Below are 57,501 nucleotides of genomic sequence, written 5' to 3'. Positions count from 1 at the left end.
CGTGTCAAACGTCAAGGTGGCCGTGGTGGCGATCGCGGTGGATACCGTGGTCGTAACGACCGTCGTGGCGGTGGCGGTGGCCGTGGTGGCGATCGTCGTGGTGGACGCGGTGGCGAACGTCGTGATGGACGTAGCGGAGATCGTAAAGGATCATTCCGTGGTGACGATCGTCGTCGCTCGGATGACCGTGGCCCACGCCGTCCGCGTGACTAATCATTGTAAAATGCCGCATTTCCTTAAGTGGATTTGCGGCTTTTTTTATTGTGTCGTGCTACACTAGTTGAGTAGAGATAGAAGGATGAGGTGTCAACGGATGGTGGAATTAAGTTTCGGTCTCCTTGTGCTACTTGGTTGTGTGCTCGCACTCAAACCAATCGTGTCAAAGACAGACCGTCCTAACTTTCGTTATATCCCCGTGGCGACATTGTTATTTGGAGCGATGATTTTTTTAGTGTTAGCCATTGGAGTAGGCGGAAAGATGGGCATTGCATATGGCGTAATGAGTATCGCCTATTTTATTGCTTGTTTCGGTGCCTATATGTATGTACACACGCGAACGAGCTGATTGTAGCTCGTTTTCGCATTTAACGAAGAGGTGATGAGTTATGGATGCGGTAGAAGTGATGGTCCATCCTGAAGAAGTGATGGTGACGTATGAACCAATCCTTGGAGCGGCGACGTTTCAAGTGGAAGGCTATATGGTACATGGGCGATTCCGAGGAGAATCGTTGACGCCATTTTTTTATGATGATGACGTTCCGCTCGAGTATCAGTTAGACATCGCCCAACGGATGGAGCAACTGGCAGCAGCACAACTTCGAGACGCCAAGCCATTCGTCACATTCAGATGTCGGTCGGAATGGATTCTTGAAGAAGGGGGAGAAGCTTTTTTAGCGCCGCTTCGCGAATTGAATTTCCCGTTACATCGTATTTATGTGACGCTTCAAGGGACGGATCTGGTTGATGTTCCTCGCCTATCGCGTGTCATTCAATACTACCGTTCATATGGACTGAAAATTGCCCTAGACTTCGCAGAGTCGACGAGTATCGAGGACATTATGACACTCGCGCCAGAATTGTTGCTTGTCGACCTCGGCACGATGGTGGAGAAAAAGACGTTGTCGGTCACGTATCCGAACATGCTTCAAACGATGGAATATATCGCATCGAAGCTCGGTGCACCGCTTCTGTACAAATCCATCAACCATATCGGACAGCTTCGTTATGCTTGGCAACACGGCGGTCGCTATTATATGGGTGGTTTGCTTGGTCTAGAAGACGAGCTTCCACAACGAGAAATCAAAGGAATGGGTGTCTTGGCGCAAGAAGTGCCTTCTTTCTTTTTACATGATCAGAAACGATTGAATCGTTTATACGAACTTGAGTTTGAGTTACATCGTCGAATCGGAGAACTCGTTCAATCCGGGAAATGGTCGAGAGATAAGAAAGACGAGTGGATTCAATACATCGCACCGAAGCTCGAGGAAGTGTTTGTCCGTTACTATTTGACGGATAAGACAGGTTTTCAGACGAGTGCAAACGTCTACTGTGTGAACGGAGAATGGCGTGTCGATAATACGTATCGGGGTTACAACTGGAGTTTCCGTCCATATTTCATTCAAACGATGGCGGCCATGGACGTTCGAGGACGTGGTTATTTATCAGGAGACTATCGTGATTTCAGTTCAAACGAAGTGACGCGTACGTTCAGTTATCCGTTACCCGACGGCATGTTCTTGTTCGCCGACATATCCGAAGAATATTTGTACCAGAATCGATTATTAGACTGAAAGGAAGAGTTATGATGTTAGATTATGATTACGATGCGTTACGCGAAATCGGTCGAATCGTCGCACTTGCACGAGATGAGATGGCGAAAGTCGTCAAACCGGGCATGACGACAAAAGAATTGGATGCGATTGGGCAACGTGTTTTAGAAGAAGAGGGTGCGGCTTCTGCACCGATTACGATGTATGAGTTTCCAGGGTACACGTGTATCTCACTCAATGACGTCGCCGCCCACGGGATTCCTGGGGAAGAGGTCATTCAAGAAGGTGATATCGTCAACGTTGACGTCTCGGCTGTGAAGGATGGCTATTATGCGGATACAGGTCGTACGGTCATTGCAGGCGCAGCAAAATCACCTCAGCACGAACGTTTGGTCGAAGTGTCGTTGACGTCGCTTGAAGCGGGTCTTAGCAAAGTCAAAGCGGGCGTGAAAGTCAACCAGATTGGGAAAGCCATTTATTCGGACGCGAGAAAGAATGGATTCACGGTCATCCGTAACTTGGCCGGACACGGACTCGGTCGGACGTTACACGGGGAGCCGGAGACGATTTCGAACTACTACAGCCGCGAAGAGAATCAGCTCTTAAAAGCTGGGCAAGTGATTGCGGTCGAAACATTCATCTCGACGAAAGACGAAATCGTCTATCAGTCGGAAGAAGACGGATGGACACTCTTCACACCGAACAAGAGCCTCGTCTCACAGTTCGAGCATACGGTCATCGTCACCGAAGATGGATATGAAGTGTTAACGGGGTCATTCCGTTAAAAAAAGGTGTGGTTCTCGTGAACCGCACCTTCTTTATGTTTGCAAGAAAATCACTTCTTCGCGTAGCTGTTCAATCACATCCCAGTCGGGTTGTACCGAATCCGGAAGCGTCAACTTCCCATTCTCGACCTCGAGCGGTGTATCGAGCAAATCCTGTTCGAAGTAAGCGCTCGTCCCAGACATATCCGCCGGAAAGCTCGCGCCGCTGAGCGAAGCGAATAAAAGCGTGTGATACCTTCCGATTCCGGATTCATACATCCCACCGACCCAGTACGGTGTTCCGTGTTTCCGAATGTGTAACGCCTCACTGAACCCCCCGACACGTGCAGGCTTAATATTGACGATTTTACCCGCGCCGAGTTGCGTCATCGTCTCCACATCGTCGTAAGACGTAATCGACTCATCGAGGCAGATGGGTGTCTTGAGTTTTTGTTGAAGAGTCGCCGATTTGGCGAACTGGCGGCTCGGATACGGTTGTTCAATCATCAATAACCGATGGGCATCGATTTGTTCGAACCATCCTATCGGTTGATCGGACGCGCTTCCGTTTAAGTCAATCATGAGTGGCGCATCTGGAAAGACAGCTCGGATTTCGCGTAGTGCCGGGAGTAATTCATTAGGGGAGGCTTTTAATTTGATTCGCTCGAAACCATCGGCTAGCGCTGCTTCAATCGAGTTCATCGTCTGATGGAGTAGCCCAATCCCAATCGTTCTACCGCAGGAGACGGTATCTCCGGCCTTCATATACGACTTCAGTGACATGTTCGCGCGTGCTGCTTCAATCTCCCATAATGCACTTTCCCACATCGCTTTCGCCATTCGTTGACCGATAACCGATGAGACGAGGGTCGGAAACACGTCCGTCGTGACCGTCATGCCCTTTAATAGATGAAGAATCAATTTTGATGTATCAATCATGGACTGAGTCGTTTCTTCCGTGTACCAAGGTGTCTCAAAGGCGACACCTTCGCCATATCCGACGACACCATCTACAGTTTCAAGTCGAAGGATGAGTGTTCGTCTCACCGACAAAACGGCGTGCGCCGTTACGATGGGGTGTTTAAATGTCAAAGGGACGATTGAAAGGTCAGCACGTTTGATCATGGCAGTAGCTCCTTTAAGCGATGACGCATTAATTTTCCGTTCGCGTTTCGGGGTAGGTCCTCTACGTGATGAATCGCAAGCGGATGTTTATACTTGGCTAACTGGGAATTGAGGATTGCCTGCATCTCCGTCGGGTCATATGATCCGACGACGAAGGCGAGCGGGACTTCTCCCCAGGTCGGGTGTGCTTGTTTCGTAACCCCAACGTCTCGGACACCGGCACATCGTAACATCGCAGCCTCGATTTCAGCAGGATACACGTTTTCGCCACCAGAAATAATGAGGTCGCTTCGGCGATCGTGTACATATAAATATCCGTCTTTCATCGTTCCGAGATCACCTGTTTTCCAATAACCGTCTGGTGTCCAAGCATCTGATTCAGGTTGTTCGAAGTACCCACTCGTCACGGTTGGTCCTTTTACCTCAATCTCCCCGTCCTGACTGATTCGGATCAAGGTCGGTGCGATGGCTCGACCACTCGAACCGATATGCGAGAGCGCCTCGCTCGGAAGTAATGTGGCAACTTGAGAACACGTTTCGGTCATCCCATATGTTTGAGCGACCGGTAACTGTCGTCGCTCTGCTTCTTCTAGTAACGGGCGAGGGACCGGTCCACCTCCGACGAGCAACGTGCGAAGACAGTGTTTTTCTAGCCCGGCATCAAGCAGTCGCTGTAGCATGATGGAGACGAGTGACAACTGGGTAATGCCTTCAGTTTCAATTAAATGAAGGGTTCGGTCGACATCAAAACGGGGTTCGACATAAAGCGTCGAACCGATGATTGCACTCCGATACACTTGAGAGAGCCCGCTCATATGAAAAAGTGGCGTCACCGTAAGCATGCGGTCAGATGGACGATAGTCTAGATGCGCTTCGGCAGCACGTGCGCTTGCGAGATGATTGCCATACGTCTGTTGTACAGCCTTGGCCCGCCCCGTCGTACCGGACGTAAACATGAGAGACATGGTGTCATTTTCTTTCCACTCATGTGTCACCGTGAAACATGAACGCGCCCGATGTGTCACTAAAAGTTGTGTGACTTGCAAATCGATCTCGTCATCGACGAGAAGCAAATCGACTCTTGCTGTGTTTAACTGAGTGCGCACTTCCTCTTCGGTCAAGCGTGTGTTGATTGGAACGAGTATGTTGCCGAGCAGATGCACCGCATGGATGGCGATGATATAGTCTTTGCTGTTTTTAGCGAATATGCCAATCTTTTCGGCAGTGGGTGCCTGTTCATGGATGTATTGGGCAAGTTGCAGGCTCTCGGTACGTAACGCTTCCCACGTCAGTCTCTCTTCATGTGTCACGAGTGCAATCTGTGATGCCGGATGTTGATCAATCCATTCATACATGTCTGTAACCTCCAAAAAAAGAGTAGCGGAATCGCTACTCTCTCAACAAAATTAAGGGAAACGTGGGAATTGACCGAAGTCAGGGTCACGTTTTTCTTTGAACGCATCGCGTCCTTCTTTCGCTTCATCGGTTGTGTAGTAGAGAAGCGTTGCATCTCCAGCGAGTTGCTGAAGCCCGGCAAGACCGTCTGTGTCCGCGTTCATTGCTGCTTTCAAGAAGCGAAGTGCAGTTGGTGAGTGTTGTAAGATTTCTTGGCACCACTTGACTGTTTCTGCTTCGAGTTGATCGAGAGGGACGACTGTGTTGACGAGTCCCATTTCGAGTGCTTCTTGTGCATCATACTGGCGGCAAAGGTACCAGATTTCACGAGCTTTCTTATGACCGATGATGCGTGCTAAGTAACCAGAGCCGTATCCTGCATCGAACGAACCGACTTTAGGACCTGTTTGTCCGAAGCGAGCGTTGTCCGCTGCAATCGTTAAGTCACATACGACATGAAGGACATGTCCTCCGCCGATTGCGAAACCTGCGACCATGGCAATGACCGGTTTTGGAATGACTCGAATGAGGCGTTGAAGGTCGAGGACGTTCAAGCGTGGGATTTCATCTTCCCCGACGTATCCGCCATGCCCACGAACTTTTTGGTCTCCACCTGAACAGAATGCCTTTTCGCCTTCACCCGTCAAGATGATGACGCCGACTTCTTTATCGTCGCGTGCGCGTGCGAATGCATCGATCAATTCATTGACCGTCAACGGACGGAACGCGTTGCGTACCTCTGGACGGTTGATGGTGATTTTAGCAATCCCATTCCATGTTTCATATTTAATGTCTTCATACGTACGGACCGATGTCCAGTTCGCTACTGATTCCATATTAAATACCCCCTAAAATCAATTTCTTTATTATTGTACCAAACTCTGGTGCATTCTCGATATGAGGAGCATGCCCCGCATCTGAAATTTCGTAGATTTTAATATCAGACCGTTCTTTCTGCATGTCTCGTGCAATCGCTTTGAACTTAGAATCTTCTGCCCCGACAATCAAGTCGATGTGGGGAAGGTGGTGCAATGCGCCCCAAAGCGACGGCATGTGACCTGTACCGATGGCCCGCAAACTGTTCGCAAGAGCAGTCGGATGTTGTGCGAGTCGGTCCTTCCTGAGTGATTGTTTCATCTCTTCAGTTTGTCGCCAAAGCGGAAGGTTCTCCCATCGCTTGACGAATGCGGAGAGTCCTTCGGTTTCGATGAATCGGGCAAGTTCTTCGTCTTGTCGTCGACGAGCTGTCCGCTCTTTAGAAGAGCGCAGACCGGGTGTTGTGCTGATTCCGATGACATGTTCGACGCGTTGATCGCACGCGGCGAGCGTCAATCCGATTCGACCGCCGAGTGAATAACCGACGACTGTCCAAGGGCGATCGTCTAAATCGAGTAGGCGTGATAGGTCCTTCACTTGTTGACTCATTGTCGAACGATTGATGGGAGGGCGTTCCGTTGCGCCATGTTGCAATAATGAAGGTGACACGAGTCGAACCGGTAAGGCAGGGAACGAATCGACCCATTGAGCATTTCCCGTGAACCCGTGTAAGAATAATACCGGTTTTCCTTCCCCTCGAATGCTTACTTCATAGTCGACATCTCTCAAACAAATGGTCATGCCTCGTTCTCCGTGATGAGACGAGCGCAGACAGACTGCGTCCATCCTCGGTGAGTTGTTACATTCTGCTCGCGATCCGATGGGAACTCAATCAAATGAATGCCGTCTTCAATCGCTTCGTGAATCTCCTGTGGTTGCTCAATTAGACGATAGGACAACCCGTAAGTCTCGGCAAACCCACGAATGTTCAAATCAAGCGGTGTCCCAAACAAATCTTCGAAAAGTTGGGTATCGACGGAAGCTTGCGGTAAAAAGGAGAAAATCCCTCCACCATTATTATTCGAAATCACGACTGAAAACTTCCTAGGGTGATGTTTTAACAGTTGTAGGGCATTGCTATCATGATAGAATGCCAAATCACCAATCAGTAGAGCGGCATGAGCCGTGTCATAACAGCTACCGAGTGCACTCGAAAGAACACCGTCAATCCCGTTGGCGCCCCGGTTTGCAAGAACTTGCACGCTCTTTCCGGCGGATAATGTCGTATCGACATCACGAATCGGCATACTGTTACTGACGAAGAGACGTTCGATTGACGTATCGAGTAACCGTTTCGTCAATTCGGCTTCTCCTTGGAGTGAAGGCTTCGCCGTTTCCGTGACATCCTCGAAGAAACGAAGTCGTTCGACGTAACGTGGATCATTCGTTGCTTCAATGAGTGGTAAAAAGTCGAGTGCGTCTCCGAAACAGATGGTCGCACGGCTACTTGGGTCACGATAAGAGCCTGGCTCTTCAATCACAACTAGTTCCGTCGCAGTCATCCACTGATTGAGCCGTTTTGAAACGGGGGCGGCACCGAATCGAATGAACACATCCGGTAACCAGTCGGCTTTATGTTCACTTGCGAGCCACGTGTCGTAGTTCGTCAAGACACCGTCGAAACGACGCATGTCGCTGAGTGGATCGGCGAAAATCGGGATGTGATGCTCGGTCGCTGATTTGTAAATGGCTTTTTGCCATGACATTGGTGTGTAAGGGCCGACGACGAATGCGAGTTGCTTTTGACTCGTACGTTCCAAAAAGATTTCCCGGTCGGTATTTGTCGGGCGAACACTCTGTCTTTCCGGTATAGCAGGTTCACCTCTCAGCATCAGCTTCAATTGTTCAAGATCAGGGAGTAACGGTTCCCGGAATGGGACATTCAAGTGAACGGGGCCCATAGGTGCCTGCATGGCAAGGTTCGTGAATCGGGTGACTGTCTGCTGCATGAACGGCAGCGTTTCTTCTTCAGGTACAGGTAAGTCGAGACTCGTCTTTACTTGTTCACCGTATAATCGGACTTGATTGATCGCCTGTGGCGCTCCGACGTTCCGAAGTTCATGTGGTCGATCGGTCGTCAAGACGATGAGCGGCAATTGCGAAATGAACGCCTCCGTCACTGCGGAGTAGTAATTTGTCGCAGCCGTACCACTCGTGCAGATGAGTGCGACAGGACGTATGGTGTCCGTCGAGCGAGTCAGTCCGAGAGCATAAAATGCAGCGGAGCGCTCGTCGACGATGATGTGATGGCGGATTTGTGGATGCAAATAAGCCGCCATCGCAAGTGGGGTCGAACGAGAACCTGGACTGATGACCACGTCGGTCACACCGGATTCAACAAGTCGATTCACCATGGATGCTACCCAGTCGGTTAACATCTTATTCATGTAGGGTGCCTCCTTAATCGTGCGAATCAAACTGTAAAGCTTGTTTGATTGGACTCATTTTCATTTCGGTTTCTTCAAGTTCTTGCTCGAGAACCGAGTCTTTGACAATCCCGCCTCCTGCGTAAAGTGCGACGAACTGTTGCTGGACAAGTGCCGAGCGGATGGCGACGACGAACTCGCCATCCCCTTCGTTGTCGACCCAGCCAAATGGAGAACCGTACCATCCGCGGTCGAACCGCTCGATTTCACGAAGCAATCGGACCGATGTCCGCTTCGGCGAGCCTCCGAGGGCTGGGGTTGGATGGAGTGCTTCCGCTAACGACAACAAGGAAGCGTTTGTTTCGAGTGTCGCCTGGATCGGAGTGTGCAGGTGGAACACCGATCGATTCGCGAGAATTTGCGGTGTCTCACTTGTATGAATCGGTGCGGTATAAGGTGTCAAAGCTTGCTTAATATCTTTCACGACGATTTGATGTTCTTCACGATTTTTCGCATCATGTAACAATTGTTCCTTTGCGAGGTCGCTTTCAATTTCAGTCTGAGGGCGCTTGATTGTTCCGGCGATGGCAGCTGTATTCAGTCGCATCCCTTCTTTTTGAATCAATCGTTCAGGTGTCGCTCCGAAGAAGCCGATGTCACGTTTAGGTTGATATAAGTAGATATAGCTCGACTCTTGATGTTCCGCCAAATGCTTCAAACTCTTGGCGAATGGAAAGGCGTCGTCAGAACGTTGATAAATTTCTTCTCGCGCGATGACGATTTTTTCGACTCGCTCTTCCTCGATCAACTGCTTGGCTTGCTGAAAACTTGATTTGTAATGTTCCACACCGTCTTTTACTTTCGAATAGGACGGTGTTGACTCTTCGGCCGGGCGAAGTGAGCTGAATTGCGCCAATTGATCGGCTAATTGAATTAAATACTGTTCGACCGATTGTTTCGAAGAGACAAGGGTCGCGACTGTCAATGTGTGTCTGTCTTTATAACGACGGTATAAAAATTTTGGGACAACGAGCGATGCTTCCCCAAAGGCATCCCACATACTCTTTTGTGGACGCATGAACGTATCGAACGAAAAGCCAGCAAACGCATGAACGGTTGCATCGACATCTCGCCGATGAAGACTCCAATCGTACTGGAGTCGCTGAAATCGTTCGGGTCCAGAGGCACTCAAGACGAGCGCATCTCCGCAACCGAGCATTTCAAGCGTACGGTCCGGTGTCATGAAGTAATAGTGGGACGTATCCGTGTTCTGAATGATTTGAAACGCATCGAACGCCGGGATTTCCCATGTGTAGGATGCGAGGACAGGTCGTTGCCAAGCTCGCGCCCGTTTATGGGCTTGCTCGATTCGCTGTTTTATATGTGTTTGAGTATCTGGCATGAAAGAAAAGCCTCCTCAATCCGATAGAATTCTCACTCTTTAGTGTATCATGAGTTCGCAATCGACTTGCCTATGAAATGCTTGAGAAATTGTTAGCAACGTGAGAGAGATGGCTAGCGTTGACAGATTTTTTCATCGAGACGTAAACTAACGAAGGGAGGGAACGAAATGAAACAGAAATCAAAAGGGGCATATTGGCGAATGATTCGCCCACATACCCTGACAGCAAGCTTTATTCCGGTCTTGCTCGGGACGTTCATCGTCCTCGATCAAACCGAACTGAAGTGGGGACTCTTTCTTGCGATGCTGGTCGCGTCAGTCCTCATTCAAATCGCGACGAACTTATTTAACGAGTATTATGACTATAAGCGCGGGTTAGACCATGAAGGATCAATCGGGATTGGTGGATCCATCGTACGTGACGGGTTTACGCCAAATCAAATCCTGTCAATCGCCCTTGGTATGTATGCCGTCTCGGCGATACTCGGACTTTATATCGCAGCGTCAACGAGTTGGCATCTGCTTTGGGTCGGTGCGTTATCCATGCTCGTTGGATACTTGTATACAGGAGGCCCGTTACCGATTGCGTACACGCCGTTTGGTGAGATTGTTGCCGGTCTCTTCATGGGATATGTCATCATTGGAATCGCCGGATATATTCAAATCAATACGGTAACGACGGAGTTGTTGCTTGTGTCGTTCCCGATGGCCTTGTTGATTGGAGCGATCTTACTTGCGAACAATATTCGCGACTTAGATAACGATAAAGAGAACGGGCGAAAAACAATCGCGTGTCTAGTCGGTCATCGACGTGCTGTATATGTGCTCGCGGCATTCTTTATCGCCGCATTAGTCGGCATCATCGTTGCCGTCGTGTATTATGGAGTCACACCATGGGTCTTGCTATCATTATTCACCGTACCGGTCATGGTTAAGGCGATTCAACGCTTTTGGCAAAAAGCCGAACCGGCCGCATTAATGCCTGCGATGGCGATGACGGCGAAGGTGAATACGTTGTTCGGGGCATGGATGGTCGTCGGACTCATTGTTTCGAGATTTGTGATGTAAGAAAAGGGGAGGCGTTAACGTGTCAGTCGTAAAAGAAATGCTTGAATTTAACAAACGTTTCGTAGAGGAAAAACAGTACGAGCCGTTCGTATCTGATAAATTTCCGGATAAGAAAATTGTGATTTTGACGTGTATGGATACACGTCTGACGGAATTGTTACCTCAAGCGCTAGGACTTAAGAACGGAGACGCTAAAATCATCAAAAATGCGGGGGCTGTCTTGTCGCATCCATTTGGTTCAGCCATGCGTTCGATTTTAGTCGCGCTTTATGCGCTAGGCGCGGAGGAAGTTGTCGTAGTCGGTCATTACGATTGTGGAATGGCAGCAATCGAGCCGTCTGTCGTGATTGAAGAGATGGAACGACGAGGAATTGATCCTCAGACATTGAAGACGTTGAAATCGTCAGGAATGGATTTGGAGCAATGGTTACATGGATTTGATTCGGTCGAAGAGAACGTCGTTCATTCAATCAACTTAATCAACAACCATCCACTGTTGCCACCAGGCACGAACGTGCATGGATTCGTGATTGATCCGGCAACAGGACGCCTTGATCCAGTAGAGGCATAAGAAAGGAGCACGTTCAGCTTGAACGTGCTCCTTTTGTATTAGCCATACGTATTCGTTGGGATGTCTTCATAGTCATCCTCTTCTTGTTTTTGTTTCGCTTTCTTTTTGTTCTTCTTGAAATCACGTTCATACTCTTGTTCACTTGGCGTTTTAAAGAAACGCATCCACGTCGCGTTAATTTCAGACCCGATGAGGATAATCATTCCCGTCAGCTGTAACCAAAGCAACGTGACGATGATTCCACCGAGCGATCCATAGGTTGAGTCGTAACTTCCGAAGTTTGAGACGTACAAACTGAACCCAAAAGATACGAGCTGCCAACCGATGACACCGAAGATGGCCCCAGGAATCGTACTTTTCCAGAATACGTGTTGCTGCGGTGAGACTTTATAAAAAATCGAAAGCGTCAAAATCAAGACGACTGTCGTCAAGACGTAGCGGAACACATTGATCATCATCTCTTCTGCCCCGGTAATGTTGACGGGTAGATATTCGGTAACGAACGATATGATTTGCGCTCCGAACACGTTCGAGAGAATGAGAAGCAGCATCCCGATTCCGAGTAAAATTGTCAAACCAAGCGCCAATCCTTTTTTGACGAAGAAATTCCGTTCGTTGTCCTCGCCATACGCGTGTAGGGAAGTCGTGATGAGTCGATCGACCCCTTTTGCGGCAGACCAAATGGCTAAAATCGCACCGAGCGATAAGAGACCGCCTCGGGGCTCGCCGATTGCGTCAAAAATACCCGTCAAAAACCCGGAAGCAGCAGAACCCGGTGCCAAATCGTTCAATTGATTTTGGAATGAATCTTGTGAGACATCAAAAAATGATAAGAGTGCCAAAATGAAGATGATGCCGGGGAAAATCGATAAAAACCAAAAAAATGCGAGTGTGGCCCCGTAGTCTTGTACGTCATGCTCTTTAAAACGACGGAATAACTCTTTTCCAAACCCGAACCAATTCTTTTTTTCCTTTACTTCTGTCATTGCCATCATGAAACCCTCCTGACTCAATCGTTAGAAAAACATTTCCCGAATTCGGTCGAGGATACACATGATTAATCCTCGGCTAACGTCAAATCGTAAAAGCGAGTCTCATTTGAGGCAAGTTTTTCAGCAAGTGATGGCGGGCGGACCGGAAGATGAGGTAACGCCGATCGCTTGATCCACATCGGGGTATACGATCCGTTTGTCTGTTCTTCTTGAAACTCTTCGCCAGTTCCGGTACCGAATTCGCCACCTGTCATCTTTGCCCAATAGTAAGGATTTAGCTCGTTATTGAAGGCGACGTAGGCAGCAACCCCTTCTAACTCGACGTGAACGCCAAGTTCTTCAAACGCTTCACGAATAGCTGTTTCTTCTGTCGTATGTCCGTATTCAACTCCGCCTCCAGGGAATACATAATATAAGACATCCTCTTTTTCGCGACGAATCAAAGCGACTTCGTCTTTGTCATTCATTAGAATGATCGCACTTCTTAATTTCGTTCGAACCACTGAAATCGTTCCTTTCATTCCTATAATTTTGCACAAAACGCATCGACGATTCGCCGATGCGTTCAACTCATTTTTGCGTAGGTTGTTCTAATGAATCATACATGTCTTGCGTCAATCCGTTCTCGTGTGACGCGATGACTTTTCCTGCGACACGCATCCCGAGACGAAGCGCATCTTCGATTGGATGCTGTTTCATCAGTTCTGAGATGACAGCGGAGAAGAATGAGTCACCGGCCCCAGTAGAGTCGGCCACTTTTACTTTCGTTGTCGGGACGTGACCTTGTTCATTCGTACGAAGGTCGACATAAACAGCCCCGAGCTCGCTCATCGTAACGATGGTGAGGGGTGCACCTTTCATGGCGAGTACTTCGGCGACGCGTAGTGCGTCATCCACCGTGACGATTGACATATCGGACAAGATTTCCGCTTCTTCGCGGCTACAGATGAATCCAGTGAAGCCTTGAAGTAAATGGCGGTTCCGTTCAATGACGGAAAGGTGGCCACACACACCGTATAGTGGCAAGTCCATCTCACGGCAAAGTTCAATCGTTTCGTTTAAGACGTTAACAGACAAGTCTAAGTCGATTGCGACCGCATCGCTCTCTTTAAAGACTGTGTCGATTCGACGTAAAATCGCTTCTTCCATCCGTGCTTCGTCAGGTTGTTTCGAAATCGATGTTTGGAGGTCGCCATTGTTATCCATGACGGCGAGCCACATTCCCATTCCGTTATCGTCGAGCATATCGACACCATCGACATTGACCTGTAAACCACGTAACTCCTCGAGGACGCCGACCCCGATTTGGTCGTTCGTGACAGTGGAGACGAAGCGAACGTCATTACCGAGTACACCTAAGTTTTGAGCAACGTTCCGACCTGTTCCGCCATTAGAGAAAGTGATGTCGCCGACATTTTTCGCATCTTTATGAAGCGGTGCGAAAGATGTTCCTTTAATATCGACAAACACTTTGCCGATGACTGCAATCGTATTCATATCATGTACCACCTTTAGCCAATCTTTCGATCTGTTTCAGTCTATTTAGACACATTGTTTCAATTATAACGAAATCGACATATCGTTTCAATCATCGATTCGATTTTGTCGAATCGGTTACTCCCATGAAGAGGTGAGAAGACGAAGTCCATTCAAGATGACCAGAATAGTAGAACCCTCGTGTCCGACGACCGCGAATGGCATGATGAGCAGTTCGAAAATGTTTGTGGCAATAAGGACGAGAATGACACCGAGCGCAAAGACGACGTTTTGTAGGACGATTCGGTTCAGCTTGCGTGATTGGCGAATGGCGTCGCTCAAACGCATGAGGTCGTTTTTCATCAAGACGACATCGGCTGTTTCAAGAGCAGCATCGGTTCCTTCACCCATCGCGATTCCGACATCAGCGGTCGCAAGGGCAGGTGCGTCATTGATGCCGTCGCCTATCATTCCAATTGAACCGTACTCTTCACGTAACGCTTTGATTTGTGAAACTTTTTCTTCTGGTAAACATTCGGCAATATAACGTGTCAATCCAGCTTCATTTGCGATGGCACGTGCAGTCGCTTCATTATCTCCCGTAATCATGATCGTCGCGATTCCGAGGTCATTCAGACGCTTGATTGCTACTTTAGCCTCGGACCGCAATGTGTCTCGGAGGGCATAGGCGCCGATTGTACGAGAGTCATCACTAATAAACACGAGTGTGTGACCGGCTTCTTTCAGCCGTTCCACATCTTCTTTGAAGAAGTCACCACTTCGGTCAGCGAACTTCTGTTTACCGACGCGATATGTCGTCCCATCAATTGTTGCCTCGATCCCGGAACCGGTGATGTCTTTAAAGTGCGTCATCTCCCCGGTATGTTTTCCGGTATAAGAGACAAGTGCCTCTGCGAGCGGATGCATCGAATGCTCTTCAATCAAACTGACGATTCGGTTGACCTCGATTTCTTGTAAATCAGGTGAGATAAGCGCTTCTTGGACGACTGGCTTTCCGATTGTGAGGGTGCCTGTTTTATCAAAAGCGATGGCTTTCAAGCGCCCCATGTTCTCGATGTGCGCACCACCTTTGAACAGAATCCCGTGTTTTGCGGATGAGGCGATGGCTGCTAGGGCAGCAGGCGTGATGGCGGCAACAAGGGCACAAGGGGAAGCGACGACAAGTAGGATCATTCCGCGATAGATGCTCGTTTCAAGAGACCAGGATGTGAGAAACGGCCCAAGAAGAATGATGGCTGCAACAGATATAAGAACAATCTGAACGTATCTTCCTTCGTAACGATCGATAAACTGCGCGGAAGGTGACTTTTCTTCCTGTGCTTGCTGGACCATTTGAATGATTTTTTGGAACAGCGTCTCGGTCGCGAGTTTTGTGACTTCAATCGTTAAGACACCGTTTAAGTTGACGCTTGAGCCGAATACATCATCTCCGATTTGTCGGTCAACCGGGACAGACTCTCCTGTGATGGCGGCTTCTTCGACAGATGCGCTTCCTTTCATGATTCGCCCGTCAACAGGGATGCGTTCGCCTGGACGGACATAAATCTGGTCTCCAACTTTCAAATCATCAATATGGACAACTTCAAGTGCGTCAGAATCGGTTAAACGAGTTGCTTGTTCAGGTTGTAATTCCATCAACGATTCAAGTGCGCGTTCATTTTTATTCATCGTGTATGTTTCGAGGGCGCCGGATAAGGCGAAGATGAAAATCAAGATTGCGCCTTCCATCCAATAGCCGATTGATGCGGCGCCGATGGCAGCGATAATCATGAGTAGTTCCACGTTCAAAGACTTTGTTTCAATCGTGTCCGTGATTCCCTCTTTCGCTTTTGCATATCCTCCGATGAAAAAGGCAGATAAGTATAGCGTTACATGAATCCAAGGAGCTCCTTCTTGTGTTTCGGCGATATAAGCGAGTACAATCAATACACCGCTAATGAGCGCCATAATCAATTCGATATGTTCGTACCAGCTAGCCCGTTTGAAAACGTGGCTTTTTTCGTGTGTAACCGATTGGACGTTCATAGAATCCCTTCTTTCTAATTGAGAATAAATCTCGATTAAATGATAATGATTGATGATGATTATCATCTTCAATTGGCTTAAAATAAGGTTTTAATCTACGTTTGATTCAATATCTTTATTTATAATAATTATTATCTAGGTTTATTTTAACACGCTCATCAGTGACTCACAAATAAAAAGATTAAGGAGTTTTTGTGTCATGCAAAATATATTTCAACGCCCATGGACAGTGGCGTTTTTGGCGATTTTTAATACGTTGTTATGGGGGAGTGCGTTCCCGTTCATCAAACTGAGTTATGAGAAGCTAGACATTCAGTCGAACGAATATGGTCAGCAGTTACTGTTCGCAGGCGAACGCTTCTTACTCGCCGGGGTTCTTCTGCTCATCATCAGTCAGACGGTATTGAAACGTTCGATTCGATTGACGCCTAAGAAGTTTAAAGCGTATGCGCATCTCGGTTCTTTTTTAACGTTTCTTCAATATTTGTTCTTTTATATCGGACTCTCAATTTCGACTGGCGTACAAGGGTCGATCATTGCCGGGTCGACATCGTTCTTCCAAATGGCGCTCGCTCATATCCGCTATGACGATGACAAATTGAATCGTTTGAAAGGACTTGCTTTGACGTTTGGCTTTTCTGGAATCGTGATCGCGAACTGGCCAGCGACTGGTACGGAGGTCGGTTTTGGGTTGGGTGAGATCTTACTGATTTTAGCGATGGTAAGTGGTGCGTTTGGGAATTTGATTGCGAAGGACTATTCGAAAGAATATGATGTTGCCCCGATGACGGCTTGGGCGATGGTGACTGGTTCGGTTGGATTGCTCATCATCGGATACCTGTTGGACCCGAGCGGAATCTCAATGCCGTATACCGGCCAAACGATTGCGTTCCTCTTCTATTTAGCGATGTTGTCAGCGATTGGATTTACACTCTGGAATACGTTGATGAAACATAATCCAGTCAGTCGTATTTCACTCTATATCTTCTTGGTTCCCTTATTTGGTGTCATGTTGTCAGGTATTTTACTCGGGGAGACCATACCGTGGAACGCGATTGTCGGACTCATTTTCGTTATCGTAGGGATTTATTTGTCTACTTATTTTCAAGGGAAGCGTGTGAAAAAACGAAGCGTGAGTCATTGAAAAAAGAGACGGAGTTGACGGAATTAAAATCCCATGACAAAATAAATTAAAAATTCTGAATTTTAAGCTCGGAAATCGGTCTTCGTTTGTAAAGACTTGCGTACGCAATCATTCAAAGGAAGGAGGAAAAACAATGACTAGAAATCGAATCGTCCGTAATATCCTCATCTCGCGTCAACCGAAAGATGAGTACGTCAAGTACGTGATGAAGTGCGTGAGTCAGAGTTTAAAAGAACGTCACGGTCCGGTGGCGACCCGCGCGACGAGACAAGGGGATGACATTCAGACGAGATGGCAGTTCGAAGACCGTGTCGTAGAGGTGACGTTGAAATCGGAAGTCCTCGCCTCGCTGGACACGGAGCCGTTCGCATTAGATGAAGTGTTCATCCAGGCGTTGCAGTTAAACGATGAAGAGATGGATCGAGTTGTAGAATGAAAGAGGCAGATGGTTCATGGGAACCATCTGCCTCTTTATATATTGATCGGTTTTGACTTAGAGGTGAAGAGTCGCAATGCGAGAATGCCTAAAATCAGCGTATACATGAAGAAGTAAACCTCTTTCGGAAGCGATAACCAATAGGCGCCAATCATCGGTCCTGAAATCGAGCCGATACTGAATGAGATGCTATACAGCATATTACCAGTCGGGAGGAGGGAGCGAGGGAGCACCTCTGTCATGTGTGCTAGACCAAGTGAATACGTCGACCCTAACCCTGCGCCGGCAAGAGCGAACAGCACGAGTAGACCGACATAGTGATCGACAACAACATTCGCTAAAGCGAAGACGAGTGTACCGAACGCCAGAACGATTTGCAAAATTCGTTTCTTCCCATACAAGTCAGCGAGTCGACCGAGAGGGAGTTGGACGACGATCGACATGACGATGAACGTCGTAATCAGTGTACTCGTCTCTGTCAGGCTCATCCCGTTACGCGACGTAAAGATTGGGAAGTTGGCATTCAAGCTCGCTTCCAGGAATCCGTATGTAAACGCAGGGAGAAGCGTGTATCCCGCACCGACTAGAATCAACCGGATGCGTCCCTTCGAATCCGTCTTCACTTTCTCGATTTCAGGGAACTCATTCTCGACTTTAAAGACGAGCATCAATGAGGCAAGACAGCAAAAGACGATGATCAAAAACGGTAACCAAAACCATAGATCGACAAGTGGTGCAAGTAAAGGTCCGACGGCGAAACCAAGACTGAACGACATCCCATAATACGCCATCGCGCGACCGAGACTACGCTTATCCGTAGAAGATGTCACCCACACTTGTGAACCGTAGTGGAGGGCAGAGTCACCAAACCCGATAAAGAACCGCATCATCGCCCACACGAGTAAAGACGGCCAGATGGGCAAAGCGAAAGTCGCGAATGCGGTTAACGCAATTCCGAGGACGATGGTCGGACGGAATCCGTATTTTCGGACGAAGCGCTCAAGGAGCGGTGCAGAAACGATTACCCCGACATAGAGCATCGTTGCATTCAATCCGTTCACCCAAGCAGGTGCTCCGTCACGTTCAATCAACGTGGACAGAAGGGGAATGAGCGCACCTTGAATCAAGCCGGATATAAAGACAATCAATAGTAAAATCATAAAACGAAAGCGGAGCATGGATTCACCTCATGAAGTCAAAGTAAAAAGCCGAGAAGGTTCTCAGCTTTTCGTGTCGTCAATCGGTTGTGGAGAGTGATTCAAGTGAAGCAATTCATCATCCCAACTGCCTTGACTAAACATTTCATCATGCTCTACTTTGTCTGAAACGAATGCGGCTGTCAATAAGATGCTAAGCACACCACCGAAAATAATAATGGCCATTACAGTGATCATGAATACATAAATCGCTGTCATCTATACACACCTCGATTCAGTTAATATACAGAACATTTCCCGAATTGAAATAATTAAAACGAAGTAGCTTTACGGGATTGGAAATCGACTGTCGGATAATAGGCTTGTTTGACGAGTGCGTTCGGCCCGAGACATTTCACGGCAGGGCAGTGACAAGAGAGTGTAGCGTTCAATTGAGTGTTCGTCCATGTATCGTAAGCTTCTTGGAAAGACGTGTCGTATACTGTACCGAGTGTACCGAGCTCATCACCAAAATCGGTCACGATAATCTGACCATCGAAGATATTCGTGTTAAGGCGTGAACGGCCATCCGGGTCGTTTCGGACGGTCACGTTTTTTGTTTCATGAAGTCGCTTTAAGAGAGCACGATCTTCTGGTAAATCGGAACATGCATAGAAGGGTAATGTTCCGAACAACATCCATACGTTCTCGTCACGGACGTCGAGTAAATCGTGAATGGCTTGTCGCGTATCCGCGAGCGATGCCGATTCGAGTGCGCTAGCGAAATCTGCGGGGTACATAGGATGCACCTCATGACGTTGGCAACCGAGTGAGACGATTTCTTCATGAATTTCTTTTAAATGTGGAATCGTCCGTTTGTTAATCATTGTCTCCGCCGACACGATAATCCCTTCAGCGGTAAGGGCGCGGGCGTTATCTTTCATCGTTTGGAGCATTTTCAAGCGGGATTCTTCGCTCGGCTTTCGGTCCATCATCGCGAACCCACCTTCAAGGAAATCGGCATCGGTGCCCCAGTTATGCGAAATGTGCAAAACGTCCAAGTAAGGGGTAATAAGATGATAGCGAGATAACGGTAGTGTCAAGTTCGAGTTGATTTGCGTACGTGCCCCACGTTCTTTCGCATAACGTAACAGCGGGACGACATAGTTGCGGACTGATTTCATCGATAACATCGGTTCGCCACCTGTGATGGAGAAAGCGCGTAAATGTTCGATTTCATCTAACCGTTGAATCAACAGTTCGAGCGGCACTTCCGGTTCTTCCGTTTGGTCGAGCATATAACCGACTGCACAGTGCTCGCAGCGCATGTTACACAATTTTGTTGTGGTTACTTCGACGTTGGATAAGACGAGTCGACCATGTTCAACTTGGTCGAGATAGGCTTCCCAAGGGTCGAAGGTTGGGGAGATGTTTTGCATGTGGATTCCACCTTTTCATCAAGTTACACGAAATAGTATGCTATAATAGCAACTCTTTGTCACGAACCAAAGGAGCGATTACAAGATGGGTAAATCACGTACAGATACCGCCGGAAAGATGAACGTCCTAAAATCGAGAACGGAATTGCTATGTCTATCGGTCAATACGCTAGATGAGCATACGACACCTGAAGATTTACATCGCCTGTTAGCCGACATTGATTCGTTGCGCGCCAAAGTTGTGCGTTACGCCAAAGACTTAGAACAATCGTCTCGAAAGGATGAATCAGATTGAAATTAATTACAGGAGATTTTAAAGATGTCACGGTCGAACGACTTGGCATTAATGGGGAAGGCATTGCGACAATTAATCGCATGGTCATCTTCATTCCGAACTTATTGCCGGGAGAACGAGCAAAAGTCGAAATCACGCGTGTCGAAAAAAACTACGCGGAGGCACGTGTCGTCAAACGCGATAATGACTCAAAAGATCGCGTTAAAGCACCTTGTCCGATTTACGATGAGTGTGGTGGATGTCAAATCCAACATATGAGTTCACGTCTGCAGATGGAGTATAAGGAAGAAATCGTTCGAAACGCTTTCCGTCAAAAGACAAAACTCAACGTGGACAAATCGGATATCCGTCCGACAATCGGTATGGATGATCCATGGTATTACCGCAATAAATCACAATTCCCGCTTGGCACACGCCGTGGGGAAATCGTATCAGGTCTCTACAAACCGAATTCGAATCATCTCGTACCGATCGAGCACTGTATGGTCCAACAACGTGACACGACAAACATCAACAATGCGATTGTCCGTATTTTAAACGAACTCGACATTCCCGTCTATGATGCACGTCGTGACACAGGTTATGCTCGGACGGTCGTCGTTCGCTCAGGTTACAAAACGAATGATGTACAAGTCGTTTTGGTCGTCGGACATGAAGATGTTCCGGATTTAGATGAATTAAGTGACCGAATTATGGAATTGCCAAACGTCGTCTCATTCCATATCAACATCAACGCGAATCGTTCAGGTGTGATTTTTGGTTATCGGACAGTCCATATCGCAGGACAAGAGAAGATGGATGAACAACTTGATGATGTGCATTATCATCTGTCTCCACGTGCATTCTTCCAATTGAACCCGGCGCAAACTGAAAAAATGTATCGCGAAGTCGTTGAAGCGGCAGGGCTCACGGGTGAAGAACGTGTCATCGATGCTTATGCAGGTGTTGGTTCAATCGGTCTTTGGTTGGCACCTTATGCAAAAGAAATTCGCGGGATGGAAGTCGTACCGGAAGCGGTCGAAGATGCGAATGATCATATGCGTGAAAATGGCTATAACCATGTCACGTATGTCGAAGGACGTGCCGAGCACTGGATCCCACGTTGGGTGAAAGATGGCTGGATTCCAGATGTCGTGGTCGTCGATCCGCCACGAACAGGGATGGATCATCAATTAATCAACTCGATTATTTCATCGAAGACGAAACGAATCGTTTACGTATCATGTAACCCGCAAACGCTCGCGCGAGATGCCGATCAGTTGATGAAAGCGGGATACAAGGTCAATTACGTGCAACCGTATGATATGTTCCCGCAGACGTCTCACGTTGAATCGGTCGTCGTGTTCGAGAAAAAGAAAAAGAAAAAATATTGACGAGTCCGTGAAAAGACTTGTCTAGTAAGCGTTTTCACGTTATAGTTCAGATGTCAGACTTCTTCTCAAATTTAGAAGTGGAGGAACATCCAATGATTTCACAAGAACGTGTACAAGAACTCGTGCATAAAGCCATTGAAGCGCGCAAACGCGCCTATACACCGTATTCCAAATTTAACGTCGGAGCCGTCGTCATTGATGCATCTGGTAAAGAGATTACGGGATGTAACGTAGAGAACGCCTCGTACGGACTTTCGATGTGTGCCGAACGGACAGCCATCTTCAAAGCTGTCTCGGAAGGTAGTGACTCGATTGAAACGGTCGTTGTCGTCGGCGACACAGAAGGTCCGATTTCACCGTGTGGAGCGTGCCGTCAAGTCATCGCCGAATTCGCAGGAGAGGATTTTACCTTAATCCTTGCGAACTTGAACGGTGACACAAAAGTGATGACAAAAGAAGAAATGTTGCCTTACGGATTTTCACCGAAGGACTTAACGTAAAAGCTGCGGACGATTGTCCGCAGCTTGTTTATTCGTCTTTATATTTCTTTTCACTCACCGAATCATCTTTGGAGTGACGTTTGTTCTTCTCATCCTTCACCCGTTCATTCAATTCCTCGACGGGAATCGGGTCGACGGTTTGCATGCCGTCCTCGTCAAAAATACTCTCTTTGTCCGTATCGACAGCGTCTGGGTTATCAAACGGACGTTTTGACGTCGGTCGTTTCTTTTCCATCCAATCGCCTCCTTCTCACTACAGATTCCACTCCTTGAAAAGTTGTAAACGTTTTCGGTTTGGGTTTTAAGATGATGAAATGGTGGAATGAAGACTTCATAGTGAAGGAGGGGACAGGATGGATCGTAAAGTATTGATGGGGATTGTACTTGGTGTCGCAGGCGCAGCACTCGTTGCACCAAAAGTGGCGGCACTACTTTCGCAACGTGAGGAAGAAGACACGTGGCAAAAGATGGACGAGCGGGAGAGTGTGGATGCGGATCAGGATGAAGCGGAGCAAGGTCTCACGCAACTCGATTCGAGTCACCGTGCCGAATGGCAAGCGAACGGATACCCGCAGACACATGCAGAACGAGAGCGACTCGAGCAAGAGTCGGTCGAACAATATAAAGGAAAAGACATTTAAAAGGCAGCCTCGCGGCTGCCTTTTTACATATCAAACGCTTCTTCTGGTAAGAGAGGTAAGCCGACCGTAACAGTCGTTCCTTGCCCAACTTCTGAGCTGAAGTGAAGTGATCCTTCATGTCGTTCGATAATATGTTTCGCGATGGCGAGCCCAAGACCGGTGCCGCCATCTTTTCGTGTCCGTGATTTATTGACGCGATAGAAACGCTCCGTCAATTTATCCAGATCTTCTTTCGGGATGCCTCGACCTTCATCGCGTATTTCTGTGATCGCATAGTTTGTCTCGGCGAATGTCTTCACATAAATTGTTTTGCCCGCCTCGGTGTAGCGGAGGGCATTATCGAGAAGGTTACCGATGACTTGTTCAAGTCGGTCATGGTCGCCAAGAATGATCAAGTCGAAGTCTAAATCGGATTCGATTGTCACTCCTTTTGCCCGGGCAATCGGTTCGAGTCGATAAAGAACATCTTCAAGTACTTGTGAATATACAACGGGTTCTTTCGTCATCGGATACGAATCGCGCTCTAGCTGTGCGAGGTCGAGTAAGTCCGTGACGAGACGTTGAAGTCGATTCGTCTCGTTTTCGATGATGTCATAATACTGTGCACGAGTTTTTTCATCCAACGTGTCATCTTGAAGCATCTCCGTGTACCCGCGAATGTATGAAAGTGGGGTACGGAGTTCGTGACTGACGTTCGCGAGAAACTCTTTTCGCTGTTCTTCGACGAGTCCGAGTGACTCCGCCATCGAGTTGAGGGTATCCGCCAACTCACCGATCTCATCATCATACACGATTGGGATGCGGTGTGAGAAATCGCCTTGCGCATATACTTGTGAGGCACGCTTCATCTGGATGAGCGGCTGAATGATCGTATCGATGATCTGTTTACCGAATAGGAGCAAGTTCACAATCATGAGGACGAGTAAGAACGTGATCATGAGCCGAATCGGTTGGAACGGTTCGCTGATTTTACTGAGTTCCATATAGAGGATGAGCGCATTATCGAGTTCCCCGTCACGTATGAGCGGGAAAGCGGTCATTAATATATCGACGTCCTCGGTCGGATGCTTTCGCGTAACAGAAATGGCATACCCGTCTTGGAGACGTTCGAGGTCTTGTTGCCTGAGGAACGTCTTACCGGAGCCGAGTGTATCTTCTCGAACAGAGGAAAGGAATACTTTCGTTTCGGTCAGTTCGTTCGTATACGTCATACTGTCAGCGAACGCGTCAGAGAAACCGTCGGCCTTATAGATTGTGACGAGTTTCTCTCCGCGGTTGATGAGCAGTTCTTCTTGCGTTTGGATATAGAATTTGTCGTACAAATAGAACGTCATGATCAGAAACACGAACGCTGAGAAGAGGCTGGCTGTCCAGATGGTAATCCAAATCCGCTTCCGGATCGTGTATCGCTTCATCCGTTTGCCTCAAATTTATATCCGATGCCCCATACAGTTTGAATGTAACCGCCAGCCTCCCCGAGTTTCAGGCGTAACGTCTTAATGTGCGTGTCGACCGTGCGAAGGTTACCGTGATATTCGGTTCCCCAAATTTGATCGAGCAACTGTTCACGAGAGAACACTTTTTCGTCATTCGTGATGAACAGGTAGAGTAGGTCAAACTCTTTTCGTGTCAGGTTGACCGTTTTCCCTTTCACGCTGACGGCGCGACCTTCGATATCGATGGAGAGAATGCCGACATCAAACGTCGCTTCTTGTTCTTTTGAAAAACTGTGTGTGCGACGTAGTGTCGCTTCGATACGAGCAAGTAACTCGCGCGGGCTAAACGGCTTCGTGATGTAGTCGTCGGCCCCGATTTTTAGACCGTGTATGCGGTCGAGTTCTTCAGAGCGTGCCGTCAACAGAATGATTGGAACGTTCGAGAACTCACGGATACGCATGCAAGCCGTCAATCCATCGAGTTCCGGCATCATCACGTCGAGTAAGACGAGATGGAACGTTTCTTCCTTTAAGCGTTCAATCGCTTCAAGGCCGTTTGAGGCGGTGACCGTCTCATACCCTTCTTTTTCTAAATTTGATACAAGTAAATCTCGCATTTGTTCTTCGTCATCAGTTACGAGGATACGAAACATTGATTCTGACATATGCCATTCTCCTTTACGAAACGGTTAACGAGAGTTGTGATGAATCCCTCATACCTTTATCATACCTATCTCTTCGAATTAGAACAGATTTATTCGGCTCCGACAAGTTACCTCCATCAAATCCACACAAAAACGCCACAAAAAAGCCAATTCTTTGACAGAATTGGCTCATGCTTCGAGTTGTGCCTCGTAAGGGACTTCGTATTCCGGGATGTGAAGAGCGTGCAAGTAAAGTTGGAAGCTCGACTTGGATACTTCGTATAATACATATTCCACATCACCTTGGTTGATCTCAGCGAGCAGTTCAGAACGAAGCTCATTCGCGCAAAATGCGTACGGGAGTTTCTCTGCTGCAGCAATCGATCGTTCATTCGACTTACGAATCTTTAAGAACACACTTTCAATATCAAGCTCGAAGAACAGTTCTGAGAAGAACGCCTCTTTCGCAACTTGATTATAACCTTTGCCGTGATACGGCTTGCCAAGCCACGTGCCGAGGAATCCATAGCCGGATTCGACATCGAACAAGCTGATCGTCCCAATCGGGGTGCCATACTCGTTCGTGATGGTACGTGAGATGATATTTCCTTGCTCTTCTAGCTCGATGATTTGCTTCGTGCTAAATAAAAACTCGTCAAAGTGGACCGTCTTTTGACGGACATACGGAAAGACATCTGGGTGTTGCATCAGTTCGAACAACTCCGCGCAGTCGGTGAGCTCACGAAATTTGAGCACCTTTACATTCCTCCTCCTATTTCAGACCGCTGAAGAATAGTCGTAACGAAAGCATACTTCTGGCTTCGCTGTTCGAACCGCCTTGGCTGCTTTATGAAGTTACAAGATAATTTTATATAGTATTTTTAAAAAAGCAAGTAAATTATGCGTAAAACGCTTATGAAAAATAATGAAAATTATTCGACCTCATGATGCGTTTCCGCACGGTCTGTTTTATAGACAACTTCACCATTAACAATCGTCATAATCGGCTTCGCTAAATAGTCGAGCGGGAAGTGATTCCAGAGCACGAGATCGGCGTCTTTTCCGACTTCTAGTGAGCCGATGCGGTCGTCAACACCGAGTGATTCAGCAGGGTTGATGGTGATTCCTCGTAGCGCGATATCGACGGGTAACCCTTCACGTGCAGCAAGACCAGCACATAGATTTAAATACTGCACCGGCGTGTACGGATGATCGGTCGTGATGGAAACAATCATGTCGTGCTCATGGAGGATGCGATACGTCTCCCACGTCTTATTTTGAAGTTCGATTTTCGACTTTCGCGTAAATGTCGGTCCGACGGTGACATGTTTTACACCGAGCTCTTGTAACTTTTCTGCGACGAGGTGACCTTCCGTACAATGCTCGATGCGGTAGTCGAGGTCGAACTCTTTTGCAAAACGGACGACCGAAAGAATATCGTCTGCACGGTGCGCATGCACGCGAATCGGCATGTCGCGGTCTAGGGCGAGTTGGATCATCTGACTCCCGAACGTGCCGATCGTCTTCGTTGAACCAACCGTACGAAATGCTTCACGGAGCAAGCCCATGATTCCCATCCGCGTCAGGTCGCCCGTTTTCCCCATACTATGAATTCGTTTCGGGTTTTCGCCGAGTGCCATCTTCAGTCCCGCATGACGGCGGACAATCATATCATCAATATAGCGGCCGTGCGTTTTGATGACACTTGTCACACCGCCGATGACGTTCATACTCCCGGGCATGACCTGAACAGCGGTCACGCCAGCCATCAATGCTTCCTGGAACCCTTCATCGAGTGGGTAGACACCGTCGATGGCACGAGCATGTGGTGTCATCGCTTCGACCGTTTCGTTGGCGTCATTCCCGACAGAGCCTGTCCCCTCATCGTATAGACCAAGATGGGTATGAGCGTCGATGAAACCAGGGAATAAAAAGTTCCCTTCTGCTTCGATGACATTCTCACCATCCGTCGGCTCGAGCAATTCGGCCATTTCGACAATCTTTCCATCACGGACACGGAGGTCTCCGTAAAAATGGGGGGCGGTAATCGGATAAATATGGGCGTTTCGAATAAGTAAGTGACTCACAATTCATTCTCCTTAAGCATCTTGTAATAAGTTTTTTAATGCGGGTTCTAATATGTCATATCGGAAGTCAAAGCCATGTTGGAGCGCTTTGGTCGGTACGACTTTTGCTCCTTCTAAAACGATGACACTCTTTTCACCGAGTGCGAGTTTCATCATTGGGGCGGGTGCCGGGATCCAGTGAGGACGGTGCATCACTTTTGAGATCGTCTTGCCGAATTCATTCATCGTCACCGGTGTAGGGGCGGTTCCGTTTACAGGACCTTCGATTGTATCCGTTTCGATGGTATGCACGAACAACCGCACAAGATCATCTAAATGAATCCATGGAACCCACTGCTTCCCTGATCCAATTCTACCACCGACCCCGAACTGATAGGGGAGTTTCATTAATGGGAACGCACCGCCATCATTGGATAAGACGACGCCTGTACGCATTGTCACGAGACGAACGCCCAAATCGCGAATCGGTTCAGCTTCTTGTTCCCAGAGTACACAAACATTCCCGAGGAAATTGGTTCGTGTCGGTAATGGGGTTTCTTCTGAATACGTGATGGAACGGTCTTCCCCGTATATGCCGATTGCCGAGCCGCTGATGACGACTTGAGGTTTATGTTTTAACTGTTGAATGATCCGGACGACTTCCTTTGTCCCTTCGATTCGACTTTGGAGGATGGCTTGCTTCTGTTTATGGGTCCAGCGTCCGTCGTTGATGGACGCACCTGCCAAATGGATGAATGCGTCTGTTCCTTCGAGCTCTTCTTCTGGCTTGCTATTTGGTGTTAGCCATTCGATGAACGACACCCCGCGATGGCGGGGACGTGGATGTCTTGTCAAGACGACGACTTGGTGACCGGCGTCAGCCAGTGCGCGGACGAGCGGTTGACCGATCAACCCGGTTCCACCGGTGATTGCGATTTTCATGAAATTCCCTCCGATATCATGTGTTGTTTCTAAAATGGGTATAAGTCAGTATATCCAGATGAATACCCTTTCTTCTAACTTATCAAAAATCCTTTCCGATTCCTGAACGTGATATGTTAGAAACATGAAATGGAGGGGAGTCGTTGTGAAAATTGCGAAGTTCACGACCCAACAAAAGAATAAAGACCGATTGAACGTCTTCATCGAACGCGAAGGGAAAGAAGAGTTCGCATTCGCCATCGATGTTGACGTGTTCATCAAGTACGGGCTCACAAAAGGGATGGAGCTCGAAGACGACTTTGTGCAAGATGTGCTCGAGGCGGAAGAGGCACAGAAGGCCTATAAATTAGCCGTCAATTATTTATCGTACCGAATGCGTGCAATTTCAGAGGTGCAGGACTATCTCATGAAGAAGGAGTTAAGCGAAACTGCCATCAAACATGCCATCACGCGACTGAAAGAGCAACGTTACTTGAATGATGCGGAATTTGCGAAAGCTTATGTCCAAACCAAATTCAATACGAGTCCAAGCGGACCAATCAAAATCAAACGTGAGCTCGAACAGCTCCGCATTCCACCGGACGTTGTTGAATCCGTACTAGCATCAATCACACACGAAGAACTTGTCGAAAAGGCTGGAAAGTTCGTAAAACGGAAACAAATGGAAACAAATCGTCGTTCTGCCACAGAAGTGCAACAAAGAATTCAACAAACCCTGATGCAAAGGGGGTTTACCTTTGATATCATTTCAGAGGCGATTCAAACTTTTTGGGAAGAAGAGGACGAAGATGTCGAGATTGCGGCATGTCTGAAGCAGGCTGAAAAGTTGAATCGGAAGTTCAACGGGTATGATGCGTTCGAGCGCAAGCAGCGCATGAAGATGCAGCTTCGACGCAAAGGATTTCCGTATGATGTGATTGAACGTACGTTAGAGAGACTCGTTGAAGAAGAATCGTGATGGGACATCTGTTTACGGTAGGGGAAAACACGAAAAGGTGGGTCTACATTGACGATTTTAGAATGGATTACAGCACTGACGCCGATTGTGGCCGTGCTCATCTTATTGGTAATTATGCGTTTACCTGCATCAGTAGCCATGCCCTTGTCACTCGTGACGACGGCGATTTTAGCGTTCTTCGTTTGGCAATTGGATGCGACTCGAATCATGGCGGCGACACTGCAAGGACTCGTCATCGCCGTGACGACCGTATGGATTGTCTATGGTGCCATTGGGATGATGAATACGATGAAAGAAGGGGGCGGAATGAATGCAATCCGCTCTGGATTTGTCAACATCACACCCGATCCGCGTATTCAAGTTCTGATTGTCGGTTGGTTGTTCGTCTCATTCATTGAAGGCGCTTCAGGGTTTGGTACACCGGCGACGGTTGCGGCACCGCTTTTAATCGCACTCGGTTTTCCGCCGATTGCTGCTGTCGTGATCGCATTGTCTGCGGACGTATCAGCTGTCACGTTTGGAGCGGTCGGGACACCAGCGCTCATCGGGATTGGGAATGGTCTTTCGCTAGACGTGAACCAACCGGAGTCAATTGCCTTTTTGACGGAAGTTGTCCTACAAACCGTATTGATCGATATGGTTGTCGGTCTATTCATCCCGTTCATTTTGATTTTGATGCTGACGCGCTTCTTCAGTAAGGAGAAGTCAATCAAACCGGCGCTCGAAGTATTTCCGATTGCAATCGTGGCCGCGCTGTTATATAGCGTACCAGCCTATATTTGGACTCTTGTCCTTGGATTTGAGTTTGGTGGAATGCTCGGTGGACTAACGGGTCTTGTCATTCTCGTAACCATGGCGCGTAAAGGGATTCTCATGCCGAAACGTGTATGGACGTTCGATGGATATATGGATGAACTGGAGCCATCCACTGAAAAAGTAACGGTAACATCGAACAAGCGTGAACTCCCGCAGTGGAAAGCATGGGCACCTTATCTCATCTTGACGATTTTCTTAGTCCTCACCCGTACGGTTCCGTTTTTGAATGAACTGTCCCGGAGCGTTCGAATCAACCTGCCGAACATTTTGGGCGTAGAAGGAATCTCGACGTCTTGGGAGCCGTTCTATTCACCTGGCTTCATGTTCATCTTGACGATCATCGCAACATTCTTCCTGCACAACATGAGTTGGTCACAAGTGACGTCGGTCTTTAAAGCAACGACGTTTGGAATCGGCGGGACAGTCATCACGTTAGCGGCTTCTGTTCCGATGGTGCGTATTTTCATCCACTCTGAAGATGGGGGAGCTGGACTCGCATCGATGCCAGTCGAACTGGCGACGGCAGCTGCTGACACGTTCGGCGGGGTATGGCCGCTCGTCGCACCGTGGATTGGGGCCCTCGGCGCCTTTGTCTCGGGGTCGGCGACTTTCTCGAATATGATGTTTTCAAGTTTGACAACGAACGTAGCCGAATCGGTCGGACTCGATAATACGCTCGCCTTATCGATGCAGATGGCAGGGGCGAACGCGGGGAACATGATCTGTGTGTTGAACGTCGTAGCGGTTGCTTCCGTTGCGGGACTGCTCGGTAAAGAAGGGACCATCATTCGTTACACGCTCATGCCGATGATTTATTACGTCACGGCAACAGGGGTCATTGGTCTCATTTTGGGCATGTTTTTCTTAAACTGAATCAAGTTACAATTTTTTTACAAAATAATATTGACAATTTTCAGAACAGTCTGCTAAGGTTTGAGTAGATTTTAAAACTATGAAACGAGAGGAGCCAGAATGATGAACAACATTGCACTCACAAACACACTCAAAACATCATATGGCTACTCGTATTTAACTGCGTGACTTTGGCAGCTGGATAGGGGTAGTGTCCTTTCCCTGACCATGCAAAAGATTGAAGACTACTTCAAGCGCGCTTCATTTGATTGGTTGCACAATCAGGTGGAGTGCGCTTTTTTGCGTGCTTAGGTGGATTGGACGGAAGGGGGAAATCAGTCATGAAGCTGATTAAACAATTAGATTGGTTTATTAAAAGACAGAAACGGACGTATTTGATTGCCATCATCTTACTCATCATCACGGGAGTTGTAGATATGCTGCCACCGTGGATTATTGGACAGGCGATCGATGCGATTCGTGAAGGAAGTTTGACGACAGAACGATTGATCCTCATTGTGTCATCACTTTTAGGCATCATGGTGTTGTCTTATGTGATGTCGTACTTGTGGATTGCCCGACTATTTGGGACAGCCTTTTTACTCGAAAAGAAATTGAGAGGTCGTTTTTTCGGTCACCTCCTCAAACAGACGCCACGCTTTTATCAACAGCATCGTACGGGTGATTTGATGGCACTCGCGACAAATGACTTGAAAGCGGTTGAGCGGACAGCAGGATTTGGGGTTATGACATTGGTCGACTCGTTCAACATGACGCTCATCGCGTTGACGATCATGGGTGTATTCATCGATTGGAAGTTGACACTTGCTGCACTTTTGCCGATGCCGATTCTCGCTTGGTCGATGAATAAACTCGGAAGTCAAATTCATACACGCTTCACAGCGGCTCAAGACTCGTTCGGGGTGATGAACGACCAAGTCGTCGAGTCGATTTCAGGTCTCCGGGTCGTCCGATCATTCGTTCAAGAGGAGGCGGATACGAAAAAATTTGATGACATCACAGACGATGTCATGGCGAAAAACATGCACGTCGCTAAAATCGATGTGTTGTTTGAACCGGTCATCAAACTCCTTGTCGGACTCAGTTATTTGATTGGGCTATCGTTCGGGACGTATCTCGTCTTTACGAACGACATCACGCTCGGTCAACTCGTCTCGTTCAACATTTATTTAGGGATGCTCATTTGGCCGATGTATGCGTTCGGTGAACTCATCAACGTCGTACAACGGGGAACGGCAAGTTTGGAACGAATTGAATCGACAATGAACGAAGCTCCGGACGTTGCCTCTACGGGGACGGTCCAGATCGACGTTCCGGAGAAAATCACATTTAAATCGCTCTCATTCCGTTATCCGAATGCGAATCGTGATTCGTTAGAGGACATCGTCCTGCACGTTTCGCGTGGTGAGACGATTGGGGTCGTCGGACCGACCGGGGCCGGGAAGACGACGTTACTCCGTCAGTTACTTCGGGAGTATCCGATTGATGATTCACTTCTCGTGAACGGCGTGCCGATTTCGGACATCAAACTCGAAACCGTTCGTGGCTGGAGTGGTTATGTGTCACAAGAACATCTTCTCTTCTCGAAAACGGTTCGCGATAACATTCGTTTCGGAGTGGATGATGTCTCGGATGAGGCGCTAGAGACGGCGATTCGTCTCGCGGCGTTTGATACAGATATTGAACATTTAGAGAATGGTTTAGATACGGTAGTCGGAGAACAGGGTGTCATGCTGTCAGGCGGACAGAAACAACGTCTGTCGATTGCACGAGCGTTGTTGAAGAATCCTGAGATTCTACTCCTTGACGATTCGCTTTCAGCGGTCGATGCGAAGACAGAATCACGCATCATCGATTCAGTTCGTACGAGCCGCGAAGCGAAAACGACATTCATCGTCGCACACCGTCTTTCTGCGGTGGCGCACGCTGACCAGATCCTCGTCCTTCAAGACGGGCGTGTCACAGAACGTGGCACACATGACCAACTGATGGAGCGCCACGGTTGGTACTATGAACAATTTATTCGACAAGGAGAGTCGGAGTAATCCGAGAAAGGGGGAATCTCTCATGATCGATCAATATGAATTAGATCCAGTCCGTCGGAAGAAAACGATCCGTTCACTCGTTGGGTACGCCAAACAAGTGAAACGCTCGATCTTCCTCGGATTGACATTACTCTTTTTAGCGGTCGGTGCAGAACTTGCCGGACCGTATATCGCCAAAATCATTATCGATGAGCATATCGTCGCCATCGAACGTGATTGGGTTCAAGTCGAGTCTGGCGGTAGCGTTTCCTTTGATGGAAACTCGTACGAGAAAGAAACGAGGCTTGACGGGCAAGACGTGGTTCAGCCCGTCTCCATCGTGCAAACGACGGACGGATACTATCTCGTCCCTGATGCAGTGATGAGCGGTGGGATCCGAGACGTCGAAGGAGACGTGCTGACGATTACAAGAGGCGATGAGACGGCGACGTATGAAAATATCGTCTCGCTCTCTTCGACCGACGTGTTCCAGTTTTATCAGACAGATTTACGAGCGGTGCTCATGTTATCTGGTCTCTATGTCGTCCTATTGCTACTCGCAGCTGGATTGAACTGGGGACAACAGATGCTCTTGCAACGTTCGGCGCACAGTATCGTGAAAACGATGCGCCTTGACGTGATGAAGCATCTACAAACGATCCCGGTACGCTATTTTGACCAGACGCCGATCGGGAAGATTGTCAGTCGTGTCACAAACGACACGGAAACGATTCGGGACCTGTATTTAGGAGTACTTGCCCGCGTCTTCCAAAGCGTCGTCATGATGATTGGGGTACTGATTGCGATGTTCTTCCTAGACGTACGTCTAGGCTTCGTCTCACTCATCATCATCCCGGTCGTCATCGTCTGGATCAAATTGTTCCAGCGTTTCTCGACGAAAAATAACTTCCGCGTCCGTGCGCTCGTCGCGGATATGAATGCACAGTTGAATGAAAGCATTCAGACGATGCCGATCATTCAATCGTACGTCCGCGAAGACCTCGTCTATGACGAGTTCAACGAGAAGAACAGTGACAACTTCCAAACGAGACGGAAATTGTTGAAGTTGGATGCATTGATGAGTCATAACTTGGTCAACTTCTTCCGAAACATGGCGCTCGCCTTACTCATCTGGTTCGTCGGGGCGCAAACACTCGGTGGGGGAAGCATCCTGACACTCGGGATCTTGTATGCCTATATCGATTACGTCTCGCGTATTTTTGAGCCAGTGACACAAATCATGAACCAGTTATCACCGCTTCAACAAGCGCTCGTATCGGCCGACCGGATGTTCCAGTTGCTCGATGAAAAAGGAGAGCCGGTCTCATCGGAACGCATTCCACGATTTAAAGGGGAAGTTGTCTTGGATGACGTGACATTCAGTTATGAAGCTGGGAAACCAGTGTTACAACAGATTGAACTACACGCAGCTCCGGGTGAGACGATTGCCCTTGTCGGACATACAGGCAGTGGGAAGAGTTCGATTATGAATTTGCTCATGCGTTTTTATGACCCGTCGAAAGGCGTTCTTCGCATCGATGGGATGGATGTGACGAAGCTCCCGACTCAGGCGGTACGAGACCATCTCGGAATTGTCTTGCAAGACCCGTTTCTCTTCACTGGGACGATTCGTACGAACGTCACGCTAGGAGACGAGACAATCACGGACGAACAAGTGTGGAACGCACTCACGGCTGTCGGGGCGGATCGTTTTGTGAAGCAGTTGCCAAAAGGAATCGATGAACCGGTGATTGAACGTGGTGCTTCCCTTTCAAGTGGGGAACGACAGTTGATTAGTTTCGCTCGCGCCCTCGTCTTTGACCCGGCCATCCTCGTCCTCGATGAGGCGACAGCGAGTGTCGACTCGGAGACCGAGGCACTGATTCAAGAGGCACTCAAAACACTCACGTTCGGTCGAACGACGTTTGTCATCGCCCACCGACTCTCTACGATTCGTGAAGCGGACCAAATCCTCGTTCTCGACCATGGTCGGATCATCGAGCGCGGGAATCATCAGTCGCTCATCGAATTCGGTGGCGTCTATGCCCGAATGCACGAATTACAAAGTAAGCAACAAGCGATCAGTTAAGGAGGTCACATGGAAATCACGGGGAAATATAACCGCGCCAAAGTATTCAATGAACGTATCGATGACATGACGCGGAATCAGATTCAAACCCTTCTCGACCAACCGTTCACAGAAGGGGCATCGATTCGTATCATGCCGGATATGCACGCTGGGAAAGGGTCAGTCGTTGGCACGACGATGACGATTCACGATAAAGTCGTACCGAACTTGGTCGGTGTCGATTTAGGATGTGGGATGCTTTGTACTGAAATCAAAGCCAAACGAATCGACTTTCAGCGACTCGATGACGTGATCCGTGAACTTGTACCGAGCGGGATGAACATTCGCGAGACGGTTCATCCGTACGCGTCTGAACTTCCGCTTGAAGCGGTTCGAGCGCCGTATAAACTCGACCGCGCCTTGCGTTCGGTCGGGTCGCTCGGCTCGGGGAACCATTTCATTGAAGTGAACCGGGATGACCAGGGACGTACGTTTCTCGTCATTCATTCGGGTTCGCGCCATCTCGGGGTACAGATTGCCGACCATTATCAAGAGCGCGCGATTCAACACATGATGGAAACGAACGATGTAAAAGAAGCAATCGAGCGTTTGAAGACCGCTGGACGGCAGCAAGACATCTCGACGTATCTGGAAGCGGAACGTGAAGCGCGGAAACCATTCCGTGACCTGGCTTATGTCGAAGGGGAGGATATGGACGATTACATGCATGACGTGCGAATCGCCCAACAATACGCAGCAGCGAACCGTCGAGCGATGACGGATGTGATTGTGGAAGCGATGAAGTGGAACGTCGTCGATCAATTCGACACCGTTCACAACTATATCGACCATGACGCAATGATTCTGCGTAAAGGAGCCATCTCCGCGCAAGAAGGAGAGCGTGTCATCATTCCGATGAACATGCGAGACGGTTCGCTCATCTGTACGGGGAAAGGGAACCCTGACTGGAACTTCTCTGGTCCTCACGGGGCAGGTCGGATCATGTCCCGTTCAGCCGCGCGCAAACGCGTCGACTTCAAAGAATTCAAACGTACGATGGAAGGCGTATGGTCGACATCGGTTCGACCGTCTACCGTGGATGAGTCACCATTCGTCTACAAATCGATGAAAGAGATTGTCCGTTACATCGAACCGGCGGTCAGCATCGACCAAGTCATCAAACCGTTGTACAACTTCAAGGCGAACTGAGTGGGTTTTCACTCAGTCTCGCCTTTTTCTTTTTTTCGCAAAATCTGATACGCTTACATCGAGGTGAACGAAATGGAAAAGCGGTTAAGTGACTTATCGAAATATGAGTTAGAGCAGGAGATTCAAGCATTACATGAGAGAAAGCGGAAGGCTGAACAGATGGGTATGGTCAGCGAAATCGAAGTTGTCCTTCGACGGATTGCGATTGCCGAAAGTTATTTGGTCGACCCGACATCGTTTCGTCCCGGTGAAACATATGTCGTCAACTACAACGACCAACCGTTCCGTTTGAAATTCGTCAATGGCGTCATGGGTTGGGGTACGTTTGAAGGGGACATGACTGAACGGGCCATCCCACTCTCTGAACTGTCGGAGGTGAAACGATGAACCGAAACGAACAATATGAGCGACTTGCGGCCATTCTAAAAGAGAAGAATGACGTGCTAAACGATTCGGAAGCGATCACATGGGTCGAAGTGCTATGGGAAGACTTTGAGACGTCACTCGCCAAGGCAGGCGAACCGTTTCCAGGAGAAGCGAAAGCGTTTCAATATGTCATTCAACAGATTGATGCATACGGCGCACAGCTCCATTTGTTCCAAACGAAGAACGAGAAGTTTAAGCACTTGATGTCAAAACGAAATTTACATTGAATCACGTCCGTTGCGGCGTGATTTTTTATTTGCAATTCTCATTCAGTTCGTTATAATGAAGGTCGCTAATAGTTTGCTTGTAAGTATAGTATAGATAAACTTTCTTTAGTTGAACTCATGTTTCACTAAACTAGAAGGAGGCGTTCAGTCGTTGGAAGTAGGTCAAAACATTAAGCGACTCCGGATAAAAAAAGGATTGACCCAAGAGGAGTTAGCGGAGCGTACGGATTTGAGTAAAGGATACATCTCTCAAATCGAACGTGATTTAAGCTCTCCTTCATTAGAGACGTTATTTGATTTGTTGAGCGTCCTTGGAAGTTCACCAAAAGAGTTCTTCGATGAAGATTTGAATCAAAAGGTCGTATACACCGTCGATGACCGCACCACGTATACGGATGAGGAACGAAAATATCGGACGGAGTGGCTCATTCCAGAATCAAATGAAAAAGAGATGGAGCCGATTCTCGTCACATTTTTCAAAAACGGAGAATTTAAGCAATATGAACCTTCCCGTTCAGAGACATTGGTATACGTCTTGTCCGGCAAAGTGGCGCTGAAGTTAGGTCATCACACTTATTTCGCTAAAGCAGGGGAAACAATGTATTATGTCGCCTCGGATTCACACCAACTCGTCAACGATCACGATGGCGAAAGTGAATGTCTCATCGTAGCGACCCATTCTTATTTATAAGTCAATAGAGGAGGAAACAGCATGAATGCAGAGACAATTATTCGTTTTGACCACGTGTCAAAGCGTTACGACGACACTGTCGTCCTAGAAGATATCAGTTTTGAAATTGAGCGTGGGAAGTTTTATACGCTTCTCGGTCCATCGGGATGTGGGAAGACGACAATCCTGCGTCTCATTGCCGGATTTACCGACGCGACTGAAGGTGATATTCACTTCAGTGGGAAGCGAATCAACGATGTACCCGCCAACAAACGACAAGTGAACACCGTGTTTCAAGATTATGCGCTGTTTCCGCATTTGAACGTATTTGAAAACGTCGCGTTTGGTCTCCGTATTAAAAAGTTGAAAGAAGCAGACATTAAAGCAAAAGTGGAGCAGGCGCTCAAGTTTGTTAACTTAGAAGGATACGGTTCGCGCGAAATCGATGAGATGTCAGGAGGACAACGTCAACGTGTCGCGATCGCCCGCGCAATCGTGAACGAGCCAGAGGTCATCCTCCTCGATGAACCGTTGTCTGCCTTAGATTTGAAACTTCGTACAGAAATGCAATATGAATTACGTGAGTTGCAACAACGTCTCGGCATCACCTTCATCTTTGTCACACACGACCAAGAAGAAGCGCTCGCGATGTCCGATGAGATTTTCGTCATGAACAACGGGAAAATTGTTCAGAGCGGGACACCGACTGATATTTACGACGAACCGATTAACCGATTCGTCGCGGACTTCATCGGAGAATCGAATATCGTACCGGGTGTCATGCCAGAAGACAATGTCGTCACGTTCGCTGGCAAAACGTTCGATTGCGTCGACCAAGGGTTTGACCGTAACGAAAAAGTCGAGGTTATCATTCGTCCGGAAGACTTGGAGATGACATCCATCGATTCTGCGAAACTGATTGTCGATGTTGATTCACAACTGTTCCGCGGCGTTCACTATGAGATTTGCTGTTACGACCAAGAAGGGAACGAGTGGCTCGTTCACTCGACGAAGAAGTCGACCGTCGGATCAAAAATCGGATTGACGTTTGACGAGGAAGCGATTCACGTCATGCGATTAGGAGAGACAGAAGAAGAGTTCGACCGTCGTCTCGAATCCTATGAGGAGGTTCCTCATGAATCAAACTAACCAGACCGCAAAGACGGTATATTTGACGACATATTGGATTTGGATTGCCTTATTCGTCGTCGCGCCACTCGTCCTCGTCGTCTATTACTCGTTTTTTGATATCGACGGGAACTTGAGTTTAGAGAACTATCAGACGTTCTTCTCTTCGACATACTTGTCGATGACGTTATCATCATTTTGGTACGCGTTCCTGATTACGTTTTTCTCACTACTCGTCGGGTACCCGACGGCGTATTTGTTGACGAAGACGAAGCATAAACAGCTTTGGCTCTTGCTCATCTTGCTTCCGTCATGGATTAACTTGTTATTAAAAGCGTACGCGTTCCTCGGGATTTTTGGAACGTACGGCATTACGAATCAGTTTTTAGAGGCGATTGGAATTGGAACGAAGCAGATTCTCTTCACGGACTTCAGTTTCGTCTTCGTCTCGGTATACATTTTCATTCCGTTCATGATCTTGCCAATCTACAACGCAATTGAAAAATTACCACCATCTCTCGTCTATGCATCACGCGACTTAGGTGCATCGAACTGGACGACGTTCCGACGTGTCATCTTCCCGTTGACGCTTGACGGCGTCAAGTCAGGGATTCAAATTGTCTTTATTCCGGCGTTGTCACTCTTCATGATTACACGCCTGATCGCAGGAAACCGTGTCATCACGCTCGGTACGGCGATTGAACAACAATTCCTCGTTACGCAAAACTGGGGGATGGGATCTACGATTGCCGTCTTCTTGATCTTGGCGATGGTTCTCGTCATGGTCATCACGCGTGACTGGGGTGCGAAAGGAGCGGTCCGTCGATGAAACGTAAACGATTCAAACTATCAAACCTATACTTGGCGGCCGTGTTCTTCATTTTATACGCGCCAATCTTATATCTCGTCTTCTACTCGTTCAACAGTGGCGGAACGATGAGTAACTTTGAAGGATTCACGCTTGAGTGGTATAAGTCACTCTTCACGGACACGCGACTTCTCGTCATCGTCTTGAACACGATTGTCATCGCCCTATTATCGGCGACAATTTCGACCGTGCTCGGTGTCATCGGGGCGCTCGCCATCTATACGGCGAAACAAAAGTATACGAAGACATCCCTGTTGTCTTTGAACAACGTCTTGATCGTCAGTCCGGACGTTATCATCGGGGCATCGTTCTTGATTCTCTTCACGATGCTCGGCATTCAGTTAGGCTTCTATTCGGTTCTCTTGTCGCACATCGCGTTCTCGGTTCCGATTGTCGTCATCTTGGTGTTGCCGAAACTTCAAGAGATGAGCCCGACGTTGATCGATGCGTCGCGTGACCTAGGGGCAAGTACATGGGATGTGTTGACGAAAGTCATTCTCCCGTATATCACACCAGGTGTGTTCGCTGGATTCTTCACAGCACTCACGTATTCGTTAGATGACTTTGCAGTCACGTTCTTCGTGACAGGGAATGGGTTCACGACACTTGCAGTAGAAGTCTACTCGCGGGCTCGTCAAGGAATCTCGCTTGAAATCAACGCGTTATCTGCGATTTTGTTCGTCTTCACTCTCATCCTTGTCATTGGATATTATGTGTTGGCGCAACGAGGAGCAAAGGAGGTTAGACGATGAAAAAATTAATCATCATGCTGGCTGTTCCGTTGATTGTCAGCTTCGGTCTCCTTCTTTGGATTCAGCAGTTGAATGCTGCGCAAGGATTTGGTGGCGACAATACGCTTGTCGTCTATAACTGGGGAGACTATATCGATGAGGACTTGATCGGTGAGTTCGAAGAACAGAGTGGACTAAAAGTTGTCTATCAGACGTTCGATTCGAACGAGGCGATGCTCACGAAAATTGAGCAAGGGGGTACGGCGTTCGATGTAGCCGTACCGTCAGACTATGCGATTAGTAAGATGATTGAAGAGGATTTGTTGCTTCCAATCGACTACGAGAAGCTTGAGAATTTCGATAACATCGATCCACGCTTTCTCGATAAATCGTTTGACCCAGGTAACAAGTACTCGGTCCCTTACTTCTGGGGAACGGTCGGGATTGTCTATAATCCCGAAATGGTCGATGGTGAAATCACATCGTGGAATGACTTGTGGGAGATGCCGCTTGAAAATGACATCCTTCTTGCAGATGGAACACGAGAAGTGATGGGCTTTGGCTTGAACTCGCTTGGCTATTCGCTCAATACGACGAATAAAGATGAGTTGATTGAAGCAGAACAAAAGTTAGAAACGCTTTGGCCAAACATCAAAGCGATTGTCGGGGATGAAATCAAAATGTTGATGGCAAACCGTGAAGCGGCAGCGGCTGTCGTGTGGTCTGGAGATGCGTCGGAAATCATGTACGAAAATGAAGAACTAACGTATGTCATTCCAGAAGAAGGGACGAATCTTTGGTTCGATAACCTCGTCATTCCGAGCACGGCACAAAATGTGGACGGTGCGCATCAATTCATCGACTTCATGCTAGATGCCGAGATTGCAGCCCGTAATACGGACTATGTCGGCTATTCGACTCCGAACGAAGCGGCACTCGAGTTTTTAGATGAAGAAGTCACATCAGATGAGCGGTTCTACCCATCTCGCGAAGTGACGCAAGAACTTGAAGTATATGAAAACTTAGGAAAGCGGATGAACGCTTACTATAACGAATTGTATTTGCGCTTTAAAATGCAGAGTAAATGACAAGACATCCCTCACTCATTACGAGTGGGGGATGTTTTTTTACCGCTTATAAGCTGATTCGATGTCCTCGACATGTTTCATCATGATAGCTGCGTCGACTTGTGTGAAAGATAATAAGGTCTCATATAATTGTATTTGTTCATCTTGGTCGAAGACGAAATCTTGGTAGGTGGTCAACTGTTTAGCCCATTGTTGACGATTCAAAACGGGAACGTCTGATGACTCAATTTGTTTCAGTGTAGATCGATTGCTGAATACAATCCATGAATGGAGATGTGTTCGGTCGAGTCCGAGAACTTGCTCAATGGCTTTCAGGTGTAATTCATTTTGTTTGATTGGGTTGAAAAAGCGATGTTTTCTACGACGGGGAAGTGTCTGCGTCCAGTATTGGTCACGTGCACGCCCAAAAATCCATCCGCTATAATTTTTGGATTCAATGACATGGATTCCAGCCTGATTGATGAAGACGACATCAATTTCTGTTGTTCGATCTTTCTTTGAGGGATGTGGCAAATAGAGGTTCGTCAAAATCAGTGGTTGAAAGAATGTTGACTCGATGTCTGCCACACACAAATATTCACCATAAAGTCCTGTATCTTGAATGACTTTGACATATGAATGTCGTGTCTGTTCATAGTATTGACTTCGTTTGTAGCGTCTAACCTTATAGACGATGATGGATGCGAGTACGAGAAAAATCGGGGTGAAGATCACAAGCAAGGTCACCAATATATTCTCTAATAATTCGGTGAGTAATGTAGTCATCGATCGAATGCCTCCCTTTTTCTCCACTATACATAAGAAATCAATCATATATGTATATTTTTTACAATTGAGGAGAATCGTTTTTTTGAAATGAGAAAGGACCCATCGAAATGGGTCCTCGTGATTATATTTCATGCTTTAGCGCTTCACGCTCTTCTTCTGTAAAGACTCGAGAACGTCCTAAAAATCGTTTTCCTTCGACACCCTCGAGGGAGAACATACCGCCTCGACCATCGACCACATCGATAATGAGTTGTGTATGCTTCCAATAATCATATTGTTTCTCGTGGATATAGAATGGGGTATCTCCAATTTCACCAAGGAGCACATCGTGATCGCCCACCATGAACTCGTCGCGTGGAAAGCACATGGGTGAACTTCCATCACAGCAGCCTCCCGATTGATGAAATAGAAGTGGACCGTGTTTCGATTTTAGACGTTCGATCAGTTCGAGCGCGGCGGGGGTGGCCTCGACTCGTTTCACCATCTTAGAAGAACCCGAGCTTCTGTTCGCTGTAGCTGACGAGCATGTTTTTCGTCCGTTGATAATGGCCAAGCATCATCTTATGATTCTCGCGTCCAATCCCAGACATTTTGTAGCCACCGAACGCAGCGTGTGCCGGATATGAATGGTAGCAGTTGATCCAGACACGGCCTGCTTGGATTTCACGACCGAACCGATAGGCACGGTTCATGTCACGTGTCCAAACGCCTGCTCCAAGTCCGTAGAGCGTATCGTTCGCGATGGCGAGTGCTTCCGCATCATCTTTGAACGTCGTCACCGATAAGACCGGTCCGAAAATCTCTTCTTGGAAGATGCGCATCTTGTTATGACCTTTAAAGATAGTTGGTTGAATGTAATATCCATCTGCGAGGTCTCCATCCATCATGTTACGTTCTCCACCGATGAGACATTCTGCGCCTTCTTCTTTCCCAATCTCAAGATATGAGAGGATTTTCTCCATTTGTTCGTTCGATGCTTGTGCACCCATCATGACGTCCGAATCGAGTGGGTTGCCGAGTTTGATCGCTTTGACGCGCTCGAGCACGCGCTCCATGAACTTGTCATAGATGGATTCTTGGATTAATGCACGAGACGGACACGTACACACTTCACCTTGGTTCAAGGCGAACATGACGAGACCTTCAATCGCTTTATCGAAGAAATCATCATCCGCTTCCATGATATCCGCGAAGAAGATGTTCGGAGATTTTCCACCGAGCTCGAGTGTGACCGGGATGATGTTTTGTGAAGCGTACTGCATAATTAAGCGCCCTGTCGTCGTCTCTCCCGTGAAGGCGACTTTATCGACACGATCACTCGATGCGAGGGGTTTACCTGCCTCAAGACCGAAACCGTTTACGATGTTGATGACACCTGGTGGCAATAAATCTTCAATCAGTTCCATAAGGACCATGATGGAAGAAGGTGTTTGTTCGGCTGGTTTTAAGACGACACAGTTTCCAGCTGCGAGTGCCGGAGCAAGTTTCCATACCGCCATCAAGATTGGGAAGTTCCACGGAATGATTTGAGCGACGACGCCGAGCGGTTCATGGAAGTGATAGGCGACTGTATCGTTGTCGAGTTCACTGATTCCGCCTTCCTGTGAACGAATCACACCGGCGAAGTAACGGAAGTGATCGATTGCGAGCGGAAGGTCGGCGTTGAGCGTTTCTCTTACGGCTTTACCGTTCTCCCACGTTTCAGCGTATGCGAGCATCTCTAAGTTTTCTTCCATGCGATCCGCAATTTTATTCAAGATGACAGAACGTTCCGCGACGGACGTTTTTCCCCAACTGTCTTTCGCTGCATGCGCAGCATCCAATGCGAGTTCAATATCCTCTTTCGTTGAACGGGCGACTTCACATAATACTTTCCCATTTACAGGAGATGTGTTTTCAAAGTATTCCCCACCAGCCGGTGCGGTCCACTTTCCGTTAATGAAATTTTCGTAACGGTCCTTAAACTGTACTTTCGTTCCTGCTGAGTTCGGTACTTCATAAATCATGTTCGTTCCTCCCTTTTCATACGAGATAGAGGAGTTATGTATGCGCTTACATTTAGAAGTAAGCGAACGACTCCCTTATTAATCGTAACGGTTCGTTGTGATAAAAGTCAAAATTTTTTGACAATAATTTGTCAATCTTTTGTAAAAATGTTTTGAAGTCAAGATTTGTGGTTATCAGTACATTGTGTACATCATTTAATTACCTATAAGGAGTGAACCGACATGGCGAAGACATATCAAGTTGACCCGGCGCACAGTTCCATCACCTTTACTGTTAAACATATGATGATTTCAAAGGTGAAAGGCGAATTTAAAGAATTTGATATCGAAGCGAATGGGGACCCGAACGACTTGGCAAATGCAAGTGTGAAAGTGACGATTCAGGCGGCGTCCGTGGATACGAATAATTCGGATCGAGACAACCACCTCCGTTCAGGAGACTTCTTCAATGCAGAAGAATATCCACATATCGTGTTTCAATCGACATCATTCCGCTCAAAAGGTGGCGGTGAGTTTGAATTGACAGGGGATTTGACGATTCGAGGAACGACACGGGAAGAAACGTTCGAAGTGGAGTATGAGGGAAGCGCAAAAGATCCATGGGGGAACATGAAACACGCGTTCTCAGGAGAGGGTTCTCTTAACCGAGAGGACTATGGATTGACGTGGAACCAGGCACTTGAGGCTGGAGGCGTCCTTGTCGATAAGAAAGTCAAATTTGAGTTCGAACTTCAATTTACAGAATCTGTTTCCTAACAATCATTCGCCTCTTCTCTTCATTATGAGTAGAGGCGTTTTCAATCCATTCCTTTCTTTCATACAAGTTATAAAAAATAGGTATTTTACTTCATAACACTACTCGCTTACAGTGGACAAATCAGTCAACAAAGTAAAATACGTTATCTATTTGACGCGTAGGAAAAGAAGGGGTACTGAATGTCTACAACAAAAAAAGGATATTTCATGATGGTGGTTCTCTGGTTCGCGTATGCGACATTTGCGATGAACTGGGTTGCAGGATCCTCACTGACTCCACAAGTCACTCAACACTTTTTTGGAAATCAGTCGGTTGATCCGCTCATCTCTCAACTCGTAAATTATTCCATTACGACCGCAAGAGTTTTTGCGAATATACTGGCCGCACTCGTTCTCATTAAATTAGGTCCTAAAAAAGCACCGCTCTTGGCATTGTTCTTTTTGATGATGTCGATCGTTGCCATCTACTTACCGAACTATTGGGCGTATACGGCTGCTCGAATGGTTATGGGTCTTGGTGGATCGATGATTATCGTTTATATGAATCCCGTAGTAACGCGATATGTGACGAACCCAACAGAAAAGTTACGAATCAACGCCTTAAACACGGTCTCATATAATGTTGGTGCATTTATCGTTTCGGTACTGTTCACACTTTTTGCCGATCAATTTATTGCAAACTGGGAACTGACGTTAACGATTTTTGCAAGTTTGACAGCCGTATTGTTTATTCTTTGGATGGTCGTAAGTGAAGAATTTGAATTAAACGAAGCGACTGCCGACGACACACCTTATGGTTATGTAGATGCCATCCGTGATCCATTTTTATGGACGTATGCCATTGCATTCGGTGGGTTTTTGACGTTATATATTTTATCGCTCGTTGGTTTGAAACCAGTGTTCGATACGTATACGCAACTGAATGGATCGCTCGTGAACTTGTTCGTCTCTGGGGCTGGGATTATTGGGACATTTGTCGGGCTATGGATTGGCAATTTAGGCAAGCCTCGAAAACCAATTCTTTTGATCAGTGGAGTGATGATGATTGGGAGTTTTATGGCTACGGTCGCTCTTGCAAATGTTTTTCCGATATTAGCATACCTATTTGCTTTTCTTTCAGGATTTGCGATGTATGTTCAATATCCAATATTCATGAACTTGGCCCATGAACGAAAAGGAATGACACCTCAGAAAATCACTGTACTGTTTGGTCTGTTTTGGGCGATTGCATATGCGACACAAACACTGTTCACAATTGCTTGGAGTTATACACTCGGTCAATTCGGCTATACGCTATCGATGATTGTCTTTTTCTTGTTTTGTTCAGTGTATATAATCTTTGGTCTCTTTTTACCGGAAACAAAACCGCGAGAAAAAAATGTTCAGAAAATGTCAGCATAAAAAGAAGTGGATTCGATCGAATCCACTTCTTTTTATTGTTCATATACTAACTTTTTCTGAAGGCTATCTTCACTGAATACCCAACCAGTAAATGAAGACAAGACTTCATTCGACTGCTCGTCTACGATGACGACAGCGACGAACGGATACATATTTTTCGAGAAATACCGTAAGTTCGTGAAACGGTATTCAATCATTCCGTTATGGCGTGTCACAGTATACGTGTGAATTTTGGAAAACTCGAGGAACGCCTGTAAATCTGCATTTTTCCGAGCTTCGACGAAATGAAGGTCTTCTTCCCCTGGCATCGGTTTATCGCGGAAGCGACCACACTCGATGACTTTCCCTTTCTTCACTTTCACCGCTCCGAGCCCATCGCGGAAACGAACAGCAACGTGCCAGTCATCCCAACCGATTCCTGGTGAGATGAATAATTCGTGTGCACCAGCAAAGTGTCGTGCCACAGTGGCGAGCGCACGGTTACGCAATTTAAACTGAATTGCATAGTAACTAATGACAAGCGCAATAAGCAATGCAAAAATAGGGACAGTCGCACCGGTAATCATCCATAATGCATATGCACCGTAATAAGCGGAGAACAAGTACGGATCAAACGTTCCGATGACACCCCAGCCGATCCATTTCTTCGAAAACGGCTGTAGCGCTTGCGTCCCGTAAGCATTGAACAAGTCGACCGTGACATGTAACAAGACGGCGATTTGAGCCATTACCCATAGGGAGGCGGGATTGACGCCAAGCACCGTACCGATGACGGCGCTGACGATAATCGGCCAAGCAAGAAGTGCGGTGATTCCGTGTGAACGACCGCGATGCTGGCGTAAATACGTACTATTTCCTTTTAACTTAAAGACGGTGTCGAAGTCTGGGGCATGCGAGCCGACGAGAGCCGTGGCTGTCATGGCCAGAAACATCTGTGCATCACCTGACACTTCCGGGCTGAGCGTCGCGATGGCACTTAAACCAAGTCCCATACCAATGTGTGTCGCAGTATCCAATGTGCTTCAGCACCTCCATCAATAAATACAAAATCACGTCATCTATTCCTATTTATCATACAATATTTTTAAAACGAGGGGAAACACAATGCTTAATCTTGATAAATTGTTCACAAATTATAATATTCATCAATTCAATGAGGAGTTGGTCACGTGGTTCAATCGTGAAAAGCGCGATTTACCTTGGCGTCATGCGAAAAATCCATATCGCGTCTGGGTGAGCGAAGTGATGTTACAACAGACGAGAGTCGATACGGTCATTCCTTATTACAACCGTTTTATGGAACGCTTCCCGACACTTGAGGCGCTCGCTTCCGCCGAGACAGAGGAGGTCGTCAAATATTGGGAAGGTCTCGGTTATTACTCCCGCATCCGAAACTTACACGAGGCGGTCAAAGAAGTCGCTTCTGTTTATGATGGCATCGTCCCCGAAGAGAAGGAACGTTTCGAAAAGTTGAAGGGAGTCGGCCCTTATACGACGGGAGCGGTGTTGTCGATTGCTTACAACCAACCGGAACCAGCAGTCGATGGGAACGTCATGCGTGTCATGTCCCGACAATTCGGGATCTATGACGATATCGCCGTACCGAAGACGCGTAAACTGTTTGAACAAGTCGTTCGTCGTTTGATGAACCCGACACATGCGTCCGATTTTAATGAGGGCGTCATGGAGTTAGGGGCGACGGTCTGTACACCGAAAAATCCGATGTGCTCGCTTTGTCCGGTCCAAGACACCTGTTATGCGTATGCCCACCACGTTCAAGATGAGCTGCCGGTGAAAACGAAAAAAGGAGCGGCACGTGTCGAAATGTATGACGCGCTATGTATCGAAAAAGATGGGAAAGTCGCCTATGAACAACGACCAGAAAAAGGACTGCTCGCTGGGATGTGGCAATATCCGCTTACCGAACGAGGAACGGGGGAACAGGTAAACGGAACTTATCTCGGGCAAGTGAAACACGTCTTCTCCCATATCGTCTGGTATATCGATTTATATCGAGTCGATACGCTCCCGACCGATGATGTCGTCTGGTTAGACGCCTCAGAGCGCGAGGTGAAGACGGTTTCTGTGGCTCAACAAAAACTAGAACGATTGGCAGGTGGTGAAAGTGAGACGGTTTGATGTAGAGTCGACATACGATACGACGATTGATACGCTATGGGATCTATTACAGGATGCATCGCTTTTGACGAAGCTGACAAAGTTTCCTAAAGTACGTCTAGTGGGGGATGGTGCCTCGGTCGAAGGCAATGAAGTGAAGTTGTTAATAGGGGTCGGTCCAATAGAATTGCCTTGGAATAGTGCCATCACGATTTCAGGAAACCAGGCGTTCTGTGATCAAGGGAAGACACTGCCGTTTCCGTTCAAGCGGTTCACACACGTGCACCGAGTCGAGTCGCGTGACGGAAAGGCGGTCATGATTGACGAAGTGACGTTCGATAGCTATGTTCCGAACATACTCGTCGAATATTTCGTGCTTCGTCCGATGTTTCAGGAACGGGCACGGGCCTTCCAAAAAACACTAAATTCATGAAAATAAGAGATTTCCTTTTTCATTGGTTCTGAAAGTCGCTATAATTAAATATGAGAATTGTATAGCATCACAGCGGAAAGGAGGAGCTTATGAGCTTATTTCCCAAAGCAGGTAGCAAAATCGAGATACAGAGCTACAAGCACAACGGAACTTTGCATCGCGTTTGGGAAGAAACGCTCGTCCTTCAGTCGTCAAAAACGGATATGATCGGATTCAACGACCGCATCATGGTCAGTGAGTCAGACGGTCGGCAATGGAGAACGCGTGAGCCGGCAATTTGCTACTTTTCATCTGAGTATTGGTTCAATGTCATCTGTATGATTCGCGAAGACGGGATTTACTACTACTGTAATCTAGGTTCGCCGACTACATTTGATGGGGATGAACGTGCCATCAAATACATCGATTACGATTTGGACATCAAGGTGTTCCCGGATATGTCGTATACGATTTTAGATGAAGATGAATATGAGCGGCATCGTCGCGAGATGAATTATCCGAAAGCGATTGATCGAATCTTGAAGCAGAACGTGCAAGAACTGATCAACTGGATTCGAGGACGGAAAGGGCCGTTCAACCCAACATTCGTCGATGAATGGTATCGCGAATACGAAGCACGTTACCGGAGATGATTCCTCATCTCCGCTTTTTTTCTTAATGAAGGAGGAACTATGGGTAGTATTAAACGTTATCTGCAATTTGTTAAGCCTTATAAAAAACAAATTGCCCTAACGATTTCCGTCGGGATTTTAAAGTTTTCGATTCCGCTCGGATTACCGTTACTTTATAAATATGTCATTGATAATTATTTAGGTGATGATGCGCCGAGACAGGACTATACGACGCTTGTCTGGTTATTCAGTATCGTCTTCTTCGTCTTTCTCGTTCTCAAGCCGCCGATTGAATACTTGCGTCAATATTTGGCGCAGTGGGCCGCGACCCGTGTCTTGTTCGATGTACGGAACAGACTGTTCGATCACGTCCAGAAGTTGTCGCTTCGCTTTTATTCAAACAATAAGACGGGGCAAATCATTTCGCGGATCATCAACGACGTCGAACAGACGAAAGACTTCGTCATCACCGGCTTGATGAATATTTGGCTCGATATGATTACGATTTTCATCGCTATTGGAATCATGTACACGATTGATCCACAACTCACACTGATCGCCATCTTACCACTTCCGTTCTATGCATTTGCGGTCCGTTATTTCTATGGACGGTTGCGTCGTTTGACGCGTGAACGCTCGGCAGCGCTCGCTGATCTTCAGGGACATTTGACAGAACGTGTGAATGGGATGGCGGTTATTCGGAGTTTTGCGCTAGAGCCATATGAAAACAAGGCGTTCGAACAACAGAACGGCGGGTTCTTGAATGCGGCGCTTAAACATACGAGTTGGAACGCCAAAACGTATGTCGTCGTGTCCACCATCACTGATATCGCGCCAATCCTCATCTTCACAACGGCGTCGTGGCTCGTTATTCAAGAACAGGTGACGCTCGGTACGCTCGTCGCGTTCATTGCTTATATTGACCGTCTGTATGCGCCGCTCGGGCGTCTCGTCAACTCGGCGACGACACTCACGCAGTCGGTCGCTTCGATGGACCGTGTCTTTGAATTCTTGGATGAGACATATGATATCGAGGAGAAGCCGAACGGATTCGTCCCACTGTCGACAGCGGGTAAAATCGATCTTGAGCATGTGAGCTTTTCATATGAGCAAGACGGAACACGAGCATTGAACGATGTGAACCTTCAAATTCGTTCTGGGGAACGCGTAGCATTCGTCGGGATGTCCGGTGGCGGAAAGTCCACACTGGTCAGTCTGATTCCACGCTTCTATGACGTGACGGATGGAAGTATCAAAATCGACGGGGTCGATGTACGTGATTTCAAATTACGTGCGCTCCGTGACCAGATTGGAATGGTTATGCAGGATTCGGTCCTCTTCAGTGAATCGGTCGCGATGAACATCCGCATGGGGAATCCGGATGCGACGGATGAAGAAGTCATCGCAGCGGCGAAGGCGGCTAACGCCCATGAGTTTATCTCGAAACTGCAAGACGGATATGCGACACCGGTCGGGGAGAAAGGTGTCAAACTTTCCGGGGGACAAAAGCAACGACTTGCAATCGCGCGTGTGTTCTTGAAGAACCCTCCGATATTGATTTTAGATGAGGCGACGAGTGCGCTCGACTTAGAGAGTGAAGCGATGATTCAAGACTCGCTTGCTCGTCTGACGAAAGGGCGGACGACGTTAATCGTTGCCCATCGCTTGTCGACGATCACCGACGCCGATCAAATCGTCGTTGTCGAGAACGGACAAATCATGGAGACGGGGACGCACGAAGAACTGATGCGTCGTCGTGGTGCCTATTATGATTTGTATATGATTCAAGATTTAGCCGTAGTGGAGTAACGAAAAAGTCGAGTCCTTATAGGGCTCGACTTTTTTAGTGGTCTAAAAATCGTTTACGCACATCGGGGGAAGGGAGCGTGCACACTTCCTTCTTCCCGAATAGACGTGTCCGATGTTTGGCGAAGAGATCATATCCGCGATCACGAATCCATTTAGGTACGAATCGGATGAACCGGAGCAGGCGCCAACGGCCATCAAGGTGCTCGGCAATCCGAATCGCTGCGTCTGATTTCAAGTAAGGGACACCTTCTTCAATGTAGACGATACTGTCGACTGATTCTGGGATTCGGTGTCGTGCTCGATACGAATGACCGACTTCGCTTTGGAGCGATGCAAAGTGAATCGAGGCATGTCGGTCGTGACGAATAATGAACTGGACACTGGCATCGCAGAAGTTGCAGTCTCCATCGAATAACACAATCGCAGGCAAGTGCTTCGCCTCCTTCATCGTACTGTTTTACCGTTTTGTCTTCATGTTAAACGTCAAGCCGCGAGTTGGCGAGCAGGTTGCATCTTATATAGCGATACATAATACAAGTAAGCACCGAGGGCACCAAAGATAAAGATATACCCGCTCATGAAGATAGGACCGATGAACGCACCGACGACGATACCTGCTGCCGCGACGAGTTTGGCACCATGGAACGTCAGGCCACCGAATGCAAGATAAGAAGCGCGTCGCTTGGGGTCGAGCAAATCGACTTGTTTCACTTGTCGAATCGGAGAGTAGAGAAGTTCACCAATCGTAAAGATGATCGCAAGTGCAGCGAGAACGATGAAGGAATTCATCGATGTGATGGCAGCATAGGCCGTCACGTACAACGATAATCCGACGAAGAAGACGGCTTTCTCTTTAAACCGCTTGACGAATGCGGTGACGGCGAACGTGATGGCGACGACGAGCAACGTGTTTTCAAGTTGCATAAAAGCCATCATGCGAACACCATCAAATGGTATTCCGAAAATTTGTCGACTTTCAAATGACTCGGCTAAATGGACACCGATGTAATTCGCCATATGAAACTCGGTCGAAAAGACGAGCATACTTCCGAGGACGAAGGTGATCCAACGACGATCGCGCAACGCGATTTTATAGTTTTCGATGACCCCGTGAATCGGATTTGATGGAGTCGAACGGTTTCCTTTATACGTATCGACCAAATAACGTTGAAGCACAATCGTCGTGATGGTAAGAACGATTGTCATGCCGATGAAGAGAGCGAAACGATGGTCTCGATAAAAGGCACCTCCAAGCATGACCCCTCCTGCGATAGCCAAATTGACGAGCCAATAGTCATATACATAGATGGCTTTTCGATTCGACTCTTCCATTGAATCGATGACGATCGTCTCGAGTGCCGGATAGTTCAACCCGTTCGACACGGCATGCCCGAAGTAAAGGATGGCGACGACAAGTGCCCAGTTATTCGATGGGTGAATGGCGACGGTCATACCAAGAAAACAGATGATTTGAATCACCTGACCAATTTGTAAGATAACCTTCCGATTGAAACGATCGGAGAAGTACCCACCGAATAGGCCGGTCAAGTAGCCGACGATTACGAATGACGTCATGATAATTCCAGCGGGCACTTTGCCAAGTTCTTCTGAAAAGTAGAGCGCCATGAATGGGAAAATGGCAGAGCCAACGATTCGAATGCAAAATCCGCAAACGAGTCGCAAGCGGACGTTTAATGGAAAATCCTTAAAATTCATATTCTGAGCACCTCCTTGGTTCTACTGTAATGGGGGACGGTGCTCAATAAAAAGAGACACTTTTGGTGAAGATGTCCCCTTTTAAACAAAGAAAAAAGAGATGCTCACGCATCTCTTTCTCACAACTGTGCAAACGAGCGGTTGACCGCTTCGATTGTCTCGTCGATATCTTGCTCCGTATGTTCTGTTGTGAGGAACCACGCTTCGTATTTTGATGGAGCCAAGTTCACGCCGTTTTCAAGCATCAACTTGAAGAAGCGTCCGAACTTTTCACCGTCCGATTTTTCAGCACCCTCATAATCAGTGACGATTTCATCTGTGAAGTATACCGTGAGCGCTCCCTTTAAACGGTTGAGCGTGATGGTCACGCCATGTTTCTCTGCTGCTTCACGGATCCCTGCCTCAAGTCGTGCACCGAGTGTGTCTAACTTTTCATAAACGCCAGGTTGTTCAAGTACTTCGAGACACGCGATTCCTGTCGCCATCGAGGCCGGGTTTCCTGCCATTGTGCCGGCTTGATACGCAGGTCCGAGCGGTGCGACCGTCTCCATGATTTCGGCTTTTCCGCCATAAGCGCCGATTGGTAGACCACCACCAATAATCTTCCCAAGTGCCGTCATATCCGGTTCGATTCCGTATACTTGTTGGGCACTTCCGTATGTGAAGCGGAATGCCGTGATGACTTCATCATAGATGACGAGAGCACCATGTTCGTGCGTGATGTCATTGACAGCCTGAAGGAAACCAGGCTTCGGTTCTACGATTCCGAAGTTCCCAACAATCGGTTCGACGAGCACGCATGCGACCTGGTCTCCCCATTCCTTCATCATCTCGCGATATGCTTCGACGTCGTTAAACGGGACGGTGATGACTTCTTTAGCTGTGGCTTTTGTCACACCTGCTGAGTCAGGTGAACCGAGTGTTGCCGGACCACTACCTGCTGCAATCAGCATGAGATCCGAATGTCCGTGGTAACAACCGCTGAATTTTACGACGAGTTCACGACCGGTATAAGCACGGGCGACTCGAACTGTCGTCATCACGGCTTCTGTTCCGGAGTTGGTGAATCGTACTTTATCCATAGAAGGGATGGCTTGTTTTAGTTTCTTCGCAAACTCAACCTCAAGACGGTGAGGTGTGCCGTATAATAAACCTTTTGAAGAAGCGTTCATTAGCGCTTCGTGAATGTGTGGGTGGGCATGGCCGGTAATGATCGGACCGTATGCCGCCAAATAATCGATGTAACGATTGCCGTCTACATCATAAAAATAGGCACCTTCCCCGCGTTCCATATAAACAGGGGCGCCGCCACCGACCGCTTTAAATGAGCGGGATGGACTGTTGACACCTCCGACGATGTGAGTGAGTGCATCTTGGTATAATGCATCGGATGACTGACGATTTGATGAAGTAGTCATATGTATTGCCTCCTTATTCAAATTCGCACTTATTGTATCATAGCCGTCAACCGCATAAGCTCAGTGTTTGACGAGTAGTTGAGAAATCAGTACACTATTTATAAAGATTACTATGTAAGAAATAAGTTAATGTTCAAAACTATTTCGCATGAATTTTATAGAAGAAATGAGGGATTGACGTGGGAAGCGAAATGCTTGACCATGCTGTTCAGTCGCTTCGGGAACATGGAGTCAGAATGACGCCTCAGCGCCAGGCCATTTTGGAGTACCTCGTCACGGAGCACAGTCACCCGACAGCGGATGACATTTATAAGGCACTTGCCGCACGGTTTCCAAACATGAGTGTGGCCACTGTATATAACAACTTGCGCGTCTTTAAAGAAGTAGGTCTCGTTCAAGAGATGAACTACGGAGACGCCTCTAGTCGCTTTGATTTTGTGACGTCGAAACACTATCACATCATTTGTGACACATGTGGAAAGGTCGTCGACTTCAACTATCCGGTATTAGATGAAATCGAATCGGTCGCATCTCAATTGACGGGGTTCAAAGTCGATCGTCACCGTCTTGAAGTGTACGGAACGTGCCCGTCTTGCCAATCTGAGCAATCACAAACACATTAAAAACCACATCCGAATATTCGGATGTGGTTTTTTGTTGTCAGTCAGTTTGTTCTGACTGACGCTTGTTATATTTTTCATCAAACTCCTTGCCTTCAAGTGAACGGTCGATTGTGAGTGGTTCGTCACAATGCATACATAAGTCGACGCGCCCAAGCATTTTCGTCTCTTTTTCGCAGTTCGGACACGTGACGATGATTGCTTTTGTCGAGGCCATCCCGACGATGAAGTAAAGGGCAGAGCTTGCGAGCACCATGATAAATCCAAGAAGCATAAAAATAATCATGAGCCAAGTAATGGATTTGGCGAGAAGTCCGAGATACATGACACCGATTCCGCCAAAAATCAGGAGTAATGCTATATTACGTGCACGGTTGATTTTGTTCCCCCGTTTTTTCATAAGTGAATCCCTCCAATAGTCTGTCTCTATCATAGCTCATCTTCAAACGGGTGAGAAGTTCCTGCACTTTTTCGGCAGGAGTTTTTTGAAAAGAGGGCGAATCTTGTTCGTATCGAAAATGACAATCGTCATATATAGTCAACTTACGATTGGGAGAGAAGGGGTCCAGATGACGATGGAATATGCGACTCGCACTATTTATTCAGAATATGCTGCATTAAAAACAACACTCGGAATTATTGAAGTGAAGAAAAAACGAGCACGTGATCCGTTGACGGATCAATCGGACCGTCTGCTCATTGTCATTGAAGCGAGACCGGATGCATTTTGGACGGTGAAACATTATCAGGTCGGTCAAGAAAGAATCGTCTTGCACGTCGTGAGTGACTCGATGATGGACAGATGGATCGTCTTAAATGAAAACCGACGCGCGATTCATTGGATTGAAGACGGAATTGTTCTATTTGAACGGAATGAATACATCTTAGAATTGCGACAACGAAATCGTAATTTGACGAATAGAGAACAACGTCTTCAACTGTCGCTTTCGTTTGCGAAACTATTGCGTCGTTTTGAAGATGGTCGCTACTTATTTTTAGAAGGCGAATTCCAAGACGCCTTTACCCAGATTCACCATGCGCTCACACACTTGGCGCGACTTTCGATTCTAGAGGCTGGAATTCATCCTGAAATTGTTTTGTGGGAACAAGTCCGAGCAATCGATCTGGAAATTTATAAGCTGCACGAAGAACTTGTCGGGGGACAAGAGACACTTGAGCAACGAATCCATCTTGTCGTGATTGGAATGGAGCATTTGATTCAATCAAAAGTGTTGCCCGGCACACTATTATTACTTCAGACGATGCAAGAAAAAGAGGGGGCTTGGACGTTCTCCGAATTGATGGATCATCCAAACTTAAATGAGCTTCGTGTCGACCTCGGAAGTATCATCGGATTTTTAGTGAGAAAAGGATATGTTCGTACGGTCACGAGACCGACAAAGGGAGTTGGAGTAGAAGCAGTACTTTATGAGATTGCCTAATTCCACGTATGTAAGCATGATGAGGAGACGATACGTCGCATGAAATTTTTGAAGTTTAGCATCGGAACGATTTTCATTCTATTTGTCACGTTTGTGATTTCCGTCGTTGTCGCTCTCTTTACGATGGGAGACCCAATCACACAAGGACGCCCCATTCTTTGGACGATTTGGTATATGGCGGCTCTGTTGATTGTATGTATGGGGCTTTACGATTTTTCTCCTTTAACGAACCATAAAGTGAAACGGGTCCTCGGTTGGGGAGTTTTATCAGGTGTTCTTGTATTCGCTTCTGTCAAAGGGTACTACATGTATCAAGATCATTTAAAAATCGAAGAGCGTGGTGTAGAGTTGATTGACTATCAGCCGTTTACGAATTCGGAGCGATTGGCGAAATTGAATCATCCAACATCCGTTTCATTCGTGAACGGCGTGCCACGGTTGGATGGTGCGACAGCCCTTTACCCGATGTATGCTTCATTCGTCGAAGCTGTGTATCCAAACTCCGGAACATATGACCCGTATAATGATCAAGTGAGTAAAGTCGTCTCGACAACAACGCCAGAAGCGTACAGTCGATTGATGAACAATCAAACGGACTTGATTTTTGTAGCGGGTCCGTCCGATCGTCAGTTGCAAGTCGCCAAGCAAAAGGACGTATCTCTACATATGACACCTGTTGGTAGAGAAGCATTTGTTTTCTTCGTTCATGAAGATAATCCGGTCGAATCTTTGACGATGGAACAAGTCCGTGGAATTTATGCGGGTGATATTCGCAATTGGAAAGAGGTCGGTGGCAGCTCCGAAACCATTCGTGCTTTCCAACGACCAGAGGATAGCGGTAGTCAAACAGCGTTGCAAAAGATGATGGGTGAACGGAAGTTGATGGCGGCACCGGTTGAAGATGTCCCTGAAGGAATGGGTGGAATCATTCAACAAGCCTCATCGTATCGAAATCATAAAAATGCGATTGGATTCTCATTCCGATACTATGCGACAGAAATGGTGAATGATCATAAAATCAAGTTACTTCGTATAGAAGGAATCGAACCAACTGTTAAAACGATTCAAGACGGATCTTATCCGCTGACCTCTGAATTCTACGCAGTCACTACGGAAGAAAAAGCAGAACAATATGATGCTTTTCTAGCATGGTTAGGTAGCGATGATGGTCAGGCGTTGGTTGAAAAGACAGGTTACGTTCGTCTTAAATGAAACAGGTGATCAAGGTTTACTTTTCGTCTTATAAACGAAGAGTAAATCTTTTTTTAAATTTTATTGTTTTTTGTATTGACGAAGTGGTAAATAGAGATTATAGTTATAAACGTTGTCACGGCAAAAGATTATTTCAGAAAAACAATTTGTGAAAAAAGTTGTTGACGAAAACAATTGAAACGTGATAGATTAATGAAGTTGCC

At 47.4% G+C, this 57,501-nt stretch carries 60 protein-coding genes (1 of these 60 only partly in view); 33 read left to right on the top strand and 27 right to left on the bottom strand.

Going from position 1 to position 57,501, the window contains the following annotated elements; genetic code table 11:
- The 4 genes from PJK55_RS12555 to map all read left to right on the top strand — a co-directional run.
- Positions 1–213 carry the 3' end of a DEAD/DEAH box helicase gene (locus PJK55_RS12555; RefSeq protein ID WP_251126649.1) on the top strand. Its footprint begins 1,317 nt before the window's first position, so only the last 213 of its 1,530 coding nucleotides appear in the window; its start codon lies off the left edge, out of view; its stop codon occupies positions 211–213.
- A 100-nt stretch (positions 214–313) separates the two neighbouring features.
- A complete protein-coding gene (locus PJK55_RS12550) occupies positions 314–565 on the top strand; it encodes a hypothetical protein (RefSeq protein WP_214747211.1) in 252 nt (83 codons plus the stop codon).
- Positions 566–605: 40 nt separating this feature from the next.
- Positions 606–1,790, top strand: coding sequence for an EAL-associated domain-containing protein (locus PJK55_RS12545; RefSeq protein WP_214747210.1), 1,185 nt, complete (start codon positions 606–608; stop codon positions 1,788–1,790).
- Between the two features lie 14 nt (positions 1,791–1,804).
- Positions 1,805–2,554, top strand: coding sequence for a type I methionyl aminopeptidase (gene map, locus PJK55_RS12540; protein ID WP_271306016.1), 750 nt, complete (start codon positions 1,805–1,807; stop codon positions 2,552–2,554).
- Positions 2,555–2,587: 33 nt separating this feature from the next.
- Here the strand turns inward: map and menC are convergent, their stop codons facing one another.
- Genes menC through PJK55_RS12510 form a run of 6 tightly spaced genes read right to left on the bottom strand, consistent with a single transcriptional unit; the run spans position 2,588 to position 9,697 of the window.
- The gene (gene menC, locus PJK55_RS12535) at positions 2,588–3,658 is read right to left on the bottom strand and encodes an o-succinylbenzoate synthase (protein WP_271306015.1); all 1,071 of its coding nucleotides are present in this window, start codon (positions 3,656–3,658) and stop codon (positions 2,588–2,590) included.
- Entirely contained in the window at positions 3,655–5,013 is a 1,359-nt protein-coding gene (gene menE / locus PJK55_RS12530; RefSeq protein WP_271306014.1) for an o-succinylbenzoate--CoA ligase, read from the bottom strand. The genes menC and menE overlap by 4 nt, the downstream gene beginning before the upstream one ends.
- A 51-nt stretch (positions 5,014–5,064) precedes the next feature.
- Complete coding sequence (menB, locus tag PJK55_RS12525) at positions 5,065–5,889, bottom strand: 1,4-dihydroxy-2-naphthoyl-CoA synthase (RefSeq protein ID WP_214696369.1); 825 nt, start codon at positions 5,887–5,889, stop codon at positions 5,065–5,067.
- 1 nt (position 5,890) lies between these two features.
- The gene (locus tag PJK55_RS12520) at positions 5,891–6,670 is read right to left on the bottom strand and encodes an alpha/beta fold hydrolase (protein ID WP_271306013.1); all 780 of its coding nucleotides are present in this window, start codon (positions 6,668–6,670) and stop codon (positions 5,891–5,893) included.
- Positions 6,667–8,316 carry a 2-succinyl-5-enolpyruvyl-6-hydroxy-3-cyclohexene-1-carboxylic-acid synthase gene (menD, locus tag PJK55_RS12515; protein ID WP_271306012.1) on the bottom strand — a complete coding sequence of 550 codons (1,650 nt, stop codon included), beginning with the start codon at positions 8,314–8,316 and terminating at the stop codon, positions 6,667–6,669. Before menD ends, PJK55_RS12520 begins: the two co-directional genes overlap by 4 nt.
- Before the next feature lie 13 nt (positions 8,317–8,329).
- Positions 8,330–9,697: an isochorismate synthase gene (locus PJK55_RS12510; protein WP_271306011.1), complete on the bottom strand. Its 1,368-nt coding sequence runs from the start codon at positions 9,695–9,697 to the stop codon at positions 8,330–8,332.
- Between the two features lie 168 nt (positions 9,698–9,865).
- Here PJK55_RS12510 and PJK55_RS12505 point away from each other — a divergent pair, with 168 nt between their 5' ends.
- Entirely contained in the window at positions 9,866–10,765 is a 900-nt protein-coding gene (locus tag PJK55_RS12505; protein WP_214785683.1) for a 1,4-dihydroxy-2-naphthoate polyprenyltransferase, read from the top strand.
- A gap of 37 nt (positions 10,766–10,802) precedes the next feature.
- On the top strand, positions 10,803–11,336 hold the full coding sequence (locus tag PJK55_RS12500; protein WP_074033130.1) for a beta-class carbonic anhydrase: 534 nt from the start codon (positions 10,803–10,805) through the stop codon (positions 11,334–11,336).
- A 38-nt stretch (positions 11,337–11,374) separates the two neighbouring features.
- Here the strand turns inward: PJK55_RS12500 and PJK55_RS12495 are convergent, their stop codons facing one another.
- The 4 genes from PJK55_RS12495 to PJK55_RS12480 form a co-directional block, all read right to left on the bottom strand.
- Positions 11,375–12,328, bottom strand: coding sequence for a YihY/virulence factor BrkB family protein (locus tag PJK55_RS12495; protein ID WP_214822190.1), 954 nt, complete (start codon positions 12,326–12,328; stop codon positions 11,375–11,377).
- A gap of 65 nt (positions 12,329–12,393) precedes the next feature.
- A complete protein-coding gene (locus PJK55_RS12490) occupies positions 12,394–12,831 on the bottom strand; it encodes an NUDIX domain-containing protein (protein WP_271306010.1) in 438 nt (145 codons plus the stop codon).
- Positions 12,832–12,898: 67 nt separating this feature from the next.
- Positions 12,899–13,825, bottom strand: a complete 927-nt coding sequence (locus PJK55_RS12485) for a carbohydrate kinase family protein (protein WP_074033083.1) — start codon at positions 13,823–13,825, stop codon at positions 12,899–12,901.
- Positions 13,826–13,942: 117 nt separating this feature from the next.
- Positions 13,943–15,850 (bottom strand): heavy metal translocating P-type ATPase, encoded by a 1,908-nt coding sequence (locus PJK55_RS12480; protein WP_271306009.1) that lies wholly within the window; start codon positions 15,848–15,850, stop codon positions 13,943–13,945.
- A gap of 199 nt (positions 15,851–16,049) precedes the next feature.
- Here PJK55_RS12480 and PJK55_RS12475 point away from each other — a divergent pair, with 199 nt between their 5' ends.
- Both PJK55_RS12475 and PJK55_RS12470 read left to right on the top strand, forming a co-directional pair.
- Positions 16,050–16,994: a DMT family transporter gene (locus PJK55_RS12475; RefSeq protein ID WP_271306008.1), complete on the top strand. Its 945-nt coding sequence runs from the start codon at positions 16,050–16,052 to the stop codon at positions 16,992–16,994.
- Between the two features lie 133 nt (positions 16,995–17,127).
- Positions 17,128–17,430, top strand: a complete 303-nt coding sequence (locus tag PJK55_RS12470; RefSeq protein ID WP_214696351.1) for a hypothetical protein — start codon at positions 17,128–17,130, stop codon at positions 17,428–17,430.
- Positions 17,431–17,465: 35 nt separating this feature from the next.
- Here PJK55_RS12470 and PJK55_RS12465 read toward each other — a convergent pair whose 3' ends face one another.
- From PJK55_RS12465 to yfkAB, 3 genes are read right to left on the bottom strand one after another with little or no spacing between them, the layout of a single operon-like run.
- Entirely contained in the window at positions 17,466–18,608 is a 1,143-nt protein-coding gene (locus PJK55_RS12465; protein ID WP_271306007.1) for an MFS transporter, read from the bottom strand.
- Positions 18,609–18,650: 42 nt separating this feature from the next.
- Positions 18,651–18,845 (bottom strand): hypothetical protein, encoded by a 195-nt coding sequence (locus PJK55_RS12460; RefSeq protein ID WP_214785678.1) that lies wholly within the window; start codon positions 18,843–18,845, stop codon positions 18,651–18,653.
- A gap of 53 nt (positions 18,846–18,898) precedes the next feature.
- Positions 18,899–20,005 (bottom strand): radical SAM/CxCxxxxC motif protein YfkAB, encoded by a 1,107-nt coding sequence (gene yfkAB, locus PJK55_RS12455; protein WP_271306006.1) that lies wholly within the window; start codon positions 20,003–20,005, stop codon positions 18,899–18,901.
- A gap of 85 nt (positions 20,006–20,090) precedes the next feature.
- On the opposite strand from yfkAB, the gene PJK55_RS12450 reads away from it, so the two are divergent.
- The 3 genes from PJK55_RS12450 to PJK55_RS12440 are packed head-to-tail and all read left to right on the top strand — an operon-like array spanning position 20,091 to position 22,173.
- Entirely contained in the window at positions 20,091–20,300 is a 210-nt protein-coding gene (locus PJK55_RS12450) for a hypothetical protein (RefSeq protein ID WP_015880867.1), read from the top strand.
- Positions 20,297–21,673, top strand: a complete 1,377-nt coding sequence (gene rlmD, locus PJK55_RS12445) for a 23S rRNA (uracil(1939)-C(5))-methyltransferase RlmD (protein ID WP_074033090.1) — start codon at positions 20,297–20,299, stop codon at positions 21,671–21,673. Before PJK55_RS12450 ends, rlmD begins: the two co-directional genes overlap by 4 nt.
- Positions 21,674–21,723: 50 nt before the next feature.
- The gene (locus PJK55_RS12440) at positions 21,724–22,173 is read left to right on the top strand and encodes a cytidine deaminase (protein ID WP_214747524.1); all 450 of its coding nucleotides are present in this window, start codon (positions 21,724–21,726) and stop codon (positions 22,171–22,173) included.
- A gap of 28 nt (positions 22,174–22,201) precedes the next feature.
- On the opposite strand, the gene PJK55_RS12435 is transcribed toward PJK55_RS12440, so the two are convergent.
- Entirely contained in the window at positions 22,202–22,408 is a 207-nt protein-coding gene (locus PJK55_RS12435; RefSeq protein ID WP_074033092.1) for a hypothetical protein, read from the bottom strand.
- Positions 22,409–22,526: 118 nt separating this feature from the next.
- On the opposite strand from PJK55_RS12435, the gene PJK55_RS12430 reads away from it, so the two are divergent.
- The gene (locus PJK55_RS12430; protein WP_074033093.1) at positions 22,527–22,814 is read left to right on the top strand and encodes a hypothetical protein; all 288 of its coding nucleotides are present in this window, start codon (positions 22,527–22,529) and stop codon (positions 22,812–22,814) included.
- Between the two features lie 23 nt (positions 22,815–22,837).
- Here PJK55_RS12430 and PJK55_RS12425 read toward each other — a convergent pair whose 3' ends face one another.
- The 5 genes from PJK55_RS12425 to PJK55_RS12405 all read right to left on the bottom strand — a co-directional run bounded on the left by PJK55_RS12425 (position 22,838) and on the right by PJK55_RS12405 (position 27,902).
- Positions 22,838–24,229: a sensor histidine kinase gene (locus tag PJK55_RS12425; protein WP_214747166.1), complete on the bottom strand. Its 1,392-nt coding sequence runs from the start codon at positions 24,227–24,229 to the stop codon at positions 22,838–22,840.
- Positions 24,226–24,915: a response regulator transcription factor gene (locus tag PJK55_RS12420; RefSeq protein ID WP_015880873.1), complete on the bottom strand. Its 690-nt coding sequence runs from the start codon at positions 24,913–24,915 to the stop codon at positions 24,226–24,228. Before PJK55_RS12420 ends, PJK55_RS12425 begins: the two co-directional genes overlap by 4 nt.
- 168 nt (positions 24,916–25,083) lie before the next feature.
- Entirely contained in the window at positions 25,084–25,650 is a 567-nt protein-coding gene (locus PJK55_RS12415; protein ID WP_074033096.1) for a GNAT family N-acetyltransferase, read from the bottom strand.
- A gap of 176 nt (positions 25,651–25,826) precedes the next feature.
- Complete coding sequence (locus tag PJK55_RS12410) at positions 25,827–26,981, bottom strand: amidohydrolase (RefSeq protein WP_271306004.1); 1,155 nt, start codon at positions 26,979–26,981, stop codon at positions 25,827–25,829.
- A 12-nt stretch (positions 26,982–26,993) separates the two neighbouring features.
- The gene (locus PJK55_RS12405; protein ID WP_271306003.1) at positions 26,994–27,902 is read right to left on the bottom strand and encodes a TIGR01777 family oxidoreductase; all 909 of its coding nucleotides are present in this window, start codon (positions 27,900–27,902) and stop codon (positions 26,994–26,996) included.
- 145 nt (positions 27,903–28,047) lie between these two features.
- Here PJK55_RS12405 and recX point away from each other — a divergent pair, with 145 nt between their 5' ends.
- The 12 genes from recX to PJK55_RS12345 all read left to right on the top strand — a co-directional run bounded on the left by recX (position 28,048) and on the right by PJK55_RS12345 (position 40,988).
- The gene (gene recX / locus PJK55_RS12400) at positions 28,048–28,860 is read left to right on the top strand and encodes a recombination regulator RecX (RefSeq protein WP_271306002.1); all 813 of its coding nucleotides are present in this window, start codon (positions 28,048–28,050) and stop codon (positions 28,858–28,860) included.
- Between the two features lie 48 nt (positions 28,861–28,908).
- Complete coding sequence (locus tag PJK55_RS12395) at positions 28,909–30,549, top strand: L-lactate permease (protein WP_271306001.1); 1,641 nt, start codon at positions 28,909–28,911, stop codon at positions 30,547–30,549.
- 320 nt (positions 30,550–30,869) lie between these two features.
- Positions 30,870–32,594 carry an ABC transporter ATP-binding protein gene (locus PJK55_RS12390; RefSeq protein ID WP_224863239.1) on the top strand — a complete coding sequence of 575 codons (1,725 nt, stop codon included), beginning with the start codon at positions 30,870–30,872 and terminating at the stop codon, positions 32,592–32,594.
- A gap of 22 nt (positions 32,595–32,616) precedes the next feature.
- On the top strand, positions 32,617–34,662 hold the full coding sequence (locus PJK55_RS12385) for an ABC transporter ATP-binding protein (protein WP_271306000.1): 2,046 nt from the start codon (positions 32,617–32,619) through the stop codon (positions 34,660–34,662).
- A gap of 9 nt (positions 34,663–34,671) precedes the next feature.
- Positions 34,672–35,850, top strand: coding sequence for an RtcB family protein (locus PJK55_RS12380; protein ID WP_271305999.1), 1,179 nt, complete (start codon positions 34,672–34,674; stop codon positions 35,848–35,850).
- Between the two features lie 72 nt (positions 35,851–35,922).
- Positions 35,923–36,237, top strand: a complete 315-nt coding sequence (locus tag PJK55_RS12375) for a YfhH family protein (protein WP_074033104.1) — start codon at positions 35,923–35,925, stop codon at positions 36,235–36,237.
- A complete protein-coding gene (locus PJK55_RS12370; RefSeq protein ID WP_271305998.1) occupies positions 36,234–36,503 on the top strand; it encodes a YfhJ family protein in 270 nt (89 codons plus the stop codon). The genes PJK55_RS12375 and PJK55_RS12370 overlap by 4 nt, the downstream gene beginning before the upstream one ends.
- A 151-nt stretch (positions 36,504–36,654) precedes the next feature.
- Positions 36,655–37,194, top strand: coding sequence for a helix-turn-helix domain-containing protein (locus PJK55_RS12365; protein ID WP_214747136.1), 540 nt, complete (start codon positions 36,655–36,657; stop codon positions 37,192–37,194).
- Between the two features lie 21 nt (positions 37,195–37,215).
- Positions 37,216–38,322: an ABC transporter ATP-binding protein gene (locus tag PJK55_RS12360; protein ID WP_214785666.1), complete on the top strand. Its 1,107-nt coding sequence runs from the start codon at positions 37,216–37,218 to the stop codon at positions 38,320–38,322.
- On the top strand, positions 38,309–39,130 hold the full coding sequence (locus tag PJK55_RS12355; protein ID WP_074033108.1) for an ABC transporter permease: 822 nt from the start codon (positions 38,309–38,311) through the stop codon (positions 39,128–39,130). The genes PJK55_RS12360 and PJK55_RS12355 overlap by 14 nt, the downstream gene beginning before the upstream one ends.
- Positions 39,127–39,921 carry an ABC transporter permease gene (locus PJK55_RS12350; RefSeq protein WP_074033109.1) on the top strand — a complete coding sequence of 265 codons (795 nt, stop codon included), beginning with the start codon at positions 39,127–39,129 and terminating at the stop codon, positions 39,919–39,921. The genes PJK55_RS12355 and PJK55_RS12350 overlap by 4 nt, the downstream gene beginning before the upstream one ends.
- Positions 39,918–40,988 carry an ABC transporter substrate-binding protein gene (locus PJK55_RS12345; RefSeq protein WP_214822244.1) on the top strand — a complete coding sequence of 357 codons (1,071 nt, stop codon included), beginning with the start codon at positions 39,918–39,920 and terminating at the stop codon, positions 40,986–40,988. The genes PJK55_RS12350 and PJK55_RS12345 overlap by 4 nt, the downstream gene beginning before the upstream one ends.
- Before the next feature lie 39 nt (positions 40,989–41,027).
- Here the strand turns inward: PJK55_RS12345 and PJK55_RS12340 are convergent, their stop codons facing one another.
- From PJK55_RS12340 to adh, 3 genes are all read right to left on the bottom strand, one after another.
- Positions 41,028–41,753 (bottom strand): nuclease-related domain-containing protein, encoded by a 726-nt coding sequence (locus PJK55_RS12340; RefSeq protein WP_271305997.1) that lies wholly within the window; start codon positions 41,751–41,753, stop codon positions 41,028–41,030.
- Between the two features lie 124 nt (positions 41,754–41,877).
- A complete protein-coding gene (locus tag PJK55_RS12335) occupies positions 41,878–42,240 on the bottom strand; it encodes a DUF779 domain-containing protein (protein WP_214785663.1) in 363 nt (120 codons plus the stop codon).
- 1 nt (position 42,241) lies between these two features.
- Positions 42,242–43,762 carry an aldehyde dehydrogenase gene (adh, locus tag PJK55_RS12330; RefSeq protein ID WP_271305996.1) on the bottom strand — a complete coding sequence of 507 codons (1,521 nt, stop codon included), beginning with the start codon at positions 43,760–43,762 and terminating at the stop codon, positions 42,242–42,244.
- A gap of 222 nt (positions 43,763–43,984) precedes the next feature.
- Between adh and PJK55_RS12325 the strand changes: the two genes are divergently transcribed.
- Together PJK55_RS12325 and PJK55_RS12320 are read left to right on the top strand one after the other, a co-directional pair.
- Complete coding sequence (locus PJK55_RS12325; RefSeq protein ID WP_271305995.1) at positions 43,985–44,518, top strand: YceI family protein; 534 nt, start codon at positions 43,985–43,987, stop codon at positions 44,516–44,518.
- 180 nt (positions 44,519–44,698) lie between these two features.
- Positions 44,699–45,919, top strand: coding sequence for an MFS transporter (locus tag PJK55_RS12320; RefSeq protein ID WP_271305994.1), 1,221 nt, complete (start codon positions 44,699–44,701; stop codon positions 45,917–45,919).
- A 32-nt stretch (positions 45,920–45,951) separates the two neighbouring features.
- Here the strand turns inward: PJK55_RS12320 and PJK55_RS12315 are convergent, their stop codons facing one another.
- Positions 45,952–46,935 carry a metal-dependent hydrolase gene (locus tag PJK55_RS12315; protein WP_026826711.1) on the bottom strand — a complete coding sequence of 328 codons (984 nt, stop codon included), beginning with the start codon at positions 46,933–46,935 and terminating at the stop codon, positions 45,952–45,954.
- Between the two features lie 88 nt (positions 46,936–47,023).
- On the opposite strand from PJK55_RS12315, the gene mutY reads away from it, so the two are divergent.
- The 4 genes from mutY to PJK55_RS12295 all read left to right on the top strand — a co-directional run bounded on the left by mutY (position 47,024) and on the right by PJK55_RS12295 (position 50,890).
- Positions 47,024–48,058 carry an A/G-specific adenine glycosylase gene (gene mutY, locus PJK55_RS12310; RefSeq protein ID WP_271305993.1) on the top strand — a complete coding sequence of 345 codons (1,035 nt, stop codon included), beginning with the start codon at positions 47,024–47,026 and terminating at the stop codon, positions 48,056–48,058.
- Positions 48,045–48,470: a hypothetical protein gene (locus PJK55_RS12305; RefSeq protein ID WP_271305992.1), complete on the top strand. Its 426-nt coding sequence runs from the start codon at positions 48,045–48,047 to the stop codon at positions 48,468–48,470. The genes mutY and PJK55_RS12305 overlap by 14 nt, the downstream gene beginning before the upstream one ends.
- 89 nt (positions 48,471–48,559) lie before the next feature.
- Positions 48,560–49,102: a nucleoside tri-diphosphate phosphatase gene (ntdP, locus tag PJK55_RS12300; protein ID WP_015880896.1), complete on the top strand. Its 543-nt coding sequence runs from the start codon at positions 48,560–48,562 to the stop codon at positions 49,100–49,102.
- A gap of 39 nt (positions 49,103–49,141) precedes the next feature.
- Positions 49,142–50,890: an ABC transporter ATP-binding protein gene (locus PJK55_RS12295; RefSeq protein ID WP_224863224.1), complete on the top strand. Its 1,749-nt coding sequence runs from the start codon at positions 49,142–49,144 to the stop codon at positions 50,888–50,890.
- A gap of 34 nt (positions 50,891–50,924) precedes the next feature.
- Here the strand turns inward: PJK55_RS12295 and PJK55_RS12290 are convergent, their stop codons facing one another.
- From PJK55_RS12290 to PJK55_RS12280, 3 genes are all read right to left on the bottom strand, one after another.
- On the bottom strand, positions 50,925–51,320 hold the full coding sequence (locus PJK55_RS12290) for a thiol-disulfide oxidoreductase DCC family protein (protein WP_214750060.1): 396 nt from the start codon (positions 51,318–51,320) through the stop codon (positions 50,925–50,927).
- Positions 51,321–51,373: 53 nt separating this feature from the next.
- Positions 51,374–52,606, bottom strand: a complete 1,233-nt coding sequence (locus tag PJK55_RS12285; RefSeq protein ID WP_271305991.1) for an MFS transporter — start codon at positions 52,604–52,606, stop codon at positions 51,374–51,376.
- Positions 52,607–52,725: 119 nt separating this feature from the next.
- Positions 52,726–54,024 (bottom strand): glutamate-1-semialdehyde 2,1-aminomutase, encoded by a 1,299-nt coding sequence (locus PJK55_RS12280; protein WP_271305990.1) that lies wholly within the window; start codon positions 54,022–54,024, stop codon positions 52,726–52,728.
- Positions 54,025–54,215: 191 nt separating this feature from the next.
- Between PJK55_RS12280 and perR the strand changes: the two genes are divergently transcribed.
- A complete protein-coding gene (gene perR, locus PJK55_RS12275) occupies positions 54,216–54,647 on the top strand; it encodes a peroxide-responsive transcriptional repressor PerR (RefSeq protein ID WP_031421138.1) in 432 nt (143 codons plus the stop codon).
- A 37-nt stretch (positions 54,648–54,684) separates the two neighbouring features.
- On the opposite strand, the gene PJK55_RS12270 is transcribed toward perR, so the two are convergent.
- Positions 54,685–55,044: a YgzB family protein gene (locus PJK55_RS12270; protein ID WP_251127031.1), complete on the bottom strand. Its 360-nt coding sequence runs from the start codon at positions 55,042–55,044 to the stop codon at positions 54,685–54,687.
- Between the two features lie 103 nt (positions 55,045–55,147).
- Between PJK55_RS12270 and PJK55_RS12265 the strand changes: the two genes are divergently transcribed.
- Positions 55,148–56,086, top strand: a complete 939-nt coding sequence (locus PJK55_RS12265) for a nucleotidyltransferase-like protein (RefSeq protein WP_271305989.1) — start codon at positions 55,148–55,150, stop codon at positions 56,084–56,086.
- A 39-nt stretch (positions 56,087–56,125) separates the two neighbouring features.
- Positions 56,126–57,298, top strand: coding sequence for a PstS family phosphate ABC transporter substrate-binding protein (locus PJK55_RS12260; RefSeq protein WP_271305988.1), 1,173 nt, complete (start codon positions 56,126–56,128; stop codon positions 57,296–57,298).
- Positions 57,299–57,501 lie beyond the last annotated feature (203 nt).

The sequence above is a fragment of the Exiguobacterium sp. MMG028 genome (genome assembly GCF_027947425.1).
GTDB classification, from domain to species: domain Bacteria; phylum Bacillota; class Bacilli; order Exiguobacteriales; family Exiguobacteriaceae; genus Exiguobacterium; species Exiguobacterium aestuarii_A.
This window is presented reverse-complemented; position numbering and strand designations above follow the sequence as displayed.

Coding starts and splice junctions, on each gene's coding strand:
- PJK55_RS12550 (WP_214747211.1), top strand. CDS start 314: ATGGTGGAATTAAGTTTCGGTCTCCTTGTGCTACTTGGTTGTGTGCTC.
- PJK55_RS12545 (WP_214747210.1), top strand. CDS start 606: ATGGATGCGGTAGAAGTGATGGTCCATCCTGAAGAAGTGATGGTGACG.
- map (WP_271306016.1), top strand. CDS start 1,805: ATGTTAGATTATGATTACGATGCGTTACGCGAAATCGGTCGAATCGTC.
- menC (WP_271306015.1), bottom strand. CDS start 3,658: ATGATCAAACGTGCTGACCTTTCAATCGTCCCTTTGACATTTAAACAC.
- menE (WP_271306014.1), bottom strand. CDS start 5,013: ATGTATGAATGGATTGATCAACATCCGGCATCACAGATTGCACTCGTG.
- menB (WP_214696369.1), bottom strand. CDS start 5,889: ATGGAATCAGTAGCGAACTGGACATCGGTCCGTACGTATGAAGACATT.
- PJK55_RS12520 (WP_271306013.1), bottom strand. CDS start 6,670: ATGACCATTTGTTTGAGAGATGTCGACTATGAAGTAAGCATTCGAGGG.
- menD (WP_271306012.1), bottom strand. CDS start 8,316: ATGAATAAGATGTTAACCGACTGGGTAGCATCCATGGTGAATCGACTT.
- PJK55_RS12510 (WP_271306011.1), bottom strand. CDS start 9,697: ATGCCAGATACTCAAACACATATAAAACAGCGAATCGAGCAAGCCCAT.
- PJK55_RS12505 (WP_214785683.1), top strand. CDS start 9,866: ATGAAACAGAAATCAAAAGGGGCATATTGGCGAATGATTCGCCCACAT.
- PJK55_RS12500 (WP_074033130.1), top strand. CDS start 10,803: ATGCTTGAATTTAACAAACGTTTCGTAGAGGAAAAACAGTACGAGCCG.
- PJK55_RS12495 (WP_214822190.1), bottom strand. CDS start 12,328: ATGGCAATGACAGAAGTAAAGGAAAAAAAGAATTGGTTCGGGTTTGGA.
- PJK55_RS12485 (WP_074033083.1), bottom strand. CDS start 13,825: ATGAATACGATTGCAGTCATCGGCAAAGTGTTTGTCGATATTAAAGGA.
- PJK55_RS12480 (WP_271306009.1), bottom strand. CDS start 15,850: ATGAACGTCCAATCGGTTACACACGAAAAAAGCCACGTTTTCAAACGG.
- PJK55_RS12475 (WP_271306008.1), top strand. CDS start 16,050: ATGCAAAATATATTTCAACGCCCATGGACAGTGGCGTTTTTGGCGATT.
- PJK55_RS12470 (WP_214696351.1), top strand. CDS start 17,128: ATGACTAGAAATCGAATCGTCCGTAATATCCTCATCTCGCGTCAACCG.
- PJK55_RS12465 (WP_271306007.1), bottom strand. CDS start 18,608: ATGCTCCGCTTTCGTTTTATGATTTTACTATTGATTGTCTTTATATCC.
- PJK55_RS12460 (WP_214785678.1), bottom strand. CDS start 18,845: ATGACAGCGATTTATGTATTCATGATCACTGTAATGGCCATTATTATT.
- yfkAB (WP_271306006.1), bottom strand. CDS start 20,005: ATGCAAAACATCTCCCCAACCTTCGACCCTTGGGAAGCCTATCTCGAC.
- PJK55_RS12450 (WP_015880867.1), top strand. CDS start 20,091: ATGGGTAAATCACGTACAGATACCGCCGGAAAGATGAACGTCCTAAAA.
- PJK55_RS12440 (WP_214747524.1), top strand. CDS start 21,724: ATGTCAGACTTCTTCTCAAATTTAGAAGTGGAGGAACATCCAATGATT.
- PJK55_RS12435 (WP_074033092.1), bottom strand. CDS start 22,408: ATGGAAAAGAAACGACCGACGTCAAAACGTCCGTTTGATAACCCAGAC.
- PJK55_RS12430 (WP_074033093.1), top strand. CDS start 22,527: ATGGATCGTAAAGTATTGATGGGGATTGTACTTGGTGTCGCAGGCGCA.
- PJK55_RS12425 (WP_214747166.1), bottom strand. CDS start 24,229: ATGAAGCGATACACGATCCGGAAGCGGATTTGGATTACCATCTGGACA.
- PJK55_RS12420 (WP_015880873.1), bottom strand. CDS start 24,915: ATGTCAGAATCAATGTTTCGTATCCTCGTAACTGATGACGAAGAACAA.
- PJK55_RS12405 (WP_271306003.1), bottom strand. CDS start 27,902: ATGAAAATCGCAATCACCGGTGGAACCGGGTTGATCGGTCAACCGCTC.
- PJK55_RS12390 (WP_224863239.1), top strand. CDS start 30,870: ATGAAGCTGATTAAACAATTAGATTGGTTTATTAAAAGACAGAAACGG.
- PJK55_RS12385 (WP_271306000.1), top strand. CDS start 32,617: ATGATCGATCAATATGAATTAGATCCAGTCCGTCGGAAGAAAACGATC.
- PJK55_RS12380 (WP_271305999.1), top strand. CDS start 34,672: ATGGAAATCACGGGGAAATATAACCGCGCCAAAGTATTCAATGAACGT.
- PJK55_RS12375 (WP_074033104.1), top strand. CDS start 35,923: ATGGAAAAGCGGTTAAGTGACTTATCGAAATATGAGTTAGAGCAGGAG.
- PJK55_RS12370 (WP_271305998.1), top strand. CDS start 36,234: ATGAACCGAAACGAACAATATGAGCGACTTGCGGCCATTCTAAAAGAG.
- PJK55_RS12360 (WP_214785666.1), top strand. CDS start 37,216: ATGAATGCAGAGACAATTATTCGTTTTGACCACGTGTCAAAGCGTTAC.
- PJK55_RS12355 (WP_074033108.1), top strand. CDS start 38,309: ATGAATCAAACTAACCAGACCGCAAAGACGGTATATTTGACGACATAT.
- PJK55_RS12350 (WP_074033109.1), top strand. CDS start 39,127: ATGAAACGTAAACGATTCAAACTATCAAACCTATACTTGGCGGCCGTG.
- PJK55_RS12345 (WP_214822244.1), top strand. CDS start 39,918: ATGAAAAAATTAATCATCATGCTGGCTGTTCCGTTGATTGTCAGCTTC.
- PJK55_RS12340 (WP_271305997.1), bottom strand. CDS start 41,753: ATGACTACATTACTCACCGAATTATTAGAGAATATATTGGTGACCTTG.
- PJK55_RS12335 (WP_214785663.1), bottom strand. CDS start 42,240: ATGGTGAAACGAGTCGAGGCCACCCCCGCCGCGCTCGAACTGATCGAA.
- adh (WP_271305996.1), bottom strand. CDS start 43,762: ATGATTTATGAAGTACCGAACTCAGCAGGAACGAAAGTACAGTTTAAG.
- PJK55_RS12325 (WP_271305995.1), top strand. CDS start 43,985: ATGGCGAAGACATATCAAGTTGACCCGGCGCACAGTTCCATCACCTTT.
- PJK55_RS12320 (WP_271305994.1), top strand. CDS start 44,699: ATGTCTACAACAAAAAAAGGATATTTCATGATGGTGGTTCTCTGGTTC.
- mutY (WP_271305993.1), top strand. CDS start 47,024: ATGCTTAATCTTGATAAATTGTTCACAAATTATAATATTCATCAATTC.
- ntdP (WP_015880896.1), top strand. CDS start 48,560: ATGAGCTTATTTCCCAAAGCAGGTAGCAAAATCGAGATACAGAGCTAC.
- PJK55_RS12295 (WP_224863224.1), top strand. CDS start 49,142: ATGGGTAGTATTAAACGTTATCTGCAATTTGTTAAGCCTTATAAAAAA.
- PJK55_RS12285 (WP_271305991.1), bottom strand. CDS start 52,606: ATGAATTTTAAGGATTTTCCATTAAACGTCCGCTTGCGACTCGTTTGC.
- PJK55_RS12280 (WP_271305990.1), bottom strand. CDS start 54,024: ATGACTACTTCATCAAATCGTCAGTCATCCGATGCATTATACCAAGAT.
- perR (WP_031421138.1), top strand. CDS start 54,216: ATGCTTGACCATGCTGTTCAGTCGCTTCGGGAACATGGAGTCAGAATG.
- PJK55_RS12270 (WP_251127031.1), bottom strand. CDS start 55,044: ATGAAAAAACGGGGGAACAAAATCAACCGTGCACGTAATATAGCATTA.
- PJK55_RS12260 (WP_271305988.1), top strand. CDS start 56,126: ATGAAATTTTTGAAGTTTAGCATCGGAACGATTTTCATTCTATTTGTC.